This window comes from Mesorhizobium sp. M0145, assembly GCF_040322355.1.
GTDB lineage: Bacteria > Pseudomonadota > Alphaproteobacteria > Rhizobiales > Rhizobiaceae > Mesorhizobium.
This window is the reverse complement of sequence record NZ_JAMYTK010000001.1, coordinates 1-52,639: the sequence shown is the minus strand read 5'-3', so window position 1 is coordinate 52,639 and position 52,639 is coordinate 1. Positions and strand designations below refer to the sequence as shown.

General features: G+C 60.2%; 66 protein-coding genes and 1 tRNA gene (1 of these 67 cut by a window edge). 27 read left to right on the top strand and 40 right to left on the bottom strand.

From position 1 onward, the window contains the following. The 9 genes from NKJ28_RS00335 to NKJ28_RS00295 all read right to left on the bottom strand — a co-directional run. A protein-coding gene (locus NKJ28_RS00335) for an HAD family hydrolase (protein WP_352633458.1) crosses the window boundary here: on the bottom strand, window positions 1-34 show its beginning. It extends 512 nt beyond the left edge of the window; only the first 34 of its 546 coding nucleotides appear in the window; the start codon lies at window positions 32-34; its stop codon lies beyond the left edge, outside the window. A gap of 484 nt (window positions 35-518) precedes the next feature. Beyond that, window positions 519-1,430: a hypothetical protein gene (locus NKJ28_RS00330; protein ID WP_352633456.1), complete on the bottom strand. Its 912-nt coding sequence runs from the start codon at window positions 1,428-1,430 to the stop codon at window positions 519-521. After that, window positions 1,427-3,310: a hypothetical protein gene (locus NKJ28_RS00325; RefSeq protein ID WP_352633454.1), complete on the bottom strand. Its 1,884-nt coding sequence runs from the start codon at window positions 3,308-3,310 to the stop codon at window positions 1,427-1,429. Before NKJ28_RS00325 ends, NKJ28_RS00330 begins: the two co-directional genes overlap by 4 nt. A 113-nt stretch (window positions 3,311-3,423) precedes the next feature. Further along, the gene (locus NKJ28_RS00320; protein WP_352633452.1) at window positions 3,424-3,804 is read right to left on the bottom strand and encodes a hypothetical protein; all 381 of its coding nucleotides are present in this window, start codon (window positions 3,802-3,804) and stop codon (window positions 3,424-3,426) included. A gap of 122 nt (window positions 3,805-3,926) precedes the next feature. Next, the gene (locus NKJ28_RS00315) at window positions 3,927-4,112 is read right to left on the bottom strand and encodes a hypothetical protein (RefSeq protein WP_352633450.1); all 186 of its coding nucleotides are present in this window, start codon (window positions 4,110-4,112) and stop codon (window positions 3,927-3,929) included. Beyond that, entirely contained in the window at window positions 4,109-4,291 is a 183-nt protein-coding gene (locus NKJ28_RS00310) for a hypothetical protein (protein WP_352633447.1), read from the bottom strand. Before NKJ28_RS00310 ends, NKJ28_RS00315 begins: the two co-directional genes overlap by 4 nt. Before the next feature lie 266 nt (window positions 4,292-4,557). Then, window positions 4,558-4,752 carry a hypothetical protein gene (locus NKJ28_RS00305; RefSeq protein ID WP_352633445.1) on the bottom strand — a complete coding sequence of 65 codons (195 nt, stop codon included), beginning with the start codon at window positions 4,750-4,752 and terminating at the stop codon, window positions 4,558-4,560. After that, window positions 4,749-4,949 (bottom strand): hypothetical protein, encoded by a 201-nt coding sequence (locus tag NKJ28_RS00300; RefSeq protein WP_352633443.1) that lies wholly within the window; start codon window positions 4,947-4,949, stop codon window positions 4,749-4,751. The genes NKJ28_RS00305 and NKJ28_RS00300 overlap by 4 nt, the downstream gene beginning before the upstream one ends. Further along, entirely contained in the window at window positions 4,946-5,479 is a 534-nt protein-coding gene (locus NKJ28_RS00295; RefSeq protein ID WP_352633441.1) for a hypothetical protein, read from the bottom strand. The genes NKJ28_RS00300 and NKJ28_RS00295 overlap by 4 nt, the downstream gene beginning before the upstream one ends. A gap of 168 nt (window positions 5,480-5,647) precedes the next feature. Here NKJ28_RS00295 and NKJ28_RS00290 point away from each other — a divergent pair, with 168 nt between their 5' ends. Further along, window positions 5,648-5,908 (top strand): hypothetical protein, encoded by a 261-nt coding sequence (locus tag NKJ28_RS00290; RefSeq protein ID WP_352633439.1) that lies wholly within the window; start codon window positions 5,648-5,650, stop codon window positions 5,906-5,908. Between the two features lie 31 nt (window positions 5,909-5,939). Further along, complete coding sequence (locus NKJ28_RS00285; RefSeq protein WP_352633437.1) at window positions 5,940-6,323, top strand: hypothetical protein; 384 nt, start codon at window positions 5,940-5,942, stop codon at window positions 6,321-6,323. 161 nt (window positions 6,324-6,484) lie between these two features. On the opposite strand, the gene NKJ28_RS00280 is transcribed toward NKJ28_RS00285, so the two are convergent. From NKJ28_RS00280 to NKJ28_RS00230, 11 genes are all read right to left on the bottom strand, one after another. Continuing rightward, entirely contained in the window at window positions 6,485-6,688 is a 204-nt protein-coding gene (locus NKJ28_RS00280; RefSeq protein ID WP_352633435.1) for a hypothetical protein, read from the bottom strand. Window positions 6,689-6,799: 111 nt separating this feature from the next. Continuing rightward, on the bottom strand, window positions 6,800-7,957 hold the full coding sequence (locus NKJ28_RS00275; protein WP_352633433.1) for a helicase HerA-like domain-containing protein: 1,158 nt from the start codon (window positions 7,955-7,957) through the stop codon (window positions 6,800-6,802). After that, entirely contained in the window at window positions 7,954-8,196 is a 243-nt protein-coding gene (locus NKJ28_RS00270; protein WP_352633431.1) for a hypothetical protein, read from the bottom strand. Before NKJ28_RS00270 ends, NKJ28_RS00275 begins: the two co-directional genes overlap by 4 nt. A 47-nt stretch (window positions 8,197-8,243) precedes the next feature. Next, window positions 8,244-8,810: a hypothetical protein gene (locus tag NKJ28_RS00265; protein WP_352633429.1), complete on the bottom strand. Its 567-nt coding sequence runs from the start codon at window positions 8,808-8,810 to the stop codon at window positions 8,244-8,246. Beyond that, window positions 8,788-9,324 (bottom strand): hypothetical protein, encoded by a 537-nt coding sequence (locus NKJ28_RS00260; protein WP_352633428.1) that lies wholly within the window; start codon window positions 9,322-9,324, stop codon window positions 8,788-8,790. Before NKJ28_RS00260 ends, NKJ28_RS00265 begins: the two co-directional genes overlap by 23 nt. Before the next feature lie 55 nt (window positions 9,325-9,379). Next, window positions 9,380-10,102 (bottom strand): antirestriction protein ArdA, encoded by a 723-nt coding sequence (locus NKJ28_RS00255; protein ID WP_352633427.1) that lies wholly within the window; start codon window positions 10,100-10,102, stop codon window positions 9,380-9,382. Window positions 10,103-10,370: 268 nt separating this feature from the next. Continuing rightward, the gene (locus NKJ28_RS00250; protein WP_352633425.1) at window positions 10,371-10,517 is read right to left on the bottom strand and encodes a hypothetical protein; all 147 of its coding nucleotides are present in this window, start codon (window positions 10,515-10,517) and stop codon (window positions 10,371-10,373) included. A gap of 66 nt (window positions 10,518-10,583) precedes the next feature. Then, on the bottom strand, window positions 10,584-11,144 hold the full coding sequence (locus NKJ28_RS00245) for a hypothetical protein (protein ID WP_352633423.1): 561 nt from the start codon (window positions 11,142-11,144) through the stop codon (window positions 10,584-10,586). Between the two features lie 3 nt (window positions 11,145-11,147). After that, a complete protein-coding gene (locus NKJ28_RS00240; RefSeq protein WP_352633421.1) occupies window positions 11,148-11,342 on the bottom strand; it encodes a hypothetical protein in 195 nt (64 codons plus the stop codon). Window positions 11,343-11,372: 30 nt separating this feature from the next. Continuing rightward, window positions 11,373-11,762 (bottom strand): hypothetical protein, encoded by a 390-nt coding sequence (locus tag NKJ28_RS00235; protein ID WP_352633419.1) that lies wholly within the window; start codon window positions 11,760-11,762, stop codon window positions 11,373-11,375. 138 nt (window positions 11,763-11,900) lie between these two features. After that, window positions 11,901-12,122 (bottom strand): hypothetical protein, encoded by a 222-nt coding sequence (locus NKJ28_RS00230; RefSeq protein ID WP_352633417.1) that lies wholly within the window; start codon window positions 12,120-12,122, stop codon window positions 11,901-11,903. Window positions 12,123-12,289: 167 nt separating this feature from the next. On the opposite strand from NKJ28_RS00230, the gene NKJ28_RS00225 reads away from it, so the two are divergent. Continuing rightward, a complete protein-coding gene (locus NKJ28_RS00225; protein ID WP_352633415.1) occupies window positions 12,290-12,541 on the top strand; it encodes a hypothetical protein in 252 nt (83 codons plus the stop codon). Between the two features lie 708 nt (window positions 12,542-13,249). On the opposite strand, the gene NKJ28_RS00220 is transcribed toward NKJ28_RS00225, so the two are convergent. Together NKJ28_RS00220 and NKJ28_RS00215 are read right to left on the bottom strand one after the other, a co-directional pair. Further along, window positions 13,250-15,676: a VapE domain-containing protein gene (locus tag NKJ28_RS00220; RefSeq protein WP_352633413.1), complete on the bottom strand. Its 2,427-nt coding sequence runs from the start codon at window positions 15,674-15,676 to the stop codon at window positions 13,250-13,252. A 17-nt stretch (window positions 15,677-15,693) separates the two neighbouring features. After that, window positions 15,694-16,002, bottom strand: coding sequence for a hypothetical protein (locus NKJ28_RS00215; RefSeq protein WP_352633411.1), 309 nt, complete (start codon window positions 16,000-16,002; stop codon window positions 15,694-15,696). Between the two features lie 163 nt (window positions 16,003-16,165). On the opposite strand from NKJ28_RS00215, the gene NKJ28_RS00210 reads away from it, so the two are divergent. The 15 genes from NKJ28_RS00210 to NKJ28_RS00140 all read left to right on the top strand — a co-directional run bounded on the left by NKJ28_RS00210 (window position 16,166) and on the right by NKJ28_RS00140 (window position 27,205). Continuing rightward, a complete protein-coding gene (locus NKJ28_RS00210; protein ID WP_352633409.1) occupies window positions 16,166-16,654 on the top strand; it encodes a hypothetical protein in 489 nt (162 codons plus the stop codon). Between the two features lie 158 nt (window positions 16,655-16,812). Beyond that, window positions 16,813-17,154 (top strand): hypothetical protein, encoded by a 342-nt coding sequence (locus NKJ28_RS00205; RefSeq protein WP_352633407.1) that lies wholly within the window; start codon window positions 16,813-16,815, stop codon window positions 17,152-17,154. Window positions 17,155-17,168: 14 nt separating this feature from the next. After that, on the top strand, window positions 17,169-17,378 hold the full coding sequence (locus NKJ28_RS00200; RefSeq protein ID WP_352633405.1) for a hypothetical protein: 210 nt from the start codon (window positions 17,169-17,171) through the stop codon (window positions 17,376-17,378). Continuing rightward, the gene (locus NKJ28_RS00195; protein WP_352633403.1) at window positions 17,378-17,929 is read left to right on the top strand and encodes a hypothetical protein; all 552 of its coding nucleotides are present in this window, start codon (window positions 17,378-17,380) and stop codon (window positions 17,927-17,929) included. The genes NKJ28_RS00200 and NKJ28_RS00195 overlap by 1 nt, the downstream gene beginning before the upstream one ends. Next, entirely contained in the window at window positions 17,926-18,417 is a 492-nt protein-coding gene (locus tag NKJ28_RS00190) for a hypothetical protein (protein ID WP_352633401.1), read from the top strand. Before NKJ28_RS00195 ends, NKJ28_RS00190 begins: the two co-directional genes overlap by 4 nt. Beyond that, window positions 18,414-19,592 (top strand): DUF2800 domain-containing protein, encoded by a 1,179-nt coding sequence (locus tag NKJ28_RS00185; protein ID WP_352633399.1) that lies wholly within the window; start codon window positions 18,414-18,416, stop codon window positions 19,590-19,592. Before NKJ28_RS00190 ends, NKJ28_RS00185 begins: the two co-directional genes overlap by 4 nt. An 83-nt stretch (window positions 19,593-19,675) precedes the next feature. Then, window positions 19,676-20,335: an ssDNA-binding protein gene (locus tag NKJ28_RS00180; protein WP_352633397.1), complete on the top strand. Its 660-nt coding sequence runs from the start codon at window positions 19,676-19,678 to the stop codon at window positions 20,333-20,335. Between the two features lie 123 nt (window positions 20,336-20,458). Further along, window positions 20,459-21,055 (top strand): 3'-5' exonuclease, encoded by a 597-nt coding sequence (locus tag NKJ28_RS00175; protein WP_352633395.1) that lies wholly within the window; start codon window positions 20,459-20,461, stop codon window positions 21,053-21,055. Window positions 21,056-21,065: 10 nt separating this feature from the next. Next, entirely contained in the window at window positions 21,066-21,809 is a 744-nt protein-coding gene (locus NKJ28_RS00170) for a GIY-YIG nuclease family protein (RefSeq protein WP_352633394.1), read from the top strand. Beyond that, on the top strand, window positions 21,770-23,779 hold the full coding sequence (locus NKJ28_RS00165) for a hypothetical protein (RefSeq protein ID WP_352633392.1): 2,010 nt from the start codon (window positions 21,770-21,772) through the stop codon (window positions 23,777-23,779). The genes NKJ28_RS00170 and NKJ28_RS00165 overlap by 40 nt, the downstream gene beginning before the upstream one ends. Continuing rightward, entirely contained in the window at window positions 23,761-23,985 is a 225-nt protein-coding gene (locus NKJ28_RS00160; RefSeq protein ID WP_352633390.1) for a hypothetical protein, read from the top strand. Before NKJ28_RS00165 ends, NKJ28_RS00160 begins: the two co-directional genes overlap by 19 nt. Next, window positions 23,982-24,323 (top strand): PDDEXK family nuclease, encoded by a 342-nt coding sequence (locus NKJ28_RS00155; protein WP_352633389.1) that lies wholly within the window; start codon window positions 23,982-23,984, stop codon window positions 24,321-24,323. The genes NKJ28_RS00160 and NKJ28_RS00155 overlap by 4 nt, the downstream gene beginning before the upstream one ends. Further along, window positions 24,320-25,027, top strand: a complete 708-nt coding sequence (locus NKJ28_RS00150; protein ID WP_352633387.1) for a GIY-YIG nuclease family protein — start codon at window positions 24,320-24,322, stop codon at window positions 25,025-25,027. The genes NKJ28_RS00155 and NKJ28_RS00150 overlap by 4 nt, the downstream gene beginning before the upstream one ends. Further along, complete coding sequence (locus tag NKJ28_RS00145; protein WP_352633385.1) at window positions 25,024-26,442, top strand: SNF2-related protein; 1,419 nt, start codon at window positions 25,024-25,026, stop codon at window positions 26,440-26,442. The genes NKJ28_RS00150 and NKJ28_RS00145 overlap by 4 nt, the downstream gene beginning before the upstream one ends. A gap of 97 nt (window positions 26,443-26,539) precedes the next feature. Continuing rightward, complete coding sequence (locus NKJ28_RS00140) at window positions 26,540-27,205, top strand: hypothetical protein (RefSeq protein WP_352633383.1); 666 nt, start codon at window positions 26,540-26,542, stop codon at window positions 27,203-27,205. A 93-nt stretch (window positions 27,206-27,298) separates the two neighbouring features. On the opposite strand, the gene NKJ28_RS00135 is transcribed toward NKJ28_RS00140, so the two are convergent. Together NKJ28_RS00135 and NKJ28_RS00130 are read right to left on the bottom strand one after the other, a co-directional pair. Continuing rightward, on the bottom strand, window positions 27,299-28,489 hold the full coding sequence (locus tag NKJ28_RS00135; protein ID WP_352633381.1) for a tyrosine-type recombinase/integrase: 1,191 nt from the start codon (window positions 28,487-28,489) through the stop codon (window positions 27,299-27,301). A 144-nt stretch (window positions 28,490-28,633) separates the two neighbouring features. Next, window positions 28,634-28,710: transfer RNA gene (locus tag NKJ28_RS00130), tRNA-Met, on the bottom strand. 236 nt (window positions 28,711-28,946) lie between these two features. Here NKJ28_RS00130 and NKJ28_RS00125 point away from each other — a divergent pair. Then, a complete protein-coding gene (locus NKJ28_RS00125) occupies window positions 28,947-29,906 on the top strand; it encodes a Gfo/Idh/MocA family protein (RefSeq protein ID WP_352466761.1) in 960 nt (319 codons plus the stop codon). 13 nt (window positions 29,907-29,919) lie between these two features. Here the strand turns inward: NKJ28_RS00125 and mnmA are convergent, their stop codons facing one another. Further along, window positions 29,920-31,110, bottom strand: a complete 1,191-nt coding sequence (gene mnmA / locus NKJ28_RS00120) for a tRNA 2-thiouridine(34) synthase MnmA (protein ID WP_352633379.1) — start codon at window positions 31,108-31,110, stop codon at window positions 29,920-29,922. A gap of 260 nt (window positions 31,111-31,370) precedes the next feature. On the opposite strand from mnmA, the gene sciP reads away from it, so the two are divergent. Beyond that, on the top strand, window positions 31,371-31,646 hold the full coding sequence (gene sciP, locus NKJ28_RS00115; protein WP_023679563.1) for a CtrA inhibitor SciP: 276 nt from the start codon (window positions 31,371-31,373) through the stop codon (window positions 31,644-31,646). A 57-nt stretch (window positions 31,647-31,703) separates the two neighbouring features. Here the strand turns inward: sciP and NKJ28_RS00110 are convergent, their stop codons facing one another. After that, window positions 31,704-32,630: an NADP-dependent oxidoreductase gene (locus tag NKJ28_RS00110; RefSeq protein ID WP_352586703.1), complete on the bottom strand. Its 927-nt coding sequence runs from the start codon at window positions 32,628-32,630 to the stop codon at window positions 31,704-31,706. Between the two features lie 93 nt (window positions 32,631-32,723). On the opposite strand from NKJ28_RS00110, the gene NKJ28_RS00105 reads away from it, so the two are divergent. Continuing rightward, a complete protein-coding gene (locus NKJ28_RS00105) occupies window positions 32,724-33,119 on the top strand; it encodes a winged helix-turn-helix transcriptional regulator (protein ID WP_023679561.1) in 396 nt (131 codons plus the stop codon). 61 nt (window positions 33,120-33,180) lie between these two features. Here NKJ28_RS00105 and NKJ28_RS00100 read toward each other — a convergent pair whose 3' ends face one another. Continuing rightward, entirely contained in the window at window positions 33,181-33,558 is a 378-nt protein-coding gene (locus NKJ28_RS00100) for a flagellar export protein FliJ (RefSeq protein ID WP_023679560.1), read from the bottom strand. Window positions 33,559-34,010: 452 nt separating this feature from the next. Here NKJ28_RS00100 and ctrA point away from each other — a divergent pair, with 452 nt between their 5' ends. Beyond that, entirely contained in the window at window positions 34,011-34,706 is a 696-nt protein-coding gene (gene ctrA / locus NKJ28_RS00095) for a response regulator transcription factor CtrA (RefSeq protein WP_006203583.1), read from the top strand. 104 nt (window positions 34,707-34,810) lie between these two features. Here the strand turns inward: ctrA and NKJ28_RS00090 are convergent, their stop codons facing one another. Both NKJ28_RS00090 and chpT read right to left on the bottom strand, forming a co-directional pair. Beyond that, window positions 34,811-35,179, bottom strand: coding sequence for a response regulator (locus tag NKJ28_RS00090; RefSeq protein WP_023679559.1), 369 nt, complete (start codon window positions 35,177-35,179; stop codon window positions 34,811-34,813). 238 nt (window positions 35,180-35,417) lie between these two features. After that, window positions 35,418-36,047: a histidine phosphotransferase ChpT gene (gene chpT / locus NKJ28_RS00085; RefSeq protein ID WP_023679558.1), complete on the bottom strand. Its 630-nt coding sequence runs from the start codon at window positions 36,045-36,047 to the stop codon at window positions 35,418-35,420. Between the two features lie 340 nt (window positions 36,048-36,387). On the opposite strand from chpT, the gene NKJ28_RS00080 reads away from it, so the two are divergent. Together NKJ28_RS00080 and NKJ28_RS00075 are read left to right on the top strand one after the other, a co-directional pair. After that, window positions 36,388-36,969, top strand: a complete 582-nt coding sequence (locus tag NKJ28_RS00080; protein ID WP_023679557.1) for a DUF1134 domain-containing protein — start codon at window positions 36,388-36,390, stop codon at window positions 36,967-36,969. A gap of 147 nt (window positions 36,970-37,116) precedes the next feature. Beyond that, window positions 37,117-38,280: a coiled-coil domain-containing protein gene (locus tag NKJ28_RS00075; RefSeq protein WP_352633376.1), complete on the top strand. Its 1,164-nt coding sequence runs from the start codon at window positions 37,117-37,119 to the stop codon at window positions 38,278-38,280. Between the two features lie 37 nt (window positions 38,281-38,317). On the opposite strand, the gene NKJ28_RS00070 is transcribed toward NKJ28_RS00075, so the two are convergent. After that, window positions 38,318-39,115 carry a TrmH family RNA methyltransferase gene (locus tag NKJ28_RS00070; protein ID WP_023679555.1) on the bottom strand — a complete coding sequence of 266 codons (798 nt, stop codon included), beginning with the start codon at window positions 39,113-39,115 and terminating at the stop codon, window positions 38,318-38,320. Window positions 39,116-39,429: 314 nt separating this feature from the next. Here NKJ28_RS00070 and NKJ28_RS00065 point away from each other — a divergent pair, with 314 nt between their 5' ends. Continuing rightward, a complete protein-coding gene (locus NKJ28_RS00065; RefSeq protein ID WP_352620472.1) occupies window positions 39,430-40,434 on the top strand; it encodes a L,D-transpeptidase family protein in 1,005 nt (334 codons plus the stop codon). A gap of 88 nt (window positions 40,435-40,522) precedes the next feature. Here the strand turns inward: NKJ28_RS00065 and NKJ28_RS00060 are convergent, their stop codons facing one another. The 4 genes from NKJ28_RS00060 to NKJ28_RS00045 all read right to left on the bottom strand — a co-directional run bounded on the left by NKJ28_RS00060 (window position 40,523) and on the right by NKJ28_RS00045 (window position 43,192). Further along, window positions 40,523-40,861 carry an ArsR/SmtB family transcription factor gene (locus NKJ28_RS00060; RefSeq protein WP_023679553.1) on the bottom strand — a complete coding sequence of 113 codons (339 nt, stop codon included), beginning with the start codon at window positions 40,859-40,861 and terminating at the stop codon, window positions 40,523-40,525. Between the two features lie 173 nt (window positions 40,862-41,034). After that, window positions 41,035-41,796, bottom strand: a complete 762-nt coding sequence (locus tag NKJ28_RS00055; RefSeq protein WP_352633373.1) for a HugZ family pyridoxamine 5'-phosphate oxidase — start codon at window positions 41,794-41,796, stop codon at window positions 41,035-41,037. Between the two features lie 16 nt (window positions 41,797-41,812). Next, window positions 41,813-42,574, bottom strand: coding sequence for a 3-hydroxyacyl-CoA dehydrogenase (locus NKJ28_RS00050; RefSeq protein WP_352620476.1), 762 nt, complete (start codon window positions 42,572-42,574; stop codon window positions 41,813-41,815). Between the two features lie 63 nt (window positions 42,575-42,637). Next, window positions 42,638-43,192 carry a GNAT family N-acetyltransferase gene (locus NKJ28_RS00045; RefSeq protein ID WP_352633371.1) on the bottom strand — a complete coding sequence of 185 codons (555 nt, stop codon included), beginning with the start codon at window positions 43,190-43,192 and terminating at the stop codon, window positions 42,638-42,640. A 281-nt stretch (window positions 43,193-43,473) separates the two neighbouring features. Between NKJ28_RS00045 and NKJ28_RS00040 the strand changes: the two genes are divergently transcribed. Further along, window positions 43,474-44,463, top strand: coding sequence for a glutathione S-transferase family protein (locus NKJ28_RS00040; protein WP_352620478.1), 990 nt, complete (start codon window positions 43,474-43,476; stop codon window positions 44,461-44,463). A 10-nt stretch (window positions 44,464-44,473) separates the two neighbouring features. Here NKJ28_RS00040 and NKJ28_RS00035 read toward each other — a convergent pair whose 3' ends face one another. Beyond that, window positions 44,474-44,953: an ABZJ_00895 family protein gene (locus tag NKJ28_RS00035; protein ID WP_352620480.1), complete on the bottom strand. Its 480-nt coding sequence runs from the start codon at window positions 44,951-44,953 to the stop codon at window positions 44,474-44,476. A gap of 56 nt (window positions 44,954-45,009) precedes the next feature. Further along, on the bottom strand, window positions 45,010-45,507 hold the full coding sequence (locus NKJ28_RS00030) for an NUDIX domain-containing protein (RefSeq protein ID WP_352620482.1): 498 nt from the start codon (window positions 45,505-45,507) through the stop codon (window positions 45,010-45,012). A gap of 53 nt (window positions 45,508-45,560) precedes the next feature. On the opposite strand from NKJ28_RS00030, the gene NKJ28_RS00025 reads away from it, so the two are divergent. Then, window positions 45,561-46,505, top strand: a complete 945-nt coding sequence (locus tag NKJ28_RS00025) for a metallophosphoesterase family protein (RefSeq protein ID WP_352568307.1) — start codon at window positions 45,561-45,563, stop codon at window positions 46,503-46,505. A gap of 76 nt (window positions 46,506-46,581) precedes the next feature. Here NKJ28_RS00025 and NKJ28_RS00020 read toward each other — a convergent pair whose 3' ends face one another. The 4 genes from NKJ28_RS00020 to leuA all read right to left on the bottom strand — a co-directional run bounded on the left by NKJ28_RS00020 (window position 46,582) and on the right by leuA (window position 52,039). Further along, complete coding sequence (locus NKJ28_RS00020; RefSeq protein WP_352620484.1) at window positions 46,582-47,199, bottom strand: hypothetical protein; 618 nt, start codon at window positions 47,197-47,199, stop codon at window positions 46,582-46,584. Window positions 47,200-47,333: 134 nt separating this feature from the next. Continuing rightward, complete coding sequence (locus tag NKJ28_RS00015) at window positions 47,334-48,137, bottom strand: alpha/beta fold hydrolase (protein ID WP_352620486.1); 804 nt, start codon at window positions 48,135-48,137, stop codon at window positions 47,334-47,336. A 226-nt stretch (window positions 48,138-48,363) separates the two neighbouring features. Next, on the bottom strand, window positions 48,364-50,160 hold the full coding sequence (locus NKJ28_RS00010) for a tetratricopeptide repeat protein (RefSeq protein WP_352633369.1): 1,797 nt from the start codon (window positions 50,158-50,160) through the stop codon (window positions 48,364-48,366). A 142-nt stretch (window positions 50,161-50,302) separates the two neighbouring features. Continuing rightward, on the bottom strand, window positions 50,303-52,039 hold the full coding sequence (gene leuA, locus NKJ28_RS00005) for a 2-isopropylmalate synthase (protein WP_352633367.1): 1,737 nt from the start codon (window positions 52,037-52,039) through the stop codon (window positions 50,303-50,305). Between the last annotated feature and the right edge of the window lie 600 nt (window positions 52,040-52,639).

Genomic DNA, 52,639 nt, shown 5'->3' with positions numbered 1-52,639 from the left:
AAAGCCGGAAGCCGCGCTGCCAGTCGAGCAGCACATCGTCACAGTCCAGAATGAAATGCATGTTGCGGTTTTCCTTTTCAAAGTCGATGGGTGGCAGATTCCTCGTCACCTTTCACGCCATACAGCGGCACCGCCATAGAAATCGCAGCCGGGGAGCGGGCCTACTATCCTCGCGTCATAATGCGAAGGGTCCCAAACCATTTCAGCGCCGCACCCGACGACGGCATGGCATGTATTCTGACTAGTCGCGCCGTAGAGTAGATAAGGGTACCCGTCGCCCAGCCATTTCTGCATCGTACCGAAAGCATCGGCGGGAGAAACCGCTTCAAACCAAGTCTCGATAATGTCGAAACCGCGCGCTCGTAGCCATTCGGCCGCTGCCGTGGACTGTCCCGGCCCGTCGCTGGCAAGGAAGAGAGGTACTTCGTCTCGATCCAGTTCAAGGATGACTGCAATGCAGGTTCTGAAGCAGTCTCCGAGCGCGGGATCGGCTGTGTTGTGACGCTGTTTCTGGAACCTCATGATTGCACAGGAATGAGGGCGGCTTCGTCAACGATGAAGCTCTCGTGCACCGTCGCACGATTTCCCCGCTCATCTTCCAGCAGAAACCCGTATCCAGTGCGATTGACCACCTTGTATCTACAACTGCGATAGAAGGTGAACAGTGGATTTATCACCTGCTTTAGGAGAACAGTCTCCCCATTCAGCTCCGGTGTTGGGGCTGCGAGAGCGGAGCGAAGTTTGGCTAGCGTCGAGACGACAGTGCCGTGGCAAGGACCGGCAACGAACTCGCCGCCTACCGGATTGCCTTTAGTCGCTAAATGCTCACGCCATGAGGCTGAAGCGGATGACATGAGCGCGCCAAAGCCTATGCGCAAACCAAGGGCTTCAACCTCGTCTCCGTGTTGTGGGTCCCGGAGCGCAGGGCGCTCTACCAAACGCAGAGTATCCTCAGCATCTTCCAGTGCCTTCACCACCGCGCCCTTCACCGCGCCTATGCTTTCTTTGATGGGCGCGGGAAGCGGGTCGCCTACGGCAGGCGGATAAAAATCCATCGCCGATGTTGGGGCGGCTTGTGCCTTGGAGAGGGCGGCGAGATAGACGTGCTCGACGATTTCCCATGTTGCGTCATAACCAGTCGCATCCTCAGCTTCCTTAGCTATCTGCTCAATGAACTTTGGGTCCAACCTCCATCCAATTTCTTTGTCCTCGCAAGTGGCCCACTTAACCCCATCCATCGCCGATGTTGGGGCGGGCTGAGCGTGCTCGCGAAGGCGACGTTCGACAGCCGCGAACCCTTCGGCCACAGAACTGGCAACCGCCAAGACCCTGCTGTCCTGCTTGTCCCGCGCATCGCCTATGGCTGCATTCCAGAAACAGCCAAGAGCGTCAGCCAACATTTCGGCCGTCAATGCTTTGCCGCTGCTCATTGGCCTATCCCTCTGCGTTTCTTTTGGCGGCGGCGGATGAGCTTTAGCGCAGCATCACAGTCAGCCACCGTGAAGCCCACAAGTTCGGCATGCCAATGATCTGCCTCATCACGCGTTGTATTAGTCGGGTCGCTCTCCACCCCGCTCTTTCTGGCGTGGTCGTTCTCGGCATTGATGAGTTTCTTGACGGCCAAGATGATCTCTTCTGCGGCGGTCGCGGTCACCCCCACATCCACCGCCGATGTTGGGGCGGGCGGGGCTGCTGCGAGAGCGGAACGGATGCGCGCTTCGTAATCGGCCTGTGCGGCGGCTTTGGCTTCGTCCTCTGCCACATTTTCGGCAAGGATGGTGTCCTCGTCCTGGCCATCCTCGACGCTTCTGCGGATTGCCATAAAGCCGTGCGTGACGATGCCGACATCGTATCTGCCAACAACAGAATTGGCCTTCCACTCATCGGAGAACGCGCTACTGCGTAGTTTCCACTCCAACGCCTTCACCATCTCCACATCCACCGCCGATGTTGAAGCGGGCGGGGAGGTTACGAGAGCGGAACGGATGTCTCGCAAGAGGATCGTGACCGGTGTATCGTAGTATCCGTCACCGTCCTTCTCGTAGGTTGATGTGATCAGGTCGTTGATGCGTTCCAAGAATTCCCCCGCCCCACCCATGGTGGCAGGGACGGCTTGAGTAGTAAGGGCGCGGAAGGCGGCTGCGTCTGTCTCGTGGCGTTCCGCTCGGATGAGGTCGCGCTGCTCACAGTCGGAAAACCGCCCGCCAGGACGCTTGTGTTTCTTGGCTTCCTTTCGCCACTTAGCCGCTTTGGCGTCATGGTAGCGCGCTGCGATTTCCAACCCATCCACCGCCGATGTTGGGGCGGGCATCCCGTCGATCATGTGCCGCACCATCGCTTCGGCCTGCTCGGCGTCGAAAATGTTCGTTCCCATCGGGCCGGGAAGCGTCGGAATGTGGGGATACGGGTTGGTGTACGAAATGCCATGATCTGGCCGGAAGTCTTCCGGGAGCTTCCACATCAGGAAGCGGCCAACCATGTGCTTGATCTGGTCCTCGCCCACCGGTGCGGCTGGCGCTTCGGGATTGCTGAGAGTGGCAGGGGCGGCTTGGGCCTTGGAGAGGGCGTCACGAAGCCGGTCGATCTCTTTTTGCTGATCTTCGATGCGGTCGCCGCGCATCATTGACAGGTCGAGCGCGGATATGGCGTGGTCTACAATGCCCCATGGCGCAACACTCCGACCTCCGACCATGAATGCCTGACCGCATTTGCGCCTGTTCGTGGCGTCCCGCAACCGGTCAAATTGAGCCCACATCTCGTCTATGGTGGTGCGTAGCTGCTCATTAGCGGCTTCAACGAGAGCGGCGAACGCCTGTTTTTCTTCCTCGGAATATGTCCGAGCCGGCCATTCGTCTTTGTCGAATTCCATGATATCCGGCTCGTCACCTTGGCCGAACAGCCACCGGTAGAGCGCAACATGGTATTCAGCCTTGAAGCGATCGCGGAAGACGTGAGGCGTGACCTCGCGGCCACCATGCTCGAACGACACGAAATAATCGCATTGACCGTCGCTCAACCTCATTGGCTTGATGCTCACTGCCACCGGTGCGGCTGGTGCTTCGGGAAGCGAACCGATGAACACATGCTCGGTTATGCTGATGGTTGGATCGCTGGCGATCATCTGGTAGGCGGGAAAAGCCTCCGCTTCCGCCTTCGATGTAAATCGCTTCGCCTCATGCGCGGCAGGTGTCCACCAGTGCCAGCCGTTCGGCTCTTCATGGTACCAATGCGGTTGCTGGAATAACGATGCGTCCTTGCGCTCGATCAGCCATGCAACCTCGCGTGCGGCTGGCGCTTCGGGGTCGGTCATGTGGGAATTCCTCCTGCCCTCGTTTGATGTCCGACATTCACACGGCAATTGGTGAATGTCAACTTAAAAGTGAAATTTGTTGAACGCGGCCCACATCAGCGGTGCGATGTCGGTCACATGCTTTCCGTCAGTTTGAGATAGCCATCTTCGAAGGGGCTTTTGCTCCCGGCTCGGAGGGCGTCGGAAAACGTTTGCATGTTCTTGGCCCATGCCTCGGCTTCCGCGCGCGTCGGCCGCATATAGAAGACGCGCTCGCGCAGATGCAGTGGCACCCAGGCAGCGCGGAAATTGGTTAAGCGCTCGGTCGGCGCCCACTTTTGAACGGGTCGGCCGCTGCGAGACGCCCCATACCACTCGAACCGGAACCAGCCCTCGCCACCCGTGCCGTTGCAAAGCCAGACTTTGGCGCCCATGCGGAAGATGTGGTCAACCCCGACCACGTTGGCGATGAGGCCGAAATAGTCATCTCCCTTGACCACGGAAAGCTCAGTCATCGCGCTGCCTTCTCCAGTTCCAGAATCTCGGTCACGCTCATCCTCGTCTTGCGGCCGACCAAGGCGTCTTCCGCATCGCCGGCTCGCGTAGAGCTTTGCCGTGTCGCGCGGTCGCATCGCGCCTAAACAACTATGATTGCGGTTGCCGCAATGGCGGCAATCCAGATGATGCATGTCGAGAAAATGCGCGCGCGGTCGTAGCGATTGGCGCAACTCATGACCGCCAAATCTTGAATTTGTGCGGTGAGGTTTTTCGTCCGATATTCGGGGCTTGGTGACATCGTCGTTTTCCTTTCAGGTTTAGTCATTCTCCCCACCCTCTCAGTTTGTTGGCCCGATCGAGCCAGTATTGACCTTTGTCGTAGAGCTTTTCCGCTTTTGCAGTTTGGCCCTTTTCGGCGGCATCATTGGCGTCGGCCAGGTAACGGCTACCCCATTCCTCGGCTTCGAGGATGCGTTCCTGCAACGGGCGCGTCAGTTTAGGCACGAGGTCCCTCATGGTGCAGGCCCTTTGACAATCTGAACCGCCTCAACGTAATCGCCTCAACGTAATCGCCGTCCGCGAGAACGTTGATAATCGACCCAGGAATCAAACTGGTGTCGGGTAACCGCTCTCTTTTTCGCCCGCAGACGATTGGTTCGCGCCGGTATTGGAACGCGATTGTTCGCGTTCCAGCCTGAACGTGCAGGGCGCCATCGGGAGAGACCAGTGTGAGGTTGTCATGTCGTGTCATTTGCAGCGGATTCTTCATGCTACCTCGCTAACACCACCTGCTTGTCACCGGGCTTGCTGCCGTCCGAGAACTCGGGGAATTTTTGCGACATATTTGCCCACATGAGCTTGGCACCGGCACACATTGATGGCGCATGAACGTCGCCATTGAAGACGACGACCTGGGCATCCTGTGGCATCTGCTGGAGTTGGGCAATCAGGTCGGCCACGGTCATTTTCCGCCTCCATATGTCGTCAGGAGATTGGCTCTCCGGTTCTGTTCATCTCGGATCGCGTGGATTTGTGAGTAGCATTCCAAATGCTTCGGGAGTTCGAGCGGCGGGATGTTGCCGTAGGTGGAATTCAGGCTGCACTTGACGAGCTTCGACATCTCCACCAGTGCGGCGTCTGACAGATGTGAATAGTCAGTCATGCTGTCTCGCTCTCCTTGATTCTCACCAGTTCAGCGATGTCATCGAGCGTTAGACGCGGGATGCGGTTCAGCGCCTCGGTGGCGGCCTTCTGTGCCTCGGCCGCTATCTCTGCCAGTCGAAGGGCTTCCGCGAACGCGGCCTGAGCTTCGGACGTGTCTGGCATAAGGTCGGATAATTCCTTCTCGGCTCGGCTGGCGCGTTCGCTGCCATTGCGTTGGGCGACGGTGGCGACCTTATGTCGGGTCCGGCCGACAACGCCTTTCCAGTCCTTCTCAGCGAATGGCCTTACATATTCGATGATCGTGGCTTCCGTGATGCTCGGCTTTGAACTATAGCCGCCGTTGACCTCGAAAACCTTGACTGCTGCCTTTCGGCGCAGGTCGAGATACATCTTGTCGATCTTAGCCTTCAACTTTGCGAGCGAGACGTGTGAACCACCGCCTACTTCAAGATCGCGGCAATACCATTCGTCAGAATTCTCGCCGTACCTGATCAGGTGGCCGCGATATGTGGTCTCGATGTCAGCCATGGCTTGCTGCCTCCCTTCGGCCTGTTTTCAATAATTCACTTTTAACGTGAAATATATGTGATCGTCAAGTGAAATCGGTCTGATTTTCTCCGGGGTGCAGATTTCTCCGAGGGTCTTGAGAACGAAATGAGAACATGCTTTGCTCGACCGAGTGCGGCGATCCATCGAATGGAGATCGCCATGGGATCACGAAACATCTACGATTACAGCTACCTCATCGAATGTGTCGATGGGGAGGGAAATACTCTCGAACGGGTAGGCGAGATGAACAATTTCGTGGTGGCCAAAGCTGCCTACGAAGCGACGCTGACACAACGCACCTGGTCGAACGTGGTGCTGCGGGAGGGTGGTAGGATCGTCGAGACGGCCAAGACGGGCGGCTACGATTGCGAGACCAAGACGGTTCCGGTATTAGAACGGCGTAGTTGAGCCTGTTTGATTTTCTCCGGGGAGGGTTTCCATGAGAGCAGCATTGTTGGTGGCCATCCTGGCGGCGACATCGCCTGCCCTGGCGTTTGAACCTCACAGCGTCAATCAGGCGCAGGAAAAAGCCATTCAAGACGGCGTAAAGGAGTCTCTAAAAGACCCTGACAGTGCCAAATTCAAAGGATTGCTGGCGATAAAGCAAGTCGAGGGTGCCGACATAGCCTGCGGTCTAGTGAACGCCAAAAATTCATTTGGCGGATACGGTGGTTTTACACCATTCCATGGTCTTCTTCTCACATATAAATCCAAAGCCGGACAGACTGCTGGCTACGGTTTTTTTACAGTTACCATCGGCGGCGGCACTATTAGCGCGCAATCAGTTTATGATTGGTGCGTCCGAGATGGCATAAATCTGTGAATGGGTCTATTTCTCCGACGGGTCTATTTCTCCGACGGGTCTATTTCTCCGGGGGTCGGCGCCGTGTCCGGTCGATCGAGCTTTCGGCGCCGTGTGTCGGTCGATCGAGGTTTCGGATTTTCGCCCGGAATCGCGCGGAACAGGCATGAAATGTAATAACATTACACGATCAATCGGACGGCCGGCAGCGGGCAGCACGGCAGCGCCTGGACGGCAGCGGGCAGCACGGCAGCGGGCAGCACGGCAGCGGGCAGCACGGGCAGCGCCTGGACGGCAGCGGGCAGCACGGCAGCGGGCAGCACGGGCAGCGCCTGGACGGCAGCGAGGCTCCACGGCAGCGCGCCTGGACGGCAGCGAGGCTCCACGGCAGCGCCTGGACGGCAGCGAGGCTCCAGGGCAGCGCCTGGACGGCAGCGAGGCTCCACGGCAGCGCCTGGACAAACAAAAAGCCCGGCTTTGGCTGCCGGGCTCGAGTCTCAGAATATCGCTAGTAGAATCATCGGACCATAAATTGCGGCCGCCACAATGGCCGGCCAATACCACCACGGCCGCGCCTTCTTATCAGGCGGCCGGAACGGCGCGGGCTGACAGGTCGTTTCCCGTCGCGTCTGCCGGATCACTGGAAGCGGCAGCCCGACACTATGCAGCGGCAGCCGGCCGCGTTGCACCGCGACCACGCGACCGGGCAGCGGCGCGCCGTTGTGGTCTGGCACGCTGACAATGGCTTGACCGGTTCCGAGCCCTAGAATGCTTGCCGCGCTGATATTGCCCGGCATGGTCTCGGCAGCCGCTTTCAGCGCCTTATGGTGGTGCGGCGTAGATGCGCGCAACGCGTGTTGAATGCGCGTGGCAAGCTGCCCGGCGATGATATGCGGCAGGTCGGAAGGCGATTGCGTGACGTAAATCAGCCCGACTCCCTTGGAGCGGATTAGCCGCGTGATTTGTTCGATCCGCCGCACGATGGTTGGAGTCGCGCCGTCGAAAACTAAGTGCGCCTCGTCTATCATGACAAGGAGTCCAGGCGCTGGCACGTCGCCAACTTCGCCGAGACCACGGTAAAGCGTGTCCAGGGTATGAGCGACAAAGGCGCCGTAGAGTCCGGGCAAATGGGTTAACTCGCTTGCCGCGTAAACCGTGATTCCCTTTGTGTCGCGCGGATCATGGCGCGAGTCCTGAAAAGCCCATGGCGCGCCGCGTTCAAGGCGCAATAGAGCCCGTTGGACGGCTGCAACCGATATAGGCGAAATGAGTCCGTAGTCGCGGCTTAGATCGTGCTGCAGGGCTGAATTCAACAGGTCGCGCAAGTCCGCTAACGTCACGACGGCGCGGCGGGAATCTTCCGCCCATGCTAGGGCAATTTGAAGGGCGCCGGCTTGCGCGTCTGACAGGTCTAGAGCCCGTGCGATCAAATCGGCGCCCATTGCGTCGACGCGCATGGCTGGACGCAAGAGCGAGGCGCCAAGCGACTCCAAATCACCTTTCGCGTCCAGGATCAAAACAGGGCAGGGCGCCCTTTCAGCTATGGCGCCTAGCGTCGTCGTTTTGCCCGTGCCAGTGGCGCCGAAAATGCCGACGTGCCGAGTCAAATAACGGTGCGGAATCGCCGCACCGCTGCCGAGTGAAAGTTGCGTCATTGCCGGATTTGTTCCGCGTCGACGTCAAGCCAATGGTCAGACGGAAAACCGCACGAAAAGCCGCTTTCGAAGTCGACGCGGATGCAATCGGCCGACTCGATCTCGATTGCCTGGACGGTTTCAAATTCAAACTGGAATTCCGGATGCTCAGTATCGCCCATTGCTGCGCTATCGATCGCGCCGCCGCAATGGTCGGCGAAAATGTCGCTTTCCAGGTCGCACCTATCGCCGGGCTTCAAAGCGGAAACCATCCGTTGCGCGTTGCCGTTTGTGTATCGATCCGTGATCATGACAGGCGCGCCTTTACCGTGGCGTTGAACGCGGCGCGATGCGCGGCCGTCATTCGCCGGCAAACCTGCAGCCGATAGCCATAGGGCGCCGATTCAAGCTCGGCTTTAAGCTCAGCATACTCGGCAGGAGTCGCCGGCCGCGTTTTCGATTGCCACCACTCGCGCGAGGCGCTGCCGTGCTGCCCGATATGAGCGTAACAGGAATAGAAGCGGCCTTCATAATCGGCCGGCTCGGCAGGAAAAACGGCCGTTACCTGCTTATTGGTGCCGCTTCGATCGATCCTGAAAAGCACGGGAGTCACGGGCTCGGGCTCGGCAATGGCGCCCGGCTCAACGTTGAAAACTTCGGCGTTGATCGTGCCGACAGTGTAGGCGCGGCCGTTTTGCAACCCGACATATTTACGCGTCGAAATCTTGCGGCATTGCTCGAAAAACGAATTGTTGCCGGCCGAACCGATCCAATCGAACGCTTGCCCGATTGCGAGGTCGCGAAACTTTGGCATTGGTGAATCTCCCGTTAAAGGTGAAATTTTACGCGCATTAATGGCGCAACGACTCTTCAAGAGCGCGGCTAACCATTGATTGGTCGCGGTTCAAACCCTCCTCACAACCCGGCGAATAGTCCGACTTGAGCAACGGCCGGAAGCGCATAAGACTCGGCTTTAGCCAGTGATACCGCTTCACTTCGGACAGGATGTAATCTGCCCTTTCGCGCGTCGACATGCTGGCCCAATAGTCAACCGTCTCCGTGAATTCCAGGTCTGACCAATGCGACTCGTCGACCACGGGATAATCTTCGAGCGCGGCTTTGATCTCGTCGGCAGTTTCGAGCGCGGCATCGTCGGTTTCGTGGATAGCAACCCATTCAACCCAACCGACCGCCCAATGTGATTCACGGATCACGCGAACGGTTTCGCTTTCGCCACCTAATGCTTTCAACATACACTCGAAGTTTGAGCGCTCAAGCGAGTCACTGTCGCGGGATTGGCCGCAACCCGACGAGAAATATTCCGGCCATTCGGCGCCCGCGTAGCAGTCCGGCCGAGTCCAGCGATTCAGGTTGACAGGTGTAAACATGGCGTGAGTTTCCCTTGAAAGGTGAAAGGTTGATTAACCGGTTTCTGGTTAACTGCTAGCAAGCCCAAAACAGATAAAGGCTGCCGACTTCGCCGTCACGATAGGCGGTAAAGTCGCCACTCAGTTCGAAGTCACGGGCAATGGAGTCCCAATCGATATGACCTTGCAGCCATTCTGGGATTGCGTTCATGTCGGCCGTTTCTTCCGTGAATTCTTCGGCGAAGTCGCGCCATGTGTCATAGCTGCCGCGATATCTTTCATCGACTTCAGACTCCAAATCGGCAGAGTCCCAATCGCCGTTCATATAGTCGCTGGCAAACTGCAAAAGGACGGCCAAAGGAATGTCCCTATCGTCTGCCAGTTCGGCAACGGAGGCGCGCCGCGCGACTTCAGCAAGCCCGGCATATTCTCCCAAATCGCCGAGACCTTCCGAGTCGTGAATCGCCCATTCTTCGGCCGAAGGCACAAGCTTTTCAGCCGGTTCGATTCCCTCACTCTCGCAAAGGTCTTTCCAGCTATCGAACTGAAAGGCGGTTTTGTCCCCTGAGCGCTGGAAAGACGGCGCGCCCGTAAATCGTGCGGTTTCATGTGTCCAGCCGGCCGCACGGGCTGCCGTTTCATAATCGGGCAGGGAAACCGTGACATTGGGAAAGCGCGAGGTGCGCAACATGGCGTTTATCTCGGCTTGCATCGCGTCGATGTCGTCGCTGGCATCGATCCAAATGCCATGTAAAACACCATTGTTGTAAGAGGCGAGACAGGCGGCATAAATGCGCATTGCAGTTGATCCTTTGGGCAAGGCTTCGCCTATGCGCTCAACGGCGCGGCGCAAGCCGGTTTGATTTTGGCAGGGATGGAAGGCGCGACCGTAGCCGCGCCAGAAAGCTTTAGCTCAACGTCCAGGAACGCTTTGCAGCGATCACGGCGCGGCGCGTCTCGCGCCTCACGCGGCCTTCCGTGCGATTGGCGAAAGTGTCGCGGCGAAATGGGGATTCGTATTTCATGATATGCACTCCTTTTGTTGACACTAACGAAAAACGTGAAACCTAGAGAGTCGAGCCGAAGGCGATAAGCCCGGTTGCCACGGCTGCGGCGCCGGTCATGTAGACCGTGACGGTAAGCGCCTGGACGAAACGATCGAAACGCTTTGCGCGGTTACGGCGAATGGTCCGAAGGCTGGTTTTGCGTGTCATGGTCTCAACTCCGTTTCTTGCAATTCACGTTTTAAGTGAAACTATTCGGCATGTCAAACGGAATAATCAGGCTGCAATGTCGCCGCGCATCTTTGGCGGAATGCGCATGATTTCGACGGCGCATCGTGCCGCGTCGATTGCCTCCGAGATCATGCCCGGAAAGTAATGGCAGATTGAGACGTTGCCGCCACGGGCTGCCCGCATGATCGAACAGTTTCGGTTCATAGGGTCGCTGCAGCGGTGCGCCGTCCAGAACTCGGCGATTTCATCAGCCGCGTAGACCGATCCGCCCAGGCTGTCGCGTGCGATCTCTTCGCCGTCCAACTCGACTATAACAGCCGAATCGAAAGCGACATATTCGCCGGAATCAAGCTTCGCTTGAGTCTCGCCGTTTTCGTCGTGGCCGTCATATCGGTACACAAAATCCGGCTCGATTTCCAGGCGCACGCGGAAGCGCGCCGTTGTGTGAACCCAAACGGTTCCGCTGCAGCGGCCGTAGTCAACGGCAGCCTTGACGCGGGCAGAAAGTGGAATGTTTCCCATGGTCGACTCCTTGATGGTTTCTGCGGCACGCAATAGCCGCGACATTTCGATTAAGACTGACTCGGCGATGTGATCCGGCGCCACGTCTCAGGCTGTCGGCGATGGATTCAACGCTGCCCGCACGCGCGGCCGCATCTTGTTGCGGATCACGAAAACGGCCGAGCGCAGCTTCGAGTCCTGCAGCCGATTGGCGCAACAAAGCGCTTGCCTCATGTAGACGTCGGCAGTGATCGTGAAGCCGTGCAAATAGGCGTGGCGTGCCAGCGTGACTAAGCTTTTCATGTATTCGCGTTCCATTTGGTGACTCTCCCGTTAAAAGTGAAAGGCGAAGCGCGGCGCCGTGGCGTCGACACATTCGATCGATTGCCAGCCCTTCGGCACGTCGGCCCCCTGCCACGCTGCAACGCAATCGTCGCCGCTGCCGGCAATGAATAGCTGCCCGTCATAGGTCACGACTCGGACTTCGAACCGTGGCGCCTGGACGGGCTCGACAGGCAGTTGGCAGGTTAGCGCGAAGCTGCCGGCAGCCGTGGCGCACATGGCAGCGATCAGTTTTGCAAGCATCGGTGATTCTCCCGTTGAAAGTGAATTAATAGACAAGCTTGCGCCAAGCGACGTTTCGCACATCACCCGGACCACAAACGACAGGAACAAAGTTATCGCCGCCCGTGCCGCGCGAAAGATAAGCAAATCGATGCTCATCAATCACGACTCCCTCATGCACTACATCGGGGAAATACACGCCACGCGGCGATGCTTCTTCCCAAAGGACTCGCGTTCCCGGTTGCGGTTTGATCATCGCTGCCATGGTCTCGACTCCGTTCTTGATATTCACGAAACTTAAGCCGCGCGGCGCTCGGCAGCGATGACAACGGCAGCCGTCACGAACAAAGCCGCGACAAGCAAAACCAGCACAAGGCCGAGATTGCCCATGATCCAGGCAAAGGCAAACAGGGCGGTCATACCAAAGCCGATAGGCGAAAGGATTGCCCAAATCAGCAAGCCGAGCATGATGAAAAGGCCGCCCAATTCCTTGGTGAAGTCCAGCGCGGTGTTAGTCATTTGCGTCATTCCCGTTTCTTGTAATTCACGTTTTAAGTGAAACTCGGATGCATGTCAAATGGAATGTTTCGTCGCGCGCGATTCTTCCTATAGGCAAGCCGGCGCCCAGCTGCTGCAGCCCGTGCTGCCGTGCTCGACGCTGCCGTGCTGCTGCAGCCCGTGCTGCCGTGCTCGACGCTGCCGTGCTGATCATCCAGGCGCTGCCGTGCTCGACGCTGCCCTGCTGCCCTGCTGCCCTGCTCGACGCTGCCCCTGCAGCCCGTGCTGCCGTGCTCGACGCTACCCTGCTGCCATGCTGCCATGCTCGAAGCTGCCCCTGCTGCCCTGCTGCCGAGCTGATCGTCCAGGCGCTGCCCTGCTGCCGTGCTGATCGTCCAGGCGCTGCCCTGCTGCCGTGCTGCCCTGCTGCCTTGGCCTAGCGTCCTGTCAATCCGCAGGGCGGATCAGTGCCGAGACGCTGCTCGTGTCATGCCTCATGCTGCAATGGCGATATAACTTAATGCATTCAACACGATAGCCTGTGTCCGATCGATTGTGTCCGCGTTGCAAATCGATTGTGTCCGCGTCGAATAGCTGAATGAAATCAACGGCATAGTGGCTTTGGGTCCTTCCTGGCGGGGTCGACCGGTGGCGGGGGGCTCCGAGCGCGAGTCACGCGGAATGTGAATTTCAGCGCAGCGAAACTGAAAAACGTGAGCAATCCTCACTATTAGAACACCAAACGTGAGCAATCCTCACTATTAACCGAAAATCGGGTGATTTTTGCGCAGAGAAACTGCTGCTCACCTCTCTCATCCTCGGAATTGACAAGGTGAGCGGAAAAACGTAGCAAAATCAACGCTCTCTCACCTTCTCACCCTTCTCACCCTAAAATCTAATAGTTATAAAGAGAAGGGATAGCAGAAGACCCGGCCTACGCCAGACCAGGTGGTAGTACCTCCAGTTTAAACTATATGGGAATCGGGTGTGAGGGGGAGAGAGGGTGAGCGGAAGTGAGGAAATAGGTTGTGGCTCATCTCGGAAGTGCGAAATTTCGCAACTTCTGCGAAATGACGATACAATCGCATTCCCAAGAAAAAACCCGCCGAAGCGGGTCAATTCAATCTATTCCTACTTTGTGATTGTATTCAATCTCCGGGCCGCTGGTAGACGCGGCATTTTCCGAATTTTTTGTTGATCTCTCGGCTGGTTACCGGACCCTCGGTGCGGGGCCACCCGACGATCAGCATGGCCTTGCCGATCTTCATGGCTTCGGTGTGGGGGACAGAGCCGTCCCGGCCGAGCATTTCTTCCCATATCTGCTGCACGCAGGTCTCGTCGCGATAGGCTTTCGGAGCATCCGCATCGAGGTCGTCAAATCTTTCGTCGGTGCCGATCGGCTGGGTAAGCCATGCCTCGATTTTGCCGGCAAGCATTTCCTCACTGGTCTCGACGCGGCGGCTTTCCTGCATCACCAGGGCCGTGGCTGCGGCTTCGTCGGTGAGATGAAGCGGGAGGTCTGCGCTACCGTGCTTGGCTGACATCCCGTGATAGATGGCGACCGCCTCGGCCCATATCTGCATGACCTCCCGGCGCAGCCGGGGATTGTCGATCTGGCCGACCAGGTTGCAGACGATGGGCCAGAAGCGCCGGCCGCCAGTCATGTCGCGCAGGTATTCCCGATCGTTGGTCGATCCGATGAAGATGCACTGGCGAGGGAAGTCCTTGGCCCGCTTCTCCCATGCCAGCCGCACCTTGTCCTCCTTACGGCTGACGAACGCCTTGAGATCGTTGACCTCGGCGCGAGCCATGGAGGAAAGCTCGCCGAGTTCGAGAATCCACGAGCCCTGCATGAGTTCGACCATCTGCTTCGGGTCGCTGATGTCGCCAGTGAGTTCGTTATACCAGTGCAGGGCGAGGATTTCGATGAAGGTGGACTTACCCTTGCCCTGGACGCCTTCGAGGATCGGCACGAAGTCGAACTTATGGCCTGGTCGCATGACGCGCGCCACGGCGCCGACCAGCATCATCAGCGCGGCCTGGCGGTTGTAGTCGTTGTCGGTGCAGCCGAGGTAGTCGATGAACAGCGTCTCGGCGCGGCACTTGCCGTCCCATTTGACCGACGTCAGCAGGTCTTTGATTGGATGGAAGCGACGCTTTTGCGCGCTCATGTCGATGCCGCCGCGCAGATCGCGGTCGGAGACCTTGATACCGTAACCCTTCAACTGCGTCTTGCTCTCGATCAGCGATCGGACGGCGGCATCGTGGCTGTCGGTCCAGTTGTCGCCGTTCAGCGTGTCCTTCATTTCCCACAGCCGGCCGACGAGATTCACGGGCTCGTGCGCCGAGTCACGCTTCTTCTTGACGCGCTTGGGCTCGGCCTTGAGCACAACTTCCTGGGCGAACTCGTTGTACGCCAGGGTGCCTCGGATACGCGGGTCGTTGTCGACGATCAGGGCCACGTTCGGCAGCGTGCTCTTTAGCTCGCCTTCCTCGTTGCGGTGCAGCTTGTGCAGCCAATCGGGATCGGCAACGTCGTTTGCGGCCGCTTGCGCGGTGGGTTGGGGGTCATCGCCGCCGAGCAGGTCGGATAGATCGCTGTCGGCTTTGGCTGGAATTACAGCCGGCAGGTCGAAGTCATCGTCGAGCCCGAGATCGTTTTTCAGTTTGTTCATGTTGGCGATCTGAATAAGAGTCGCCATGCGAACGGGGTTTTTCGAATCCTGCTTGAAGGAGCGCCACCTGACGGCGGCGTTCTTCGCGTCGAACTTGTTGACGGCCTGCTTCGCCCATTCGCACCAGTGCTCGAAGCCCTCGTTGGCGCCACGAAACTGGTGATGCAGTGCCATGCCAACCTGAACATAGTCGTCGTAGTGGGCACCTGGTCCGTCGTTCGGGATGTCGGCTAGAATTTTGCTTATCTGAGCGGCGTCCAGGTCCATCGGCTCGCGGCGCACTATGGCGAACAGATCGTCATCATCATCTGGCGCGGCGCTGACTTGTTCTGCACCCCAACTCTCGACCGTGGCCACGTCGACCGACATCATGAAGGGCATGTCGAGATCGAGCGCGCGTTCCCATCGATAGGGTTGGCGGGTATCGGGATGGATAGACGGGGGAATCACGGCCTGCGAGCCGGTTCCCATAAGCACGATTTCCCATTCGTCTTTGACGTGGGCAATGACCTTCTTGCGAAAAGGTTTGTCTGCGAGAAAATAAAGGTGGCGGCTTTCGCCGCCTGAGCCGCTGATGACGGAGGGGAACATACGTGCAGCCGGCCAGAGCGTGAGCAGTTTCGCCCAAACCTGGGCAGCCAACGCCGGCTTTCGGATGTCGAGATCGATGATGTGGAGATAGCCGCCTTCGGTTTTTGACGGCTCGCCGAGCCGGATGCCGATATTGGCGTCTTGTCGATAGGTCGCGCGCAACGCCGCCTCGGATTGAAGGGGGACGTTGGACCAATCGTTTGCAATCGGCCGTTTTTCGAACGGCACAAGCCAATGAAGGGATGCACCAGCCTCGATCAGCGGACGGACAGAATCAAACACGCTGCCGAGCGTGGGGGCATTTGCCATGATACGCCTACGGAAAATCAGAGGCCAAGGGCGAAGGGAATCAAGTCCTCTTTCGTCAGCGCATCCTTCTTTTCGGCCTCATCGGTTTCCTGGGACAGTTTCAGCAACGCGTGGATCGCCTTCCGCGACAGAACCTGGTCGTTCAGCCAGCGATATACGGTGAAACGAGCGTTGCCGGTTGCCTCAGAGAGCTTGAGTGTGTCGACGCGGCCGAACTTGATGAACTTGGAAGGGAGTTTTTCGAGAAGCACCTGATAGAGCTTGCCGTCATAGAGCTTGAAATCGGCATTCTTGCTCGGGCGACCTGTGTAAGTCTGCGCGTCCATGGTTTCCCCTTGGTTGGAATTTCGACCACCTTACCCGGCCGCATTACATAAATCAAGTTTAACGTGAAATTTTTGCACATATGCCTTGAAACGTGATCTGGAACGTGATTTAAGGTTGATGCATTCACGCCAAACGTGATTTTACACCCACCAAGGAGACACTATGAGCATCGAAACCGCTATCGCCGAAAACACGGCCGCCGTTCTGAAACTGGTCGCCGTCACCGAGAGCCTTCTGTCCCTGCGCACCGAAGCCTTCGAGAAAGTCGGCGCCGCCGTCACTGCTGCCGGCAAGGGTACTGCCGCGAAGGACAAGCCCAAGGCTGACGACAAGCCGAAGGACAACGGGAACATCTCGACCTCGCCGGAAAACCGCGTCAACCCCTACGAGGGCATCAAGGAACTGATCGCCGGCTACATCACGGCTACCGACCGGGCCGAAGAACGTGATGCCCGCAAGGCCAAGATGCGGGACCTCCTGAACCACGAGAAGATCAAGAAGTCTGACGTTGCCGCCGACGCCAAGCCGGATGCCAGCAACATCATGGAGTCGGCCATTCCGCTGTTCAAGGAACAGATCGCCAAGCTGACGGCGAAGGGCGACATCACCGAGGCGCCGAAGGCACCTGCTTCGGACGATCTCGACCTCTGAGCGACTGCTGACAGCTTGTCCTCCCGGCCGACGCCGGGAGGCGCTTCAGCGGCGAGCGGGAGGGTTCGATGACCTGTCCTCCCAAGCCTTCGGACTCCAGGCAGTCCCTGCTGCTGTCCCGCTCGCTTCTGAAACGCCTCGAACCACAGGAGACAGACGTGAACCTTCTCGGAAAATTCGGCAAAGCATTCGCCAAGATTCTAACTCGCGATGCCGGGCAGAGTCATCGCCTCGGCAACCCGCTTGGCGTGGACAGTGGCCCTTTCCTGGCACGCAGGAACGCCATGGCCCTGATGACGGGCGGGCGCGGCTTTAGCGTTCCGGCCAAGACTCCACGCGTCCATCGGACGTTGGGAACGACACGCGGCCAGCGCAAGCGTGCTGCGCGCCAGTGGGCCAATACCGCCGAGACCGATCGGCAGGAGCGCGTCTGCGCAAGCATTATGGCCAGAACCGGGATGCGCAGAGACGAGGCTGTCAGACCGTTCGGGTCGCTCTGAACCCAGGAGCTATCATGTCCCATATTTTTCCCCCCTTCCGGCACATTGTGGTCACCAATCAGGTCGGCACTCGGTTCCCGAGCAAAATCCTGGTGGAGACGCCGACATCGTTCAACACGCCACACGGCTTGTTCGACAAAGACGGCCGCAAGCAGTGGGGCCACCCCGAAATCACTTTCGAGGGGCCTTTCACGGCCGAAGGTGACATGGAGTCGCTCCCTTGATGACCTTCGACGAAATCCGCGCCGAGGGCACGGGCATCCGCGTCCACGGCAACGGCTTCATTCAGATCGACCTGCCGAATTCGAAGCGAGTCAACGTGTGGGGTCATTCGGCCATCCCTCGGCAGAATGTCGCTACGCAACTGCATGACCATCGGTTCGACTTCTATAGCTTCGTGCTGCGCGGCACGATGGTCAACGCGATCTACCGGGAATCGACGACGCGAGGGTTAGACCCATCGCACGACGTATATACGCCGCAGCCGCGCGCGGGGGAGGATACAGTTCTCGTCCCCTTTGGCGATCCCGCGCGACTGTTCATCAGGCAGGTGGACGCCATGTTGCAGGGTGAGTCCTACCGCATGAGGGCCGGCGACATTCACGAGACGTTTGTCAACCAGCCGACCGCGACACTGATGCTCAAGGGTGAGACCTACGATCGCCCTGTCCGCGTCTTCTGCCCGATCGGCAAGAAGCCCGACAACGATTTCGTTCGCCACGAAGTCATGAACGAAGACGATCTCTGGCAGATCGTGGGGGACGTGTTCGCATGATCAAAATATCGCGCCGCACGTTCCTCGGCAGTGCATTATCGCTGCCCCTAGTTGTTGGCCTGCCAGCGGCGGCTGCGCATGTGCGCGAACCTTACGTGTTCGTCGGCGAGTCGGTTAACAGCATCATTTGGCATCTTTGGGAGAGACCTACGTTCGCTCCGACTGGCCCGTTGTTTGTTCACGAAGTGCTCCCGTGGGACGGCCAAGGATACCCGATCGTGCTGGCCGCGCACGGATGGTTCCCGGTGCAAACACGCCTTTACGATGGCTGGTATGACTTCGAGTGGTCAAACCTTCGTCGTGACGTGCCGGATCATTTCTGGCGTCATCATTCGACCGATGAGTATCCCAACCTTCACTCCTATGTGCGTGAACAGCGTTTCGGTGAATCGCCCGAGATTATGCGGGAAACGATGGCCCGAAATGCGCGGCTTGGAGCAGGTGTCTTTCCAACTCGCGCTGAGCCTCAATGGAGGCCAATCACTTGACTGCTCATGCACGCCTCTCGCCGTCGAGCGCAGATCGGTGGAGCACCTGCTCTGCCTCCGTCGCCCTGATCGACAAGTTGCGCAGCAGCGGGACCATTCCAGAGCGCGACTCGTCGGAATGGGCGTCCGAGGGCACCGTGGCGCATGAAGTCCGCGAGATGTGCCTGGACTTCGGCCTCGATCCGCACCACTTCGTCGGGGCCGTGATCAGCGCGGACGGCTTCATATACACCGTCGATGAGAGCATGGCCGACCACCTGCAGACGGGTATCGATTGGGTCCGCGAGCACACCGGCACCCCGCACGTCGAGATCAGGGTTGACCTGTCCCCATGGCTGCCCGGCCAATTCGGCACCTGTGACACAACGTGGCTCGAACTTCTGCTTTCGACGACGGCTTTATACGTGTCGGATTTGAAGTATGGGGCCGGCGAGCCAGTCGACGCCGTGGGCACCAAGCAGTTGAGACTTTACGCGCTCGGCGCCTGGCACTATCTCGGCCGCCCGCAGGTGGAGAAGATCATCCTCAACATCGACCAGCCGCGCGCTGGCGGCATGAAATATTGGGAAATCACGCTCGAAGACCTGCTCGCGTTCGGCGAGGAAATGAAGCTCGTCTACGCGAAGATCATGTCAGGTGACGTGGAGTTCAAGCCGAGCACGAAGGCGTGCCGCTGGTGCGAGGTCAGGAAGGCGCCGGGTGGATGCGCCGCCCGCAATCAATGGTTGGACCAGATGGCAGAAGATCGCAAGAACCCCGCTGGTCTTTCACCGGAGCGCCGCTGGTATATCGTGCAGCACGCTTCCGAAATCCGCGCCTGGCTTGCCGAGTTGCACGAGGAATCGCTGCGCGCCGCGCTCGACGGCAATCCCGATCCGGGCTCAAAGGCTGTCGCTGGCGACCTCGGTGACCGCTATTTCAAAGACGCCAAGAAGGCCGAGGCGCTGCTTGTGCAGGCGCTTGGCGACGGGGCTTACAAACCGAAACAACTGATCGGCATCACCGAGATCGAAAAGCAGGTGAAGCCGGGCAAGAAAAAGCAGGGTCATCCAGAAACCTGGAAGGAACTGTTGACGCTGGTAGATCGTGCCGAGGGGAAACCCAAACTGGTGCCAGCGGATCATGCGAGACCTGCTCTTGAGCAGTGGTCGGATGATTTCGACGATCTAGACTGAAGAAACCGAGCAACCGAGAGATCAAGGAACCAAACACCATGGGACACATAAATCAGAAAGACAAAACCGGTCGAACCTGCACTTTGACAAACGTCAGAACATCTTTCGCCGAGTCGCTGCACACTGCATCGCTCCCGAAGAAGAACAAGGACCCGAACGCAAAGCCGAAACACGGGGCGAACTTCATCCTGGAAAAGACCGGCCCTCATGCCGACCAGTTCGAGAGCAACAAAGCTGCCTGTATTTCGGCGATGAAGGCAGCGGGACGCGAGTTCAAGCGTCCCGAGGACTGGTGGAAGACGCTGTGGGATGACAAGCCCGACAACCTTTCCTTCAAGAAGGGTGATCGGTTCAAGAACGATGCCGGCGAAATCTACAAGGGTTACGAAGGCAACATCGTCGTTAGCGCGAAAGGTCCCGGTGGCGGCCTGAAGCGCCCGCAGATGCGCGACCGCAACAAGCGGATCATCGAAGTCAGCGAAATTCTTGATGTCGTCTACAACGGCACCTATTCCGACGTGATCGTCTCGTTCTACGGGACGGAAAACGGCGGCACGCCGCGCATCACCTGTTCGGTCGAAGCAATTCGATCGCGCCAGGTCGGTGATCGCCTCGGCGGTGGCGGCATCTATGTGGATGACGACGACTTCGACACGCTGGAAGCCGACAACAGCTTCGACGACGGGCCGTCTACCTCGGCACCTGCCAAGAAGCCGGCAGCCAAGGACGATTTCGACTTCTGATCTACCTGAAACCGAGCAGCGCCAGACACCCGACTGATTAGGTGACCTCTGTCGCGAGCAAGCCTTCCGAAAGGTGCCCAGGCTCCGGCGTTGCTCGGTTTCACTTTTAACGGGATAAACACGATGAAATTCACGCATTTGATGATCGATCTTGAGACGATGGGGACGGCCGCGAACGCTCCCGTGGTTGCCATCGGTGCGGTCTACTTTGACCCGGATACCGGCACTCTCGGTGAGACGTTCGACGCCGCGATCGACGTGGAAGATGCCGTGCGATACGGCCGCGTCTCGGGTTCGACCATCAAATGGTGGCTCGGGCAGGGTGATGCTGCGCGGCAGAAGATCGTGCGCGGCCGGCACCCGTCGCAACTGGTCTTCGAGAAGTTCTACGAATTCTGCCTGAAGCACGGCGACGGTGTGAAGCCGTGGGGCAATGGGGCGTCGTTCGACATCACGATTCTCGACTACGCCTTCGGCCGCATCCTCGACAAGCCAGCCCCGTGGAAGTTCTGGAACGTGCGCGACTGCCGCACGATCAAGGAACTGGCTGACGGAATCGTCAAGTTCACCGGCACCCTCGAAGGCGTAGCGCACACCGCGCTAGACGACGCCAAACACCAGGCCGAATGGGTCTCCGTCTACTGGCAGGGTCTGCGCAAGCCGAGTGCCGCGCCGGCTGCCGTGATCACGGCATCCCCGTCCGACGACTTCGATTTCTGAGGGACGGCCAGTGGCGATCGGCATCTATTCAATCACCAACACGATCAACGGGCGTGCCTACGTTGGGAAGTCTATCAACGTCGAGGCCAGATGGTGGGCGCATAGAAATTCGCTAGTTAAACCAGTCTTTGACAAGAAAAAGTGCAATCGGCGTCTGTGGGCAGACGTGCAGAAGTTCGGTATCGACGCATTCGCTTTTGAGATACTTGAGAGTTTTGAAACAATAGACGCCGAAACGATGGCGGATCGAGAAGTGTTCTGGATGGACACCCTCGGGAGTCTGCGCCGCAAGACCGGGTACAACCTCAAGCGCGACAGTTCCTCTATGACGATCGTGTCGGATGAGACACGGCTGCTTCATAGGATCAATGGCATCGGTCTGACCAATCCAAACTACGGCAACCGCTGGACCGACGAACAGCGCGATGCCATGCGGCAGAACCGACTTACTCGGGCTGACCAGTATGGGGAAACCTACCGGAAAAAGCAGTCCGAGAACAGTAAGCGCCTGTGGCAGGACAAGGAAAAGTTGCACGCCATGGCCCAGAAGGTTCGTGAGAGCCTTCTGAAATATGATTTCGTTCAGATGGACGAGGCGTTCAACGTCATCCGCGTCTGGTCCGATATGCGAACCCTTGTCGCCGAAACGGGGTTTGCGAAGCAGTGCGTCTATGCCGTCTGCGATGGTTACAAGCCTCGCTATAGAGGCTTCCGGTGGAAGAAGGTTTTGAAGGACGAAGGGCTGCTCGTATGAACAGCCTAGATTTTGATATCGAAGTCTACGGAAACGTGCTGCTCGTAGGAATGCGCCGCGTCGAGGATGGCAAGATCATCATTCTCGAAGAAAGCGACAGATCGACGATCGACAAGGATTGGCTCCGTCGCATCCTACTTACACATCGCATGTTTGGCTTCAACAGCATGGGCTACGACGCCCCGTTGCTGTGGTATTTCCTGACGAAAGACCCGTCACTGGCGCAAATGAAAATCGCCAGTGACAAGATCATTAAAGGCCGCCTTCGCTGGTGGGAGGTTGAAGAAGCTCTCGACATTCATATCCCGTGGGACTTCAAGAAGAACCACGTGGACCTGATCGAGCCGCAGCCGAACCCGGTCGCCGGCCTCAAGGCGCTTCATGCCAGGCTGCACGGGACGACCATCCGTGAACTGCCATATCACGAGGCGATGCTGCTTTCGCATGAGCAAATCGACAAGCTGCGAGAGTATCTGCACAATGACCTTGATGCGACCAGGATGCTGCGGGAGGCCCTAGCCGAGCCATTGGCATTGCGCGAGGCGTTGGGCATCGACCTCGGGATAGACCTGCGCTCGAAGTCTGATTCTCAGATGGGCCTGGCTATCATCAAGAAGCGAGTCGAGGATTTCCTAGGAAATAAGGTCAAGAAAGCCGACCTCAAGCCCGGATTGTCTTTCCGCTACACGGCGCCAGAATACATCAAGTTCGAAACGTCGCAACTCTCCGATATTCTATCCGGAATACAAAAACATGATTTCATCATCGGTGGTGACGGGAAAGTTGAGCTTCCAGATTGGCTATCCAAAGAGAAAATCGAAATCGGTCTCTCTATTTTTCAGATGGGTCTCGGCGGGCTTCACTCGATGGAGTCCAACCGCTCCGTCAAAGCCGACGATCTGCATGTAATCGTTTCATGCGACGTTGCCAGTTACTATCCAGCCATCATCCTGTCTCTTGGTCTTTACCCGCCAGCCACCGGACCTGCGTTTTGCGTGGCTTATGAGGGCATTCGAAAGGACCGTCTGAAGGCGAAGAAGGTGAAGGACACGGTTCGCGACAAGGGGTTTAAGATCGCATTGAACGGCGGCGGTTTCGGTAACCTCGGTCAGCGTTTTTCGATCACCTTTGCACCACATCTATTGATTGCAACAACGCTGACTGGACAACTATCACTCTTGATGCTCATCGAGAGAGCATTTCTTGCCGGCATTGGAACAATAAGCGCCAATACGGACGGAGCCGAGTTTTTCTGCCCGCGCGAGTCCTATGCCGGCATGAAGTTGAATGACGAAGGTGGCATCACGAATCGCCTGAACCCATCAAAGCTTGCCGACATCTGCGATCAGTGGGAGCGTGACACCAAGTTCGACTTGGAATTCGTCGAGTATGTTGGACTCTACAATCAGTCGGTCAACTCATATTTCGCGATCAAAGCAGACGGCAATCATAAGCGAAAAGGGCCAATATCGAACCCGTGGAACCCAGACAAATCGGATTTTGATCCGCGCGGCCAGTTGATGAAGAACCCACAGACGACGATCTGCTCGGACGCGGCGCTCGCCCGCATCAAGGACGGCACGCCGGTTTCAGAGACGATCCGCAACTGCCGCGACATCAAGCAGTTCGTCACGGTCATCAAAGCGACCGGTGGCGCGACCTGGCGCGGCGAGTACTTGGGCAAGGTCGTGCGGTTTTACTATGGCCTTGGTGGCGATCCGATCTTCAAGGCCACGCCGCACGCTTCGACCGGCAATTTCGCCAAGGTGCCGAAGTCGGACGGCGCCATTGAATGCATGCGGCTCCCGGATGAATTTCCCGACGACATCGACTACGAAAAATACATCGCCGAGGCCGAGACAATCTTGTCGGACGTAGGCTTTTACGGCGCAAAGGTCGTGCCGCCGAAGCCGATCCGCGTGACGAAGGCAAACCGGCAACTCGTCTTTGAGTGGCTGACCGCAGCATGAGCGGCAGAAAGTACTGGTCAACGGCAGAGTTGGCGCGCGACGCGGCCTACTGGCGAAAGGGTGAAGCCTTCGCCGATGACATGATCAGGAAGACCTGGGACCGATCCGGCTACCAGTCGCCTCGCTGGTCTCTCGCGAAAAACAAGGCTCACATGAACGCGGCCGCATCGGAAGCCGAGATCGCGAAGCGCCAGGTGCCAGCATGAAGGTGCTCGACGATTTCGATTTTACAGAACGCCGTGTCGAGGCCAATGAAGAACTCGACGTGGTGGCGTGGGCCGAAAACAACGGCTGGCTGGTGCGCAAGCTTCAGTGGATAGGCCGCCGCAGCGCGCCCGATCGCCTGTTCGCTGGCTACGGGCAACTGCTCCTGATCGAGATGAAGCGAAAGGGTAAAACGCCGTCCCGCGACGGGCGTCTGTCGGAAGGACAGAAGGAAGAATTCAAGCGTTTTGCCGCTGTCGGCGTCACGGTGCACGTCTTTTACGACGGAGAGTCCGCGATTTCCTTCTTGAAGTCTCGGATGACGGGGCTGTTGGTATGACGATCGGCATTTATTGCATCCGACACGTCGAGAGCGGAAAGCGTTATATCGGCAAATCGGTGGACATTGAACGACGCTGGAAAGCTCACAACCGGCAATCGAACAGTAGGCACATTAGTTCTGCGTTGAAGAAGTATGGGACGACGGCTTTCGCGTTTGAGATTATCGAAAAATTTGACGTTATTGATGCGAGTGCGCTCGTTAATAGAGAGTTGCATTGGATAGATCATTTCGACACCTGCAATCGGGCCAAAGGATACAACCTTAGGCGAGACAGTTCTTCGCGATCATACTTCCACGAAGAAAGCCGTAGCCGAATGTCCATCTCAGCGCGGCTAAAAGCTCCACCATCGCCAGCGACTCGCGCAAAACTATCGGATGCCACGAAGGCCGCGTGCGCCGACCCTGCCGTCATGGCAAGACGTATTGCCGCGACAAAAGCCGCTTTCGCGACTCCTGAATCAAAGCTTAGACGAATCGCAGCACAAAAGGCCGCCGTCGCGACTCCCGAGGCGCGATCCAAAATGTCTGCCGCTCGTGCAGCCGAGTGGACGAAAGGCGATATTAGAGCCCGACGTTTGGCATCGTTGAAGGCTGCGCGTTCGACCCCTGAGTCCAGGGCTAGAACGTCTGCGGCGTCAAAGGTTATGCACGCGCGCCGCCGTACACTGAAGGTCATGCTGGTTTGGGTGACGGCACCATGAACCAGGCCGTCCGTCCTCGGAGCGACCTGCGCAACGCGCAGCAGATCATGTCCAACATCGTCAAAAGCGATGCCACCAAGCTCATCATATCTGGCATGGGAAGCGGCAAGACCGGTGCCACGCTCGACGGGCTATACCACCTACTCAGCCGCCTGGAGGTTCACCACGTCCTAGTTATTGCTCCGCGCTTTGTTGCGACGAACACGTGGCCCGATGAGATCGCCGCATGGGAACACACTCGCGCACTTTCCTATGCCGTAGCAGTCGGAGAGGTTGACGAACGCATCGCAGCGATCGAGCGTCGGGCTGAGATAACGCTGGTCAATTTTGAGAACTTGCCCTGGCTGGCGAAGTACCTGGGTACCGTCGACAAATGGCCCTGGGATTGCGTTGTTGTGGATGAATGTTCCCGTTTTGCTGCCGGAGAGGCTCGCACTAAGGCAGCAAAGGTCAAGTCTGTCGACAAAGCGACCGGGAAAATCACTACCAAGGTCCGCAAGGGCGGCAACATGACTCGCTTTGGGGTCATGACGACGGCGCGTCGAAAGATTTCCCGCGTCATCAATCTGACTGGCACCCCCGGTGATCTGCTAAAGCTTTGGGGTCAGGTCTACATAATGGACCAAGGGGAACGGCTCGGGCGCAGCAAGGGTGAGTTCGAGCAGCGTTGGTTCGATAAAAATCAGTACACCTATGCGGTCACGCCCAAGCCAGGCGCCGAGGAAGAAATCCTGGACCGGATAAGGGATATTGTTGTCACAATCCCTCAAGAAAAGGTCTGCGAAGACGCTCAGATCATTCCCATGAAAGTGTCACTGCCAGAACGGGCAATGCACGATTATAGGGAATTCCAAGCAACACTTTTTAGCGAGCCCTACGACGTTGAGGCGGTTTCCAACGGCGTGCTTGCTAACAAGCTCCTGCAATTCGCGAACGGGCATATGTACCGAGAAGACCATTCCGTGGTGCACATCCACGATGCCAAAATGGCCGCTCTCGAAGAACTGGTGGAGAGCGCACAGGGCGAGAACATCCTGGTCGCTTACGGCTTCAAATTCGACAAGGACGCAATCCGAAAGCGATTCCCGCACGCTGTCGTTGCAAACGAGTGCAAGGATTTCGTAACCGACTGGAACAAAAAGAAAATTCGTCTCGGTTTGGCGCATCCAGCGTCAATCGGTCACGGCACAAACTTGCAGTTCGGTGGCCACATCGCCGCCTGGTACGGTCTCACCTTTTGGCTGGAGCTTTGGCTTCAATTCAACAAACGCCTACCCCGACCAGGGCAAACCGAACAGGTGCTCATCTACCCGATCATCGCTGAGGGAACATACGACGAACGGGCGATAACCATCCTGAACGATAGAGATGCGACTCAGGATCGGATCATTCGAAATTTCACGCTTCGGACTTGACTTTCACTTAAAATGTTCACATCTTCCTTTAGCATATATTAGTTAGGCGTAACGTGTTGAAAGGGGGTGCACTATGAATGTCGGAGTGGTTTTGCCCATGAAGAAAATTACCCATCCAGACTTTGCCAAGAGAATTGAGCGCGCCTGCGATGGCAACCCGGATGTGCCTCCGTTGAACCACGGCCGTCTCGGCTGGTTCGTCGAGCAACTGGATAAGCACGCGGTCGAGGTCACGCAGGAGACCGTGCGCAAATGGTTTCACGGCGAGACCAGACCGCGACACAAAGCGATGACCGCACTGGCGCAAATCCTCAAGGTCGACGAGGGGTGGTTCTCAAGCGGTAAGTCGCCTGAGTTCAGCGAGACGCAGCGGAAGCAGAACAACGTCGTTGCGGGCGGCGCTGTGAACGCGGTTGCGGGCTTCATTCAGATGGACGGCGGGCATCCGGCCTTCCCCATGGACGAGGACCGCGAGGCTGAGTCGAAGAAAATCCACCTGTACGCCATCATTCGCGGCGCGAAGTACAGCTTCCACATCAGCCCGGCATTGGGTGAGGCTGACGGTCGTCACTTCCTGGTGCCGCATGAGGCCGAGGGGACGATCGTTCTTGGCATCATTCGGGACGGTCCTTTCTCGGTGCGAATTCTCGAACTCGATTGGGACACCATCAGGGATGCGGGGACGCGGAAGAGCACCGGTTTCGACGTGCCTCTCGATGGCCATCAGTGGCGCGAGATCACGTCGTTCGCCGAACGGATTTGAATGATCATTGCGGCAACAGGGTATCGCCCCGAAAAGCTTGGCGGGTACGACGAGGGTGTCCGCAGTCGACTTCGAGCACTAGCCTTTGTTGAGTTAGTCGAGTAGCGAAGACAGGTCGTTCGAGTTCCGCTCGGTCAGGTAGTCGCTCCACCATTCCATCATCTTAACCCGTTCCGCCCAATATTCGCTCCGGTTATAGGCTGAGCGCACCTTGTCGCCATGCACGTGAGCCAACTGCCGCTCGATTGCGTCAGGTGACCACAACCCGGACTCGTTGAGGATTGTTGAGGCCGTTGAGCGGAAGCCATGCACTGTGAGCCGGCTGTGATAGCCGAGACGGTAAAGAGCGAAGATCATGGTGTTCTGGCTGATCGGCTTGTCACCGCTGGCGCCAGGCACGATCCATTCGGAGTCGCCGGCAATCTCCTTTAGCTCGGCCAGCAGTCGCTTGCTCTGCTTCGTCAGAGGCACCTTGTGGTCGCGGGACATTTTCATTCGCTCGCCGCTGATGAGCCACTGGTCCCCTTTGATTTCTGACCAGGTGCCGAAACGAAGTTCGTTGGTGCGCAACATCGTGTGCATGATCAGTTCGATGGCCAGGCGTGTCTGCCGTTCACCGTCGTAGCTTTGTAGGTTCGTCAGAAATTCGCCGATGTCGTCGGCATCGAGCGCCGCCATGTGCTTGACTTTGGGCCGCACCTTGAGCGCGTCCACCAGGTCGGCTGCGGGGTTAGTATCGGCGCGACCGGTGGCTATGCCAAACCGAAAAACGGCGCCTATTGATTGCCGAATGCGCTTGGTGACGTCGAGTGCCCCACGCTTCTCGACCTCGCGCAAGACCTCAAGAATTTTCGGGGCGCCTATGTCACGCAGGCGCATCTTGCCGATGATCGGAAACACGTCGTTCTCGAAGCGGCTCAACACACGTTGCCAGTGATCGGGCACCCAGGCTGCCTTTTGAGCCTGAAGCCACTCACGCGCCACCGTCTCGAACGCATCCGGGCCGCCAGTCGTGGCCTCGGCTTTGTGTAGGGCAGGGTCTTTACCGGCCTTGAGTATCGCCTTGTTGGACGACAGGAGCGCGCGCGCATCGGCGAGGGGGACAGCGGGATACTCGCCGATGGAGAGCAGCTTCTGCTTGCCGTCGAAGCGATAGGTCATGCGCCAGTATTTGCCGCCTGCCGGCGTGACGGCGAGAAAAAGGCCGCCGCCGTCTGCGAGTTTGAGCGGCGCGCCGTCAGCTTTGGGCTTGGCGTTGCGGCAGTGGATATCGGTCAGCGGCACGATGGGAACCTACGGTGTGGAGTCACGAGAAGCGCACCATACCCACATTTGACTCCACATCAAGGGATGTATTGGGACGTATCGGGACACATGCCGAAGCCGCCCCATTGATTTTCTTACGTTTTTTGCCATCTTTTAGAGGGCTGGTAGCGGGAGAGGGACTTGAACCCCCGACCCCAGGATTATGATTCCCGTGCTCTAACCAACTGAGCTACCCCGCCAAGGCGGCGAAGGCCCGAAATCCAGCTTAAATCGGCAGGCATATCGGCGCGTTCGCCAAGGTCGCGCGGATATAAGGTTGCGAGGCCAAGCCTGTCAAGCATCGAAGTGGCTGCCGCGCCGGCATATTGCTGGCGCCTAAAGCTTTGCCGGGCAGACATTTGGGCGCACAGGCCGGGGTTGAGTTCAGCGAGGCACGTCGCTATGTCTCGGCCACGAAAGCCATGGTCATGAATTGATGAAACCGCGCATTGCAGTCCTCGGTTGCGGATACTGGGGCAGCAACCACATCCGCACCCTAAAGGCGCTCGGCGCGCTGCATGCGGTTTCGGACGTCAACCCCGCGCGTGCGGAGGGTTTTGCCAGCGAGCAGGATTGCCTGGCGATAGAGCCGGAGGCGCTGTTTGCCCGCGACGATGTCGACGCCATTGTCATGGCGCTGCCGCCGCAGTTCCATGCCGACATGGCGGTGCGCGCCGTGCTCGGCGGCAAGGACGTGCTGGTGGAGAAGCCGATCGCGCTGACGGTGGCCGATGCCGAACGCTCGGTGCAGGCGGCCGCCGATAATGGCCGTGTCTTCATGGTCGGCCACGTGCTGCGCTTTCATCCCGCCTTCGAGACGCTGAAGGCGCTGATCGACAATGGCGAACTCGGCGAAGTCCGCTACATCCATTCGCATCGGCTCGGCCTCGGCAAGTTCCACACCGAAAACGACGCGCTATGGGATCTGGCGCCGCACGATCTGTCGATGATCCTGGCCATCACCGGCACCGAACCGGTCGAAGTGCGCGGCGAAGGCGCTGCTCTTCTCGACAATCTCAGCGACTTTGCGCATCTGCACATGCGCTTTCCCAACGGCCTGCGCGGCCATCTGTTCGCCTCGCGGCTCAACCCTTACCGCGAACGGCGGCTGACCGTTGTCGGCACCAAGGCGATGGCGGTGTTCGACGATGTCGAGCCGTGGGAGCGCAAGCTTGCCGTCTATCGCCACGCGGTGTGGCAGGACAGCGGCCAATGGGCGTTCACCGCCAACGAGCCGTCCTATGTCGCGGTCGGTGAGGGCATGCCGCTGACGCGCGAGCTCGAGCATTTCATCCACTGCATCGAGACGCGGGCCGAACCGCGCACCAGCGGCGAGGAGGCCATCCGCGTGCTGCGCATCCTGACCGCCGGCACCGTCGCCCATACAAGGCCCTGAGAGAAAACGCCGTCTATTCGGCGGGAACCCGCGCCGGCTGGACGGCAAGCCGCGTCAGCATCGCCTCGGCCTCGGCGCCGCGCTCGGAGCGCTCGATGAAGCCGCCGCCGAACACGCGCGCCTCGTTGCCACCGTCGGAATAGAGCACGCAAGCCTGACCGGGCGCGATGCCGGATTCGCCGTCGACCAGTTCCACCGAAGTGACTCCGGCGCGGTGATGCAGCACGGCCGGGCGCGGCGGCCGCGTCGAGCGCACCTTGGCGAAAAGCTCAAGCCCGGCCGCCGGGATAGCGGTCAGCGGGCCATCGCCCAGCCAGTTCATGTTGCGCAAGAAGATCTTGTGGGTCTCCAGCGCCTCGCGCGGGCCGACGACGACGCGGGCCCGGTCGGCGTCGAGATGAACGACGTAGAGCGGCTCGCCCGAGGCGATGCCGATGCCGCGGCGCTGACCGACGGTGTAGCGCAAAATGCCCTCGTGGCGGCCAAGCACGCGCCCGTCTATATGGACGATGTCGCCCGGATTGGCGGCAGCCGGCTTCAGCTTGGCGATGATATCGGAATACTTGCCCTGCGGCACGAAGCAGATGTCCTGGCTGTCCTGCTTGGCCGCAACCGTCAGTCCCATCTCCTCGGCGATGGCGCGAACCTCAGGCTTCGACAGGCCGCCGAGCGGAAAACGCAGATAGTCGATCTGCGCCTGGGTTGTGGCGAAAAGGAAGTAGCTCTGGTCGCGGTCGGCGTCGACCGGCCGGTAAAGCGCGCGGTGGGCGCCATTGGCGCCGGAACGGATGTAGTGGCCGGTCGCCAGCGCGTCGGCGCCGAGTTCCTTGGCGGTCGCAAGAAGGTCGGCGAATTTCACCGTCTGATTGCAGGAAACGCAAGGGATCGGCGTTTCGCCGGCGACATAGCTCTCGGCGAACGGGTCGATCACCGCCTTGCGGAAGCGCTCCTCGTAATCGAGGACGTAATGCGGGATGCCGAGCGTCTCGGAGACGCGGCGGGCATCGTCGATGTCCTGGCCGGCGCAGCATGAGCCGGCCCGGTGCGTTGCCGCGCCGTGGTCATAAAGCTGCAGCGTGACGCCGACGACGTCGTAGCCCTCGCGCTTCAGGAGGCCGGCAACGACCGACGAATCGACACCGCCCGACATGGCGACGACGACGCGGGTGTTTTCGGGGCGTCCGGGAAGATCGAGGCTGTTCATGGTTCTTTCGTTCTGCGCGGCGCTTCAATGCCAATGGCCGGAATATAGGTCAAGCGTCTCGGCTGCGCCAGCTTTGCCGGGCCGGCTCATTTTCCTGCCGGGTTCAATGCGCTTGCCGGCAGATGTTTCAAATGCCGATGAAAAGGCTAACGCCGCGTTCATGATCCTTACCTAACCATTAGGGTCTGCTTAGGCAAATTTTAAAGCTGTGGCGGTAATGTGGTGGGGATTGGGTCTTTGAGTTTTTTGTAGAGAGTACGATGACCGATCTAATTAGACCGCGAGTCAAATATGTTATCGGGCCAGACGGCAGCCCACTTACCATCGCCGATCTGCCGCCGACAAACACACGTCGCTGGGTTATCCGGCGCAAGGCGGAAGTGGTGGCGGCGGTGCGTGGCGGGCTTTTGAGCCTCGAAGAGGCATGCCAGCGCTACAAGCTCACCACCGAGGAATTCCTGTCCTGGCAAGCGTCGATCGACGAATACGGCCTTGCCGGCCTGCGCACCACGCGCATCCAGCAATACCGGCATTAGGCCGATAAGGGCGCTGATCAGCGCCCTTACGTTTGCGAGGGGCGACGATCTGCAATTTCAGACCGTCAGCACCACCTTGCCGATCGGCCTGGTGGCGAGAAAGGCATGGGCGGCACCGGCCTGTTCGAGCGGAAACGCCTTTGCCACGTGGACGGCCAGCTTTTTCGCGTCGATCAATTTGCCGAGCTCCACCAGAGCGGCACGGTCGGGCACTACGGACATGCGCTCGACGCGGATGCCTCGCGTCCTGGCCTTTGCCTTGGTGGCATCGCTGACATCGAGCAGCGACACCAGAACGCCGCCGGCCGTGAGCACTTTCAGTGATTGCTCCGCATGCACGCCGCCGAACGGGTCCAGAACCAGATCGATGTCGCGGGCCTTCCCGGTGAAATCATCCCTTGTGTAGTCGATCACCTCGTCGGCGCCGAGCGAGCGGACGAAATCGAGCTTTTCCGGGCTGGCGGTCGCGACGACGTAAGCGCCGTGCGCCTTGGCGATCTGCACCGCCAGATGGCCGACGCCGCCGGCTCCGGCGTGGATCAGCACGCGCTTGCCAGAATCGAGCCGGCCATGGCGGACAAGGCCTTGCCAGGCCGTCAGGCCGGCCAGCGGCAGCGCGGCGGCTTGCGCGTGATCTATGCCTTCAGGTTTCGGCGCAAGCTCATCAGCCGGGACAGCGGCGAGTTCGGCGTAGGCTGCCGCCTGTTTGGGAAAGCGCGTCATGCCGAACACGGCATCGCCGACCTTGAGGCCGGAGACGCCGGAGCCCAGCGCCTCGACAACTCCCGAAACGTCCCAGCCAAGGACAAAAGGCGGCTCGCCAAGCAGCGGATAGTGGCCGCCGCGCACCGCACCATCGACCGGATTGATGCCGGACGCCTCGATGCGGACGAGCACTTCGCCGGCCTCGGGTGATGGCGCGGGGCGATCGGCAATGACGAGGACGTCGGGTCCGCCGAAGGAATTCTGGATAATGGCACGCATGGAAGGCTCTCCTGCTGGTTTTGATGTGCCACTATCACTTGGATAGTTACATTATCTTGTCTAGTATGTACCTTTTTGATATATACGCACCTCATGGATAGTGAAGATGTTTCCCCTTTCGGCTATGACGCCTTTCGGCGGTCGTGCCCGTCACACGCCGTGCTCGAGACGCTCGCCAGCAAATGGGTCCACCTTGTGATCTGTGCGCTGCGCCGCGGCCGGCTTCGCAACGGCGAACTGGCGCGCAAGCTCGAAGGCGTCACGCCGAAAATGCTGACGCAGACCCTGCGCATCCTCGAACGCGACGGCCTTGTGCGGCGCGAAATCTTCCCGGTCATTCCACCGCGAGTCGAATACGAGCTGACCGAACTCGGCCAGAACCTGGCAGGACTGCTCGATCAGATCAGAGCCTGGTCGGAGCAGCATGTGCCCGACATCAAGGATGCCCGCGCGCGGGCGGCGGAACACCAAGAATATCTGGGTGCCTGAGGCCGGCACCGTTCGGTGCGCAGCAATGGCGCTCAAGCGCGGCGCGCGTTAAAGCCTTGTTTTAGCCGATCATGGCGCTGCGGCTGCCGGCTTCCGTGTCGCGCGTCTTGGTGTCCCGCGATTCCAGCATCTCGGCCTTGGAAAGCTCGGCTTCGGCCTCGCTCAGCAATGATTCGGCGACATTTCGCTGCTGGGCGAGGTCGCTTTGCGAATTCCTGAGGTTGTCGCGGCGCAGGCGTGCCGCCTTGGCGAAGGTCGGATAAGCAAAATGATTGATGTCGGTGATGCCGGCCTTCTTCTCTTCGGCGGCGATCTGAAGTTCCAGCTCGACGGCCATGCGCTCGAATTCGGCGATCATCATGTCGAGCTGCAGCAGCTGCCGCCGCTTCTCGCTCACCTGAAATTGCTTCAGCCGAACGAGGTTTTCACGTGACTTCATGATTCGGTACTCCCGGAAACGCACACCTGCACATATCGTCCAATTCACCCGGCAAGGCCCAGGCCTGACCCCGTTTCCACCGGCTTTCCCCGAACTATGGGAAACAAACTCCTAAAGTTTTTTGCCGGCGGTAACCATTCGTTTACGGGCATTGTTAATCATACGGCTCAGGACTTAAGGGCGGGTAAAAATTCTGCTTCTCGTCGCGAAACCTGGCCAACGAGTCCGAAGAGTCACTTAGTCTGGCTTATTAATGTGCCGCATTAACGGTTTGGGTCTGTGATTCGTTATTGGATTCAACAAGGTGTAGAAAGGGGTTAAAAAATCTGATACCGTCACGGACGGGGAATTAGGTTTTATTAACCATTCGATGGCAGCCTCTGCTCAGGGCAATCACTGCTCCGGTCCTGGACGGGTCGTGAAATGGTCCGGCAGCAGAAAAGGGGAATGAAATGCGCGTTCTGCTGATAGAAGACGACAGTGCAACCGCACAAAGCATCGAGCTGATGCTGAAATCAGAAAGTTTCAATGTCTATACGACCGACCTTGGCGAAGAGGGTGTCGATCTAGGCAAGCTTTATGATTACGACATCATTCTCCTCGACCTCAACCTCCCCGACATGTCGGGCTACGAAGTGTTGAGAACACTCCGCCTTTCCAAGGTGAAGACGCCGATCCTCATCCTCTCCGGCATGGCCGGCATCGAGGACAAGGTGCGCGGCCTCGGCTTCGGCGCCGACGATTACATGACCAAGCCCTTCCACAAGGACGAACTGGTCGCCCGCATCCATGCCATCGTGCGGCGTTCCAAGGGCCATGCCCAGTCGGTCATCACCACCGGCGACCTGGTGGTCAATCTCGATGCCAAGACCGTTGAAGTCGGTGGCCAGCGCGTCCATCTGACCGGCAAGGAATATCAGATGCTGGAACTGCTCTCGCTGCGCAAGGGCACCACGCTGACCAAGGAAATGTTCCTCAACCATCTCTATGGCGGCATGGATGAGCCGGAGCTGAAGATCATCGACGTCTTCATCTGCAAGCTGCGCAAGAAGCTCGACGCCGCGTCTGGCGGGCAGAATTACATCGAGACCGTCTGGGGCCGCGGCTATGTGCTGCGTGAGCCTGAAGATATCCGGGTCAGCGCCTGAAGCAAGGGCATGATCCCAAAATGGGCGCCGGCTTTCGGAAAAGAACCTGGTAAAACAACGAGATAGAGCTCATCCCGATTTCATCCAGATGGAACAGGCTCTGATCAGGCGGCAATCTTCAAGGCGCGGAAGCACTCGAGCAGTTGCGGCCGGTTGAACGGCTTCAGCAGGTAGCCCTGGGCGCCGGCGCGCTTTGCCCGCATGATCGCCCCGACGTCGACCTCGACCAGCGAAATCAAAACTTGCGGCACTACCGGGCTTTCCATGGCGCGCACGCGGCGGATGAGGTCCTGCGCCTGCATGTCCGGCAAGGCGCCGTCGACGACGATGATATCAGGCATGTCGACCGCGCACATCTCGATCGCCTCATGGCCGCTGGCGGCTTCGATCACCATCATGCCGGAACCGCCCAGGATACGCCTTGCAACCTTCCTGATGACGCTCGAATTGTCGACGAACATGCAGCGTTTCATTCCCGGACCCTCTTTGCCATGCGGCAAACCGACAGCGTCGTGGCATCTGCCGGGGACCATAGGCCGATCTGGTAAAGAAGCCGAAAAGCCGTTAGGTAAAATTTTCCTGAAGGTGTTTTAAGCGAAATCTTCTTTCGCAATGCTTCACGCAATTAATCTGCAAGCCGGTCTCACAGATGTTAAGACGACGCCGCAAATATGATTTGGAGAAAATACTTTTCCGGCTCTTAGCAGAACTTCAGACTGCAGAAAGGACGATCTCGTCGGCGGTCGCATGGATCGAAATCGTCATGTTGGCTTCGCGGGCCAGGAGCAGCGTGTAATAGGGCTGCACCGAATGCGCGTCGATCGGCTCTTCCGGCCTGTGGCCGGAATGCAATTCCAGGAATTTGGGCGGCACGCGGAGCATCGGGCCGCTCGCCGCGAGCGCAAAGCGCGGCTCGGTCTCCAGGTTCTCCAGCGTGACCACCAGCCTGCCGCCGCGCGGAATGGCGGCGTTAGCGACGAGGATGAGATTGAGCAGCAGCTTGACCTTGTTCTTGGGCAACAGTGCGCGGGTTCCGTTCCAGATCAGTTCCGGCTTCTCGTTCTTCAGGAAGGCGATGGCCACGGCCTCGGCGTCCCCGGTGTCGATCAGCATGCCGGCGGAACCGGCAGCGCCGAAGGCGATGCGGGCGAATTGCAGGCGGGCGGAGGCGTTTTTGGCGCTTTGGCGGATCAGCTTCATGGCGTCTTCGTCGGCGCCGCCTTCGTCGAGCAGCTCAAGCCCGTTGTTTATGGCGCCGACCGGCGAAATGATGTCGTGGCAGACCCGGCTGCACAGCAGCGCGGCCAGATCGGGTGCGGAAAGGGTGAAAAGCTCGGCCATCGGCAAAAATCCCTGCAAATTTCACAACACAATGACCGGGCGATCATGATCACGCCTGTCCACACGAATCACGCTCTCTCCCAAGCATTCTGAATACACAGCGCTTGTGCGTGCAGCAACAAATCCGAAATCATGATTGTCGAAAATGGCGTGTTCACGCAGCAGGGTGCTGCGCGGGCGATGTGAAAACAGCCTTCGAACCGCCATCTTCATGTGGGAGTTTAATGGTTGAAAAAGGATTACGGCATAGTTTGCCCCTAACAGTCATCCTTAACGGCCGCCAAAGAGCCGTACGGGTGCGAGGCGTCGGCGAAAGTGCTCCCTGACGGAGATTGGAAGCATGGTTTCCCGATTCTACGACCGGACTTTTTTCCGTGTCATCTCAATGACGATCGCGCTCATCGGCCTTGTCGCCTTTTCGGCATCGGCCGCGCGGGCGCAGGAATACACCGCGCAGGAGATCGTCGATTCCGGTCATAAATTCTTCGGCGCAACATCGGGCGGGCTCGCAACCGTCGTCGAGAAGATTTTCGCCACCTATGGCCTGCCGAACGGCTATCTGCTCGGCGAAGAGGGGTCCGGGGCGCTGATCGGTGGCCTGACCTATGGCGAAGGCACGCTCTACACCAAGAATGCGGGCGACCACAAAGTGTTCTGGCAAGGCCCGTCGCTCGGCTGGGATTTCGGCGGCGAGGGCTCGCGCGTCATGATGCTGGTCTACAATCTCGACGATGTGAGCAGCCTCTATAATCGTTTTGGCGGCGTCGCCGGCTCCGCCTATGTCGTCGCCGGCGTCGGCTTCAACGTGCTGAAGAACAACAATGTGCTGCTCGTGCCGATCCGTACCGGCGTCGGCGCTCGTCTCGGCGTCAATCTCGGCTACCTCAAGCTCACCCAGCGCGCGACCTGGAATCCGTTCTGACCTGCATGATGGCGCCACTGCGATTGGACCTGTGATCCCACGGTCTGAGCTTTGCCGCGGCATACTCTTGCCGTGGCGCCGGATTTCCGTCATGCGAAGATGGCAAAGTCGACCTTTGGCGGTTGCCATGCACAACGGATAGTCATCTTGGTCCAGTCGATCCTGTTCTTTGTCCTCGGCTTTCTCTGCGCGGGCTTTCTGGCGCTGATGATTGCTCCGGCCGTGTGGCGGCGGGCGGTGGCGCTGACGCGCAAGCGCGTCGAGGGCTCGATGCCGTTGACGCTGGCCGAGATCCAGGCGGACAAGGATCGCATTCGCGCCGAGTTCGCCGTTTCGGTGCGCCGGCTTGAAATGACCGTCAAATCATTGCGCGAGAAGGCCGCCGAACAGCTGGTCGAGATCGGCCGCGACCGCGAAGCCCTGAGGGAATTGGCGGCCGAGCGACAGGACAAGAACCGGGTCGTCGCCGATCTTACAGCCAGGGGCGAGGAGCTTCGCAAGCGCGATGAGCAGCTGCAGCAGCTGTCGGAACGGCTTGCGGAGACCGAGCGCGCCCTCGAAAAGCGCGGGCTCGAACTGCGGAAACTGGAGCACATGTATGACGACGCCAGTTTTTCATCCAGCAGCAGGCAGATCGAGCTGGTGGCGCGCGAATCCGAGCTGCAGAAGCTGGCGAGCGACATTTCGCTGCTGCGCGGCCAGCGCAAGGAGGCGGACAGGCGCAGCCAGGAATTGGCAGCCGAAAGCAAGGTTTTGCGGGACGCGCTGAAGGCCGAGAAGAAAAGAACCGGCGACCTGGAAAAGAAGGTCGAACGCCTGCTCGCCTCGCTGGCCGATCGCGAGGACAGGCTGGAGCGCCGCGAGAAGGAACTGGTGCGCCTTCGCGAAAAGCCGAAAGGCGCTGAAAGGGCGCCTGCGGTGGGTCTTGCCGGCGTGCCAGGCAGTCAGGTCAATGTGGCCGTCAACGGCGACGTCGAACAGACAACCGCCAAGCTCGACGCCGACCGCGAGCGGCTGGAGGCCAGGCTGACGTCGCTGGCACGCGAGAACAGGCGGCTGAAGACAGATCTTGCTGCCGTCGAAACGTCGAAATCACAGGCCGGAGACGATACCGGCAGCGCCAGCGCGGCGTTGCGCGAAGAGATGAACGATCTGGCGGCGCAAGTCGTGGCCTTGACGGCAAAGCTCGACGGGCCGGATTCACCGATCGCCCGGGCGCTTGCAGCGCCTGAGGATACGCGGCCGGGGAGCGGCGGACGCAGCCTTGCCGATCGGGTGCGGGCGCTGCAGAAGGCCGCTTCGACCGACTGAGATTCCGCAAGCGCGAGCGGGACGCCCCGGCTCTAAATTAGGCTCCGGAAAAATGATGCAGCGCGATAGCTGACGCGGCGGCGACGTTCAGGCTGTCGAAACCTTGCGCCATACCGATCCGCAGCGTCTGCAGGCGGGCAAGCAGGCTTTCCGGCAGGCCTTCGCCCTCAGTGCCGAGATAGAGCGCCAGCCGTTCGTTTGTCTTGGCATCGCGAATGTCGGTCTGCCCGCGCGGCGACAAGGCGAATTGGCTGAAGCCTTGCCGGTCGAGCATGGCGGTGCAGGCGGCGGCGTCGGCAAAGGAGGCGAAGGGAATTTTCAAGGCGGCGCCGACTGAGACGCGGATTGCCTTGCGGTACAGCGGATCGCAGCAGGTCGGATCGAGAAGCACGGCATCCGCGCCAAAGGCGGCGGCATTGCGGAAGATTGAGCCGATATTGTCATGATTGGCGATGCCGACCAGCACCACGATCAGCGCGCGGGCGGGCAGTGCGCCGAGCAAAGCTTCAGCGGAGACGGCCGCGCCCTTGCGGCCGATCGCCAATATGCCGCGATGCATGTGGAATCCGGCAATCCTGTCGATGACTTCGCCGGATGCGACATAGATCGGAAGCCCGGCAGGCGCCTTGCGCAGGACGTCATCGAGGCCGGCCAGCCGGTTCTCGAGCACCAGCACCGATTCTGCCTCGAAGCGACGGGCGGCAAGCAGCGCGTCGAGCACCACCTTGCCTTCGGCGACGAAACGGCCCTGCCGGCCGGCAAGATCGCGTTCCCGGATGTCGAGATAGGCGGCGACGCGAGGATCCTGCGGGTCGTCTATGCGGATCGGATTCATGGCTTCCTCGGCGGACCATGCGTCGGCCGCGAATCGGGATTCGGTTTCGGAAGGCACGATGCCCGATCCGAAGGAGTTCAGACCGTATCTCAGCGTCCAAATGGATGCACGCCGTTCTAACGGTCAAATCCAATCACTAGGCGCCGGGCGGAGACGCCCTGCCTGGCCTCCTGGCGGCACGGCGATATTTGATTTCCGCGGCACGGCTCTTCGGCCAAGCCGCTTCAATGCAGAATTTCGATGGGCGAAGGAACCACACAGGGCCATGCCGCGTCATAGAGGCGGGCTCCTGCTGCGGTCCTGGGAGGACATCGATGATCAGGCTCCTCCTCGTCTTTGCCGCCACGCTTGCCCTCGCATGCGGCGTGGCTCGCGCGGCCAAGCTCGATCCAACCACCGTCAATCAGGCCCAATTCACTATCGGCGAACCGACGGGTGTCGATCCGATGCTGCTGAAGGCGCAGATCCTTCTGGATCGCGCCCGCTTCTCGCCGGGCCTCATCGACGGTCGCCTTTCCCAGAACTTCGCCAAAGCCGTCGCCGCGTTTCAGGTGGCAAACGGACTTCCGCCCGATGGCAAGCTCAGTCCACAGACCTGGAGCAAACTTATCGCAACCTCCGCCAAGCCGGTGCTGGTGACCTATGAGGTGATGCGCAAGGATGTGCGCGGACCTTTCACCAGGCGTATTCCGGCTCGCTTGGAGAGGATGGCCCGCTTGCGGCGGCTCGGCTACCGCAATGCGGTGGAGAGGTTGGCTGAGCGCTTCCACGTCAGCGAACAATTGCTGCGAATGCTCAATCCGGGCACCAGCCTCAGGAAACCAGGCAGGATGTTGGTGGTGCCTGATGTCAGCAGGGGCGACCCTCCCGCCGGCGTTGCCGCCGTCGAGGTCGACAAGGGCGCCCGCCTGGTGCGTGTGCTCGACCGTGCCGGCAAATGGCTGGCGGTCTACCCCGCCTCGATTGGGAGCGACGAGAAGCCGGCGCCAAGCGGCATGGCAGAGGTCAGGCGCGTGGTGCACAACCCTACCTATCACTACGATCCGGACTTCGCTTTCAAGGGGGTCAAGACCAAGCGGCCCTTCACCATCGCTGCCGGGCCGAACAATCCCGTGGGATCGGTCTGGATCGATCTCTCCATCGAAAGCTACGGCATCCACGGCGCGCCCGAACCGGGCAAGATCGGCACGAGCTTTTCGCATGGCTGCATCCGGTTGACCAATTGGGATGCCGAAGACCTTGCCTCCATGGTGCAGCCGGGCACGAATGTCGAGTTCAAGGACGAGATTGCGCAGGCCGCGGACGAGCGCGTTCAATAGCAAGGCTGACTTGGCAGCAAGGCAGACTTGGCAGCAAGGCGGACTTGGCAGCAAAGCGGATTTGGCGGGGCGTTCTCCGCCCGGCCGCTCAGGTCCCGGCGCGACGCAGCCGGTGAGCCATCTGCGACAGTTCACCTTCGCCGAAAATGCCGTCCAGCATGTGCAGCAATTCGCGCACCGCCGCGGACTTGCAGGAATAATAGATCATTTGCCGGTCGCGGCGGGTCTCGACAAGGTCGGAAGCCCTGAGCTTGGCCAGATGCTGTGACAGGGCGGATTGGCTGAGCGATACCTTCTCGGCTATGGCGCCGACCGACATCTCGCCCTCGGCCAGATAGCTCATGATCAACAAACGTTTTTCGTTGCCCATCAGCGTCAGAAACGCAGCCGCGGTTCCGGCGTTGGCGACTAGTTTGTTCGAGACCATAGATCCCCCATGCCTTCTTGCTCATCCGCCGCTATGGGGGCAATAGCGTCGGATTCCATAGACTTTCCCTATAGATGCACGCCAGCGATTCAGCGTCACTCGCAAAGGTAGAACATTTCGCTCAAATCTCAAGGCTTGCTTTCCATGCAAGCCGATTAACCGTGCGGCTGTGATTAATTTGCCGATCGGGCAGCCTTGGCCATGTCGACCAGGACAGGCCTGAGGTCGCGCGCCGCTCTCAGCGGCTCGGGGAAGAAAACCCGACAGACATTGTCGCCCGATATGAGATCCATCCCGTCGACGTCGAACCCGGTGACGATCCAGCCGTCGCTCTCGGCCCCGCCGAAATGACTTGCGTAGAGGGCAATCGCATCGAGATGGTCGGCGTTCATGTGGTCGAGCGCCGATTGCTCGCCGGCGGCAAGCTCTTCGACGATCGCTCCCGTCGCGACCAGATCGGTGCGGTCGAGCAGATAGGCCTTGCCGAAGCCGCCGTTCAGGCTGGCGCGCTCCGGTTCGAGCCGGAAGATCGAGAAGTCGCCGAGCCCGGCATAGAGTTTTGCCTTGGGGTTGCGGTTGAGGTAGCGCCGCTCGGCGCGGGCGTGTTCGTTCGATCCGCGTTCAAGCCGCACGGCGCGGCAGACGAGCGTCAATCGCGGATGCGCCAGCGGATCGCCCTTGCCGGGTTCGCCGATGAGCAACGAGCAGCGCGGGTCGGCAAGGATGGCGCCGGTATGGGCGGACAGCATCGATACCAGGATCAATGGCGTGCCGTCGATGTCTGTGGCGACGCCGACCCGGCTGGCCAGCGGCGAACCGGTTCCTGGTTCGAGCACTGCCAACGCGCCGAAACGGGCGCTGCGGATCAGCGTCTTTGCCAGCCTGATCGCCTCGGTATCGGTCGCGCGGATCACGTCTTTCCTGGGTTCGTCCAAGGCATCACCGTCGCATTTATTTCGGCGCCATGCGGATGGCGCCGTCGAGGCGAATGGTCTCGCCGTTGAGCATCTGGTTCTCGATGATGTGCAAGGCAAGTGCCGCGTATTCCGAAGGCTCGCCCAAACGGGAAGGGAAGGGCACAGCGGCGCCGAGCGAATCCTGCACCTCCTGCGGCATGCCGGCCATCATCGGCGTCCTGAAGATGCCGGGTGCGATGGTGCAGACGCGAATGCCGGAGCGGGCGAGATCGCGCGCCACCGGCAGCGTCATGCCGACGACGCCGGCCTTGGACGCGGAATAGGCGGCCTGGCCGATCTGGCCGTCATAGGCTGCGACCGATGCGGTGTTGATAATGACGCCGCGCTCGCCGCCCTGCAGCGGTTCGAGCCTGGCGGTCCGGTCGGCGACCAGGCGGATCATGTTGAAGGTGCCAATCAGATTGACCTCGATCACCTTGCGGTATTGATCGAGCGGATGCGGTCCGTCCTTGCCGATCGTCTTCATGCCGATAACGATGCCAGCGCAATTGACCAGGATGCGCGGTGCGCCGAGCGTCTCTGCCGCTTCCGCGACTGCGGCGGCACCGTTCTCGGCGTCGCTCACATCGCATCGGACGGCGATGCCGCCGATGTCGGCCGCCACCTTGGCCGCACGCTCGATACCGAGATCGAGGACGGCAACCCTGGCGCCGCCGGCGGCAAGAGCGCGCGCCGTCGCCTCGCCAAGGCCGGAGCCGCCACCGGTGACGATCGCAATCTGGCCGTTCGGGTTCATCTCGACGTCCTCCTCCGTTCCCAGACTATGCCGCCAAGCCACCGTGCGACAGCACCGGCACGGTCATGCCATCGCGGCGATGTGCGCGGCAATCCTTGCCTGGTCGGCGTGGCAAACCTCGCCCGCCAGCCTTGCCACCGCGCCCGGCACGATCTCGTGCGCCAAAAGCCGGTCGGGGTCGACCGGACGCGGCATCGAGATCTGCCCGCGCGGCAGCCTCCTGAAGCCGAGCGGGCCGTAGTAGGGTTCGTCGCCGACCAGCATCACCGCCGGTGCGCCGGCCTTGGCGGCGGCTTCCAGCGCGATTGCCACTAGCTTGCGGCCAATGCCGAGATTTTTGAAGGCCGGCTGCACGGCGAGCGGCCCGAGCATCAGCGCGCGGCCGGCACCGGCGGCGATGCGCGTCATCCGTACCGAGGCGACGACGATTGCGCCGTCGACGGCCATGAATGACAAAGCGCGTTCGTGCGGGCCAGCTTGGCGGATCTTGTAGGCGGCGAGCACGAAACGGCCCGGCCCGAAGGCCTCGTCATTGATGGCTTCGATTTCAGGATCGTGCGCCGGAGTTTCCGGCAGGTATTTCACGTCGGCCAGGTATTTCAAGTCGGCAAGGCTCATGGTCTTTGCGTTCCGGTATGCGAGGAAAGGTTTGCTGCAAGCGGCAGCATTCGCCAGTCAGCGCTTCATCAAGCGCGGGCGCTCTTTCGTCGTCGGTCGAACCGGATCACGGCAAAGTCGAACATGCGGATTGTCCGCTAGCACCAATTTTCAGCCGCCGCAATCGGCCCGCGCAGCCGACCGCACTCGACGACGCAGCCGTTGACGATCTGTTCAGCATCGGGGATTTCCGCGGCGCCGCTTGGTGCCCTACATCGGACAGGAACGCGAAAGGATATTGCATGGGATTGCTAGTCGAAGGCCAATGGCAGGACCGCCGGTACGATAGCGGGGAGAGCGGCGGCAAATTCGTGCGCGCGCAGTCGCAGTGGCGCGACTGGGTGACCCGCGACGGCGCGCCGGCCGAAGGGCGAAAACGCGGCTTCAAGGCCGAGCCCGGCCGCTACCACCTCTATGTCTCGCTCGCCTGCCCGTGGGCGCATCGGACGTTGATCTTTCGCGTGCTCAAAAAACTCGAGGACGTGATTTCCGTCTCGGTCGTCCATCATTTCATGGGCGACGACGGCTGGACGTTCCTGGCCGAGGACGGCGCCACCGGCGACACGCTCTACGGCCTCGATTTCCTGCACCAGATCTACACCAGGGCCGATCCCGGCTATTCGGGCCGGGTCACCGTTCCCGTGCTGTGGGACAAACGCGAGCAGACCATCGCTTCCAACGAATCCTCCGAGATCATCCGCATGCTCAATTCGGCCTTCGACGAATGGGGCGATGCCAGGCTCGATTTTTATCCGCAACCGTTGCGCGGCGAGATCGATGCGATCAATGCGCTGGTCTATCCCGCGGTCAACAACGGCGTCTACCGTGCCGGCTTCGCCACCACGCAGGCAGCCTACGAGGAGGCATTCGGCGAATTGTTCTCGGCGCTCGACATGCTGGAGGACCGTCTGTCAAGGCAGCGCTATCTCGTCGGCGGCCGCATTACCGAGGCCGACTGGCGGCTGTTCACGACACTGGTCCGCTTCGACCCGGTCTATGTCGGCCATTTCAAGTGCAATCTGCGCCGCATCGCCGACTATCCGAACCTGTCGAATTACCTACGCGACCTCTACCAGGTGCCAGGCGTCGCCGGCACGGTGAATTTGCACCACATCAAGGCGCATTATTACAGCAGCCACGAGACGATCAACCCGACGCGCGTCGTGCCGGTCGGGCCGGAGCTGGACTACGCCGCGCCGCATGACCGGGCGCGATTCAGGAAGGCGGCGTGAGACCGGTGACCTAGCGGAAGGTTTCGGTGTTGATACGGGCCTGCCTGACAAGCTCAGCTTTCAGAAAACTCTTGCCCATCCGACTGGAGTAGCCTGCGGCATTGATGCCGAAGACTACAAGTCCGGCAAACAGCAGGATCAGAACCCAGATGAAGAGAGGGATGGCATCGCTCCCTGGGACGACTCCAGCCGCAACGGCAAGGCCTCCCAGTATGAGCGAAAGCAGACAGGAGGCTAAAGACGAAAACAGCGTTAGTTTCCAATATTCGTCGCGATTAAAAAGCCGAAGGTTTTTCCTGATGAATTTGTAAGAGACGAAGGAGGTCGACCCAAACGCGATGGCAATGCCGCTGGCGTTGCCGAAGCTGTCCGGTAATGAAGGGAACATGACCGATATGCCCATAAACACGACGGTCAGGCCCACCATCATGAGAGTATAAAGCCCCACATAAGGCCAGACGTTCACCGATCTTGCTTGTCCGATATCCATGGTTTCGCCCCCGTTTGGTGAGCGATAGCTTGGAATTTTTCAAACAGCAAGCAAGCCTACCAATAGGGCGATACCGCCGCGCCCCCAAAAATCTCCGCGATCCGCCGCAGCGTCGCCGGCGTCGTTCCCTGGGGCAAGCGGTCGAGCGGGAAGAAGCCGGCTTCGGCGATCTCGCGGTCGGGCAGCTTAGGGCTTGGCTGGTCGAACTCTTCGACCAGATAGAGGCCGACATGGTCGCGGCGGCTGGCGCGGCGGTTGAAATGCAGGGATTTCAGCACCGGCGGTCCGGTCAGCGCGATGTTGCCTTCCTCGAAGACTTCGCGAGTCAGCGCTTCGATCATCGTCTCGCCCAACTCGACGCCACCGCCGGGCAGGTGCCAGCCCGGGACATAGGTGTGGCGGATGAGGAAGACGGAATTGGAGCGGCGGTCGTGGATCAAGCCGCGCACGCCGAGCGTCATCGGCCGCCGCAGTACGAAATACAGGTGAAACAGCCTTGCCCTGAAGCCCGGCCAGCCGATCTGGCGCAGGGCTTGCTCCGGATCCGGCGTCATCGTCCGCGAAACCGTGAGTGGAAAGCCGCGCGCGGCTCGCCTATGAAGAAAAGATGTTCAGGCTCGCGCATATTTCCGATGTCCATCTGGGGCCGCTTCCCGATGTAACCTATCGCGATCTCGCCTCCAAGCGCGTGGTCGGTTACGTCAACTGGCAGCGCAACCGCCGCCGCTACATGCACGATGCCGTCATCGACACGATCGTCGCCGACATGAAGGCCAGCGGGCCGGACCATCTCGCCATCACCGGTGATCTGGTCAATCTGGCGCTCGACGGTGAGATCGAGATGACCAAGCACTGGCTGGAGACGCTGGGCTCGCCCAATGACGTGTCGGTCGTGCCGGGCAACCATGACGCCTATGTACCGGGCGCCTTCGACAAGACCTGCCGGTCGTGGGCGGCGTGGATGACCGGCGACGGCGTCAATACGCCGGTCGACCGCAACACCTTTCCCTATTTGCGCGTACGCGGCAATGTTGCGCTGGTCGGCGTCACGACGGCGCGCGCCACGGCTCCATTCATGGCCAACGGCTTCTTTCTGGAGGGCCAGGCGGAACGGCTGCGCGACATGCTCGACGCCACAGGCAAGCGCGGCCTGTTCCGGGTGATCATGATCCACCACCCGCCGGTGCGCGGCGCCGTTTCGCAGAACAAGCGGCTGTTCGGCATCTCCCGCTTCCACAAGGTTCTTCACCGGCACGGCGCCGAGCTTGTGCTGCACGGCCATTCGCATGTGCCGTCGCTCTTCTTCATCGGCGCCCGCAAGATCAAAATCCCGGTGGTCGGGGTCGCCGCTGCCGGGCAGGCGCCCGGCAGTCCGCATGCGCCGGCGCAATACAATCTGCTCGACATCGACGGTGAAAAGGACAATTGGCGGATCAGGCTGACGCGCCGCGGCCTGACCGGGCCGGCATTGCCGCCCAGCGACCTGCAGACAATGGAGCTTGGCGTGGGGGCCGAGGCGTCGATGGCTAGAGCAATTCCAGGAAAAGTGTGAAACGGTTTTCCGTCCGGAATTGCGTCAAAACAAAGAGATAGTGCGGTTCAGCGTTTCCGTGAAACGCTGAACCGCACTAGAAGCTGATTTTCATTGCAACGATGCGGTCCCAGAACAACACGAGCGAAATCGCCAGGCCGACCAGGGCGCCGGCGGCGATCAGGCCGAGGCCCGAGAAGAACGCCGACCAGCCGTTGCTGCGCCCAGGGACATGCAGCGGCGGCTCAGCCTCCGCCACCAGGGCGCGTTTAAGGCCGGCGACGGCTTGCTCGATGCCGCCTTCCATCATCCTCTGGCGTTCGACGACGCGCTCGGCGACATAGCGCGTCACCTGGTCGGCAACGACCTTCATCTCTGTCGACTCGGCGAGCACGACGCGGCCGATGCGCGTGTCCTTGAGAAAGCGATAGGTGCGGCGGTCGCGTCCCATGGCGACATGGCTGATCGCGTCGATCCACAGCCGTGGCTGCAGGCCGGACGAGACGGCGAAGTCGAAACTGTCCATATCGGTGGGTACGTCGCCGAAGACCGGCGCGAGTTCGGCGGCAAGCAGATCGAGCCGCATGCGATGCGCTTCGCGCATCTCGACGACGACGTCGTCGCGGTCGGCGAAGGCGTTCTTGACGTCGCGAATGGCATCGGACAGTTTTCGCGACTGATCGATCTGGGTGATGTTCTCGCCTGCGTCCTTCATCGGCGTTGCCTCGCGGGGTTTGGTTAACACCGAATTAACACAGCGGCCGGCAAATTGCACTTGCGAGATCGATGAGCGGGCAAGGATTCGCTGGAGCAGCACCAGTGCCGCCGCCGTGCCTGCGCGAAGACCGATCAGCTCGCCGCAGCGGCGAATCCCGGACGAAGCCGCCTGCTGCGGCGTCGCATATTGCGACGGACGGCCTCGACGATCAGGCCGGGCGCTTCCTCGACCAGCATATGGCCGGCTTCCAGCACGTGGTGCAGATGAAAATGCTTCGGCACGCCGTCCGCCTGGCTGACGGGCAGCATCGCGTCGTCGGTTCCCCAAACCACCATGATTGGCATATTCAGCGTTTCCAGCCCCTCGTTCGGGATGACGCCTTGCCGATCATCCCTGGTCATGGCGGCTGCGAGCTCGACAAGTGTCCGCAACTGGCCGGGACGCTGGCGCATCTCGTTGACGAGTTCGACCCTATGCTGCGGCAGCCGGCTTTGCGGTCCCGACATGGCGGCAAGACAGGCGCGGATTTCATCCGTGCCGGCAGCGGCGGCGTAGCGACGCAGCAGCGGACCATTGATCTCAGGACCGAAACCGCCCGGCGCCAGCAGCGTCAGCGACGCCATTCTTTCGGGCTCGCTCAATGCCATCAGGGCGGCCACGGCGCCACCCATCGAATGACCGACGAGATGAGCCCGCTTTATCCCGCGAGCGGAAAGATCGGCAAGGACGGCACTGGCTGCAATCCTGGCCGGACCGCCGCCCGGAAAATCGAGCGACAGCCCATGTCCCGGCAGATCATAGGCCAGGGTCCGCGCGCCGGGCGCCAGAGACTCGGCCACATCGCGCCAGTCGTCGTGGCAGCCACCGAAACCATGCAGGAAGGCAATCGTTGTCGGGCCGGTGCCCCGTTCGGCAGCGTAAAGGGATGGGGTCATGCAAACTTTATGGCTTGGTGCCGGGATCAGTCAGGATGCCGGGGGCGGTCTTATGCGGATCAGTCTTGCGGGAGGTCAGACTTATGCGGAGATCAGTCTTATGCGGGATCAGACCTATGTGGGATCAGATTGGCCGGTTCAAATTGTGTCTGAATTGCGCTTTGGCCGTCCGGATGGCCAGTAAAATCTTCGCGATCACCTGACGTCGTGCACGCGCCGGGAGACGTCAGCTGGCGCCGCCAAGGCCGGCGGCGCGCAGGGCTTCCACCAGCCGGTTGGTCAGATCGGCGGGATATCTTCGTTCGACGAAAGTTGCGCGCGGATCGGCTGCGAATTTCGGGAATTTGGCGGTCAGTTCCTGCAGCAGCCTGCTCGCCAGCTTCTCGCGGCCGGCAGCCTTGGCGCCGATCAGCCGCGCCGCCAGATAATGCGATTTCATTTCCGTCGTTCGCAAGCCGTCGCTGGCGAGCGTGGCCTTGTTCATGTCGCCCATCATGAACTCTCCGGCGAACAGCCCGTAATCCCACCATGTCGGATGGGCGCTGGCGATGTCCACCGCGTGAGCGATGATCGGGGTGCCCTCGCTGTACCTGCCGGCGAAAACCAGCCCGTAGCCATAGGCGGCGGCCATTGCGAGATCGTAGGGATTGAGCTCATAGGCCTTGCGCATCCAGCGGATCGATTCCGCGGAATCGCCCATGCGCGAGTTGAGATAACCAAGGGCGCGGTGCGCGTAGGGGCTGGTCGGGCCCATCTGGATGGCGCGATGGGCAAACGTCATGGCTTTGTCGATCGTCGCGTCGGCGGGGTAGGGATAGTGGTCGGTGACCGCTTCGAGATGCAAGGAAGCGAGTTCCGAATAGACGAGCGACGACTTCGCCTTCCGGTTGGCAAGATCTTCGAGGCAGCGGTAAGCGGCTTCGTGCGTCTGGGCGTTCTGGTCGAGATAATATTTGCCGTTGAGCACCAGACACGCCGTCAGCCCGGTCTGGATGCCGCTCTGCTCGATGTAGTTGTAGATCGTGCCCGAGGCGGGAAGAGCCGAGCTCAAAATGCCGGAGATCTGGTCCTCGATGGCGGTGTTCGCGCTGTCGCCGGCGGTCAGGTTGCGTGAGAGCAGCACGCGGCCGGTCGCAACGCTTTGCAGCTCGAGCATGATGTCGCCGCTACGCGGCCCGGGCAGGACATCGAATACGAAGCTGGCGGCGTCGGTTACTGGATCGGGCGGGCTGTCGGCATCACGGCCGATGAAATTGATGGTATCGAAGCCGCTGAGGCCGGCGCGCAGCGATGCGGCGACACGGCGAGCCAGGTCGCTGTCGGCCTTGATGGCGATGTAGACCTGGGGGAGGTTTTCAACCGGAGGCGCTGCTATGCTGCCGGTCGCCACCGCGGTCTCGACCGCCGTGTCGCCGCCGGTCAGCAACACCACGCTGCCCTGGCGAAGGATCAGCACACCCAGCAAGAGAATGACCAGCGCGATCGCCAGCCAGAAGAACTGCAAATGGCGTTGCAGCGAAGGAGCAGCAGGGGCGACGGCTGGAACGCTCAGCAATGCAGCCGGATGTGCCCGGTTGCGGGCGCCCTCCAGCGATCCGGGCGGGGCGGTCGTCGCCGCTTCCTCTGTTGCCAGCTCCGGCTTGCTTTCTGCCTTGGGCTCCACCTCCGCCGGCAAGCGAATGGCGTTGAGTTCGTAGGACGGAACATAGCCGCCGCGCGGAATGGCGATACGGACCGGTTCGGCAACGCCCTCATTGGCGAAATACTGCTGCAGAAGTTCGCGCAGCCTGCCGGCCTGTACCCGCACCACCGCATCGGTCGACGGGTCGAAATCGCCGTCCTTGCCGAACACGTCCATCGCTATGGAGAAGCCCTTGAGCCTGTCGGCTTCGCCTGCCTGCTCGCGCTCGACCAGGTAGCGGAGCAGCTTGCGCGCGCGCTCGGATCGTCCGAACGTTTCGCTGGCAAGCAATCGCTCCAACGTTTCGCGCACTGCGGGGGCGGCAGGCGTGGTATGCTGCAAGTGTCGATCCCTTCGAATTCGGCACAGGTTGAGGTACAATCATATCGCGCTGACGGCGCCTTACAAGCATGTGCTTATGGTGCGATAGCGTACCCACCGGATAAATTCCGGTGGGCCGATGGCGGGAGCCTGACCGTTTCGGCTAGCCGCGCTTTCGACCGACGATGCGGTTGGCGGCCGAAACCACGGCTTCTAGCGAGGCGGCGACGATGTTGGTGTTGATGCCGGCGCCGAACAGCTTGCCGCCCGGATGTTCCATCTCGACATAGGAAATGGCCGAGGCATTCGAGCCGCGCTGCATGGAATGCTCGGAATAATCCAGCACCGACATCGGCACCCCGACGTGGCGCGACAGCGCATCGACGAAGCCGTCGATCGGGCCGGTGCCGGTGCCTGATATGGTCACCTCCTTGCCTTTGTCGAGGATCACCGCTTCGACCACGCGCCGGCCCTTGACCTCGGTGTCGGGGTAGGTGTGGTGGTCGAGGAACTTCAGCCGCGCGCCGGGCTGGTCGACATAGGTGTCGAGAAAGCGCTCGTAGATGCGCTTGACCGGCACCTCCTTGCCTTCGGCGTCGGTGATCGCCTGGATAGCCTGGCTGAACTCGATCTGCAGGTTGCGCGGCAGGTTGAGGCCGTAATCCGCATGCAGCACATAGGCGATGCCGCCCTTACCGGACTGCGAGTTGATGCGGATGATGGCTTCGTAGCTGCGGCCGACATCGGCCGGGTCGATCGGCAGATAGGGCACCTCCCAATGCGGCGTGTTGGCCTTGCGCAGCGCCTTCATGCCCTTGTTGATGGCATCCTGGTGCGAGCCGGAAAAGGCGGTGTAGACAAGCTCGCCGACATAAGGGTGGCGCTCCGGGATCTTCAGCTGGTTGGAGTATTCGTAGACGTCCTTCATGCGGTTGATGTCGGAGCAGTCGAGCCCGGGATCGACGCCTTGCGTGTACATGTTGAGCGCCAGCGTGACGATGTCGACATTGCCGGTGCGCTCGCCATTGCCGAACAGCGTGCCTTCGACGCGGTCGGCGCCCGCCATCAGGCCGAGTTCGGTGGTGGCGATGCCGGTGCCGCGGTCATTGTGCGGGTGCAGCGAGATCAACAGGTTCTCGCGTTCGTCGAGATTGCGGCACATCCATTCGATGCGGTCGGCATAGATGTTGGGCGTCGACATCTCGACCGTGGAGGGCAGGTTGATGATCAGCTTGTTCTCCGGCGTCGGCTTGACGATCTCGGTGACCGCGTTGCAGATCTCCAGCGCCACTTCGAGCTCGGTGCCGGTAAAGCTCTCCGGCGAATATTCGAAACGGTAGCCGCCGCCGGCCTTCGCCGCCATGTCGGTGATCATCTTGGCCGCATCGGTGGCGATGCGCTTGATGCCGGCGACGTCCTTCTCGAAGACGACGCGGCGCTGCAATTCGCTGGTCGAGTTGTAGAAATGGACGATCGGGTTGGTGGCGCCCTTCAGCGCCTCGAAAGTGCGGGTGATCAGTTCCGGCCGGCACTGCACCAGCACCTGCAGCGAGACGTCGGCGGGCACGTTGCCCTGTTCGATGCACCAGCGGGCGAAATCGAAGTCGGTCTGCGAGGCCGACGGAAAGCCGATCTCGATCTCCTTGAAGCCCATGTCGAGCAGCAGGGCGAACATGCGCGCCTTGCGTTCCTGGCCCATCGGATCGATCAGCGCCTGGTTGCCGTCGCGCAGGTCGACCGAGCACCAGATCGGCGCCTTGTCGATCACTTTCGAAGGCCAGGTGCGATCGGCAAGGCCGACGGTCGGATAGGGTTGGTATTTGCGGGCAGCGTCCGGCATGCCCCTCGCGGGCTTGGCGGTTTCCTCTACATTCAGACGGATATCTTCTCGTGCGTTCATCGTCTTTTCTCCCGGCGGCTCGCGGATCCAGCTTCAGGCGGATTGGTGGCGAGCGGCGCCTTTACCAGAATTTCGTTCGCTTGATGTGACGTGCCAATTTGTGACTGGCCAAGGAGCGTGCGCGTGAGCGGCAATTCGACCGCCGGGCGCTCCTTCAGCGAACCCGGCGATCGCCGATAAGGCCGAGAAGCAGCAGGGTCGAGGCGAGCGCGCGGACGGTCTGGCCGGCAATGCCGGTCGGACGGGACGCAAAAGAGGTGGCGCGCGGGCTCATGGCGGATTTCATACAGGAGCGGGCAAAGCGAGGCAAGTGGGAGCATTGGAGGTGGGTGAAGCTGCCGATCCAGCCTCTCAAGACCTGGGTTCCTCGCCCCGCGAAGCGGGGGAGAGGTGGCCGCCCAGGGTCTTGCCTTCGGCAAGCCCGAGGACAGGCTCCGCGGCCGGAGAGGGGGCCTTCGTAGGGCGCAGTCCCCTCTCCGTCTCGGCTTCGCCGAGCCACCTCTCCCCATTTTCGTCTAGGCGATTCACACATTTCGAAGCGCCCATCCATGGGCGATGGACAGGAAGTGCTGCAATCCGTGTCGGAAGGTGATGGGTCCT

Coding starts and splice junctions, on each gene's coding strand:
- NKJ28_RS00100 (WP_023679560.1), bottom strand. CDS start 33,558: ATGAAGTCACGTGAAAACCTCGTTCGGCTGAAGCAATTTCAGGTGAGC.
- NKJ28_RS00255 (WP_352633427.1), bottom strand. CDS start 10,102: ATGCGCATTTATGCCGCCTGTCTCGCCTCTTACAACAATGGTGTTTTA.
- NKJ28_RS00125 (WP_352466761.1), top strand. CDS start 28,947: ATGAAACCGCGCATTGCAGTCCTCGGTTGCGGATACTGGGGCAGCAAC.
- NKJ28_RS00050 (WP_352620476.1), bottom strand. CDS start 42,574: ATGAACCCGAACGGCCAGATTGCGATCGTCACCGGTGGCGGCTCCGGC.
- NKJ28_RS00290 (WP_352633439.1), top strand. CDS start 5,648: ATGGAGATCGCCATGGGATCACGAAACATCTACGATTACAGCTACCTC.
- NKJ28_RS00060 (WP_023679553.1), bottom strand. CDS start 40,861: ATGGTCTCGAACAAACTAGTCGCCAACGCCGGAACCGCGGCTGCGTTT.
- NKJ28_RS00285 (WP_352633437.1), top strand. CDS start 5,940: ATGAGAGCAGCATTGTTGGTGGCCATCCTGGCGGCGACATCGCCTGCC.
- NKJ28_RS00230 (WP_352633417.1), bottom strand. CDS start 12,122: ATGACTAACACCGCGCTGGACTTCACCAAGGAATTGGGCGGCCTTTTC.
- NKJ28_RS00200 (WP_352633405.1), top strand. CDS start 17,169: ATGTCCCATATTTTTCCCCCCTTCCGGCACATTGTGGTCACCAATCAG.
- NKJ28_RS00040 (WP_352620478.1), top strand. CDS start 43,474: ATGGGATTGCTAGTCGAAGGCCAATGGCAGGACCGCCGGTACGATAGC.
- NKJ28_RS00145 (WP_352633385.1), top strand. CDS start 25,024: ATGAACCAGGCCGTCCGTCCTCGGAGCGACCTGCGCAACGCGCAGCAG.
- NKJ28_RS00240 (WP_352633421.1), bottom strand. CDS start 11,342: ATGAAAAGCTTAGTCACGCTGGCACGCCACGCCTATTTGCACGGCTTC.
- chpT (WP_023679558.1), bottom strand. CDS start 36,047: ATGGCCGAGCTTTTCACCCTTTCCGCACCCGATCTGGCCGCGCTGCTG.
- ctrA (WP_006203583.1), top strand. CDS start 34,011: ATGCGCGTTCTGCTGATAGAAGACGACAGTGCAACCGCACAAAGCATC.
- NKJ28_RS00175 (WP_352633395.1), top strand. CDS start 20,459: ATGAAATTCACGCATTTGATGATCGATCTTGAGACGATGGGGACGGCC.
- NKJ28_RS00105 (WP_023679561.1), top strand. CDS start 32,724: ATGGATAGTGAAGATGTTTCCCCTTTCGGCTATGACGCCTTTCGGCGG.
- NKJ28_RS00315 (WP_352633450.1), bottom strand. CDS start 4,112: ATGACTAAACCTGAAAGGAAAACGACGATGTCACCAAGCCCCGAATAT.
- NKJ28_RS00300 (WP_352633443.1), bottom strand. CDS start 4,949: ATGACTGACTATTCACATCTGTCAGACGCCGCACTGGTGGAGATGTCG.
- NKJ28_RS00305 (WP_352633445.1), bottom strand. CDS start 4,752: ATGACCGTGGCCGACCTGATTGCCCAACTCCAGCAGATGCCACAGGAT.
- NKJ28_RS00325 (WP_352633454.1), bottom strand. CDS start 3,310: ATGACCGACCCCGAAGCGCCAGCCGCACGCGAGGTTGCATGGCTGATC.
- mnmA (WP_352633379.1), bottom strand. CDS start 31,110: ATGAACAGCCTCGATCTTCCCGGACGCCCCGAAAACACCCGCGTCGTC.
- sciP (WP_023679563.1), top strand. CDS start 31,371: ATGACCGATCTAATTAGACCGCGAGTCAAATATGTTATCGGGCCAGAC.
- NKJ28_RS00020 (WP_352620484.1), bottom strand. CDS start 47,199: ATGAAGGACGCAGGCGAGAACATCACCCAGATCGATCAGTCGCGAAAA.
- NKJ28_RS00155 (WP_352633389.1), top strand. CDS start 23,982: ATGAAGGTGCTCGACGATTTCGATTTTACAGAACGCCGTGTCGAGGCC.
- NKJ28_RS00250 (WP_352633425.1), bottom strand. CDS start 10,517: ATGACACGCAAAACCAGCCTTCGGACCATTCGCCGTAACCGCGCAAAG.
- NKJ28_RS00220 (WP_352633413.1), bottom strand. CDS start 15,676: ATGGCAAATGCCCCCACGCTCGGCAGCGTGTTTGATTCTGTCCGTCCG.
- NKJ28_RS00195 (WP_352633403.1), top strand. CDS start 17,378: ATGACCTTCGACGAAATCCGCGCCGAGGGCACGGGCATCCGCGTCCAC.
- NKJ28_RS00035 (WP_352620480.1), bottom strand. CDS start 44,953: ATGGATATCGGACAAGCAAGATCGGTGAACGTCTGGCCTTATGTGGGG.
- NKJ28_RS00015 (WP_352620486.1), bottom strand. CDS start 48,137: ATGACCCCATCCCTTTACGCTGCCGAACGGGGCACCGGCCCGACAACG.
- leuA (WP_352633367.1), bottom strand. CDS start 52,039: ATGAACGCACGAGAAGATATCCGTCTGAATGTAGAGGAAACCGCCAAG.
- NKJ28_RS00140 (WP_352633383.1), top strand. CDS start 26,540: ATGAAGAAAATTACCCATCCAGACTTTGCCAAGAGAATTGAGCGCGCC.
- NKJ28_RS00070 (WP_023679555.1), bottom strand. CDS start 39,115: ATGAATCCGATCCGCATAGACGACCCGCAGGATCCTCGCGTCGCCGCC.
- NKJ28_RS00110 (WP_352586703.1), bottom strand. CDS start 32,630: ATGCGTGCCATTATCCAGAATTCCTTCGGCGGACCCGACGTCCTCGTC.
- NKJ28_RS00150 (WP_352633387.1), top strand. CDS start 24,320: ATGACGATCGGCATTTATTGCATCCGACACGTCGAGAGCGGAAAGCGT.
- NKJ28_RS00090 (WP_023679559.1), bottom strand. CDS start 35,179: ATGAAACGCTGCATGTTCGTCGACAATTCGAGCGTCATCAGGAAGGTT.
- NKJ28_RS00330 (WP_352633456.1), bottom strand. CDS start 1,430: ATGAGCAGCGGCAAAGCATTGACGGCCGAAATGTTGGCTGACGCTCTT.
- NKJ28_RS00025 (WP_352568307.1), top strand. CDS start 45,561: ATGTTCAGGCTCGCGCATATTTCCGATGTCCATCTGGGGCCGCTTCCC.
- NKJ28_RS00235 (WP_352633419.1), bottom strand. CDS start 11,762: ATGAGCATCGATTTGCTTATCTTTCGCGCGGCACGGGCGGCGATAACT.
- NKJ28_RS00030 (WP_352620482.1), bottom strand. CDS start 45,507: ATGACGCCGGATCCGGAGCAAGCCCTGCGCCAGATCGGCTGGCCGGGC.
- NKJ28_RS00190 (WP_352633401.1), top strand. CDS start 17,926: ATGATCAAAATATCGCGCCGCACGTTCCTCGGCAGTGCATTATCGCTG.
- NKJ28_RS00045 (WP_352633371.1), bottom strand. CDS start 43,192: ATGAGCCTTGCCGACTTGAAATACCTGGCCGACGTGAAATACCTGCCG.
- NKJ28_RS00320 (WP_352633452.1), bottom strand. CDS start 3,804: ATGACTGAGCTTTCCGTGGTCAAGGGAGATGACTATTTCGGCCTCATC.
- NKJ28_RS00275 (WP_352633433.1), bottom strand. CDS start 7,957: ATGACGCAACTTTCACTCGGCAGCGGTGCGGCGATTCCGCACCGTTAT.
- NKJ28_RS00080 (WP_023679557.1), top strand. CDS start 36,388: ATGGTTTCCCGATTCTACGACCGGACTTTTTTCCGTGTCATCTCAATG.
- NKJ28_RS00215 (WP_352633411.1), bottom strand. CDS start 16,002: ATGGACGCGCAGACTTACACAGGTCGCCCGAGCAAGAATGCCGATTTC.
- NKJ28_RS00065 (WP_352620472.1), top strand. CDS start 39,430: ATGATCAGGCTCCTCCTCGTCTTTGCCGCCACGCTTGCCCTCGCATGC.
- NKJ28_RS00295 (WP_352633441.1), bottom strand. CDS start 5,479: ATGGCTGACATCGAGACCACATATCGCGGCCACCTGATCAGGTACGGC.
- NKJ28_RS00210 (WP_352633409.1), top strand. CDS start 16,166: ATGAGCATCGAAACCGCTATCGCCGAAAACACGGCCGCCGTTCTGAAA.
- NKJ28_RS00260 (WP_352633428.1), bottom strand. CDS start 9,324: ATGTTTACACCTGTCAACCTGAATCGCTGGACTCGGCCGGACTGCTAC.